This window comes from Ruegeria sp. BHSA118, assembly GCF_059613405.1.
The window spans coordinates 1-44,510 of sequence record NZ_JBXWSM010000032.1; the positions used below are offsets into that span (position 1 = coordinate 1).

At 54.0% G+C, this 44,510-nt stretch carries 41 protein-coding genes, 1 tRNA gene and 1 riboswitch; of the genes, 21 read left to right on the plus strand and 21 right to left on the minus strand.

The window, feature by feature from the left end; genetic code table 11:
* Positions 1–70 precede the first annotated feature (70 nt).
* A riboswitch (FMN riboswitch) is annotated at positions 71–270 on the plus strand.
* Between the two features lie 119 nt (positions 271–389).
* From AC2FNN_RS11400 to cobO, 5 genes are all read left to right on the plus strand, one after another.
* Positions 390–830 carry a 6,7-dimethyl-8-ribityllumazine synthase gene (locus AC2FNN_RS11400; RefSeq protein ID WP_496758664.1) on the plus strand — a complete coding sequence of 147 codons (441 nt, stop codon included), beginning with the start codon at positions 390–392 and terminating at the stop codon, positions 828–830.
* A gap of 118 nt (positions 831–948) precedes the next feature.
* Positions 949–2,049 (plus strand): chorismate synthase, encoded by a 1,101-nt coding sequence (gene aroC / locus AC2FNN_RS11405; RefSeq protein ID WP_496758666.1) that lies wholly within the window; start codon positions 949–951, stop codon positions 2,047–2,049.
* Positions 2,033–2,695: an HD domain-containing protein gene (locus AC2FNN_RS11410; RefSeq protein ID WP_496758668.1), complete on the plus strand. Its 663-nt coding sequence runs from the start codon at positions 2,033–2,035 to the stop codon at positions 2,693–2,695. The genes aroC and AC2FNN_RS11410 overlap by 17 nt, the downstream gene beginning before the upstream one ends.
* A gap of 45 nt (positions 2,696–2,740) precedes the next feature.
* On the plus strand, positions 2,741–3,676 hold the full coding sequence (locus AC2FNN_RS11415; RefSeq protein WP_496758670.1) for a DMT family transporter: 936 nt from the start codon (positions 2,741–2,743) through the stop codon (positions 3,674–3,676).
* A 56-nt stretch (positions 3,677–3,732) separates the two neighbouring features.
* On the plus strand, positions 3,733–4,332 hold the full coding sequence (cobO, locus tag AC2FNN_RS11420) for a cob(I)yrinic acid a,c-diamide adenosyltransferase (RefSeq protein ID WP_496758672.1): 600 nt from the start codon (positions 3,733–3,735) through the stop codon (positions 4,330–4,332).
* 74 nt (positions 4,333–4,406) lie between these two features.
* On the opposite strand, the gene arsB is transcribed toward cobO, so the two are convergent.
* The 4 genes from arsB to AC2FNN_RS11440 are packed head-to-tail and all read right to left on the minus strand — an operon-like array spanning position 4,407 to position 8,507.
* Complete coding sequence (arsB, locus tag AC2FNN_RS11425; RefSeq protein ID WP_496758674.1) at positions 4,407–5,426, minus strand: ACR3 family arsenite efflux transporter; 1,020 nt, start codon at positions 5,424–5,426, stop codon at positions 4,407–4,409.
* Positions 5,423–6,688, minus strand: a complete 1,266-nt coding sequence (gene arsJ, locus AC2FNN_RS11430) for an organoarsenical effux MFS transporter ArsJ (RefSeq protein WP_496758676.1) — start codon at positions 6,686–6,688, stop codon at positions 5,423–5,425. Before arsJ ends, arsB begins: the two co-directional genes overlap by 4 nt.
* Positions 6,685–7,683, minus strand: coding sequence for an ArsJ-associated glyceraldehyde-3-phosphate dehydrogenase (locus tag AC2FNN_RS11435; protein ID WP_496758678.1), 999 nt, complete (start codon positions 7,681–7,683; stop codon positions 6,685–6,687). Before AC2FNN_RS11435 ends, arsJ begins: the two co-directional genes overlap by 4 nt.
* Positions 7,680–8,507 (minus strand): arsenate reductase/protein-tyrosine-phosphatase family protein, encoded by an 828-nt coding sequence (locus AC2FNN_RS11440; protein WP_496758680.1) that lies wholly within the window; start codon positions 8,505–8,507, stop codon positions 7,680–7,682. Before AC2FNN_RS11440 ends, AC2FNN_RS11435 begins: the two co-directional genes overlap by 4 nt.
* A gap of 371 nt (positions 8,508–8,878) precedes the next feature.
* On the opposite strand from AC2FNN_RS11440, the gene AC2FNN_RS11445 reads away from it, so the two are divergent.
* The 3 genes from AC2FNN_RS11445 (at position 8,879) to AC2FNN_RS11455 (ending at position 10,494) form a co-directional block, all read left to right on the plus strand.
* Positions 8,879–8,954, plus strand: a tRNA-Thr gene (locus AC2FNN_RS11445).
* 329 nt (positions 8,955–9,283) lie between these two features.
* Positions 9,284–9,592 (plus strand): hypothetical protein, encoded by a 309-nt coding sequence (locus AC2FNN_RS11450; RefSeq protein WP_496758682.1) that lies wholly within the window; start codon positions 9,284–9,286, stop codon positions 9,590–9,592.
* 29 nt (positions 9,593–9,621) lie between these two features.
* Positions 9,622–10,494: a zinc ribbon domain-containing protein gene (locus AC2FNN_RS11455; RefSeq protein ID WP_496758684.1), complete on the plus strand. Its 873-nt coding sequence runs from the start codon at positions 9,622–9,624 to the stop codon at positions 10,492–10,494.
* Between the two features lie 306 nt (positions 10,495–10,800).
* On the opposite strand, the gene AC2FNN_RS11460 is transcribed toward AC2FNN_RS11455, so the two are convergent.
* The 4 genes from AC2FNN_RS11460 to AC2FNN_RS11475 all read right to left on the minus strand — a co-directional run bounded on the left by AC2FNN_RS11460 (position 10,801) and on the right by AC2FNN_RS11475 (position 15,389).
* Positions 10,801–13,092 (minus strand): virulence-associated E family protein, encoded by a 2,292-nt coding sequence (locus AC2FNN_RS11460; RefSeq protein WP_496758686.1) that lies wholly within the window; start codon positions 13,090–13,092, stop codon positions 10,801–10,803.
* The gene (locus tag AC2FNN_RS11465; protein ID WP_496758688.1) at positions 13,082–13,303 is read right to left on the minus strand and encodes a helix-turn-helix transcriptional regulator; all 222 of its coding nucleotides are present in this window, start codon (positions 13,301–13,303) and stop codon (positions 13,082–13,084) included. The genes AC2FNN_RS11460 and AC2FNN_RS11465 overlap by 11 nt, the downstream gene beginning before the upstream one ends.
* Before the next feature lie 110 nt (positions 13,304–13,413).
* Complete coding sequence (locus AC2FNN_RS11470; protein ID WP_496758690.1) at positions 13,414–14,010, minus strand: hypothetical protein; 597 nt, start codon at positions 14,008–14,010, stop codon at positions 13,414–13,416.
* A gap of 212 nt (positions 14,011–14,222) precedes the next feature.
* Positions 14,223–15,389: a tyrosine-type recombinase/integrase gene (locus AC2FNN_RS11475; protein WP_496758692.1), complete on the minus strand. Its 1,167-nt coding sequence runs from the start codon at positions 15,387–15,389 to the stop codon at positions 14,223–14,225.
* Positions 15,390–15,625: 236 nt separating this feature from the next.
* Here AC2FNN_RS11475 and AC2FNN_RS11480 point away from each other — a divergent pair, with 236 nt between their 5' ends.
* The 8 genes from AC2FNN_RS11480 (at position 15,626) to AC2FNN_RS11515 (ending at position 22,275) form a co-directional block, all read left to right on the plus strand.
* Positions 15,626–15,829, plus strand: coding sequence for a type II toxin-antitoxin system Phd/YefM family antitoxin (locus tag AC2FNN_RS11480; RefSeq protein WP_496758694.1), 204 nt, complete (start codon positions 15,626–15,628; stop codon positions 15,827–15,829).
* Entirely contained in the window at positions 15,826–17,379 is a 1,554-nt protein-coding gene (locus AC2FNN_RS11485; RefSeq protein ID WP_496758696.1) for a DNA cytosine methyltransferase, read from the plus strand. The genes AC2FNN_RS11480 and AC2FNN_RS11485 overlap by 4 nt, the downstream gene beginning before the upstream one ends.
* Positions 17,376–17,810, plus strand: a complete 435-nt coding sequence (locus tag AC2FNN_RS11490; RefSeq protein ID WP_496758698.1) for a very short patch repair endonuclease — start codon at positions 17,376–17,378, stop codon at positions 17,808–17,810. Before AC2FNN_RS11485 ends, AC2FNN_RS11490 begins: the two co-directional genes overlap by 4 nt.
* A 92-nt stretch (positions 17,811–17,902) precedes the next feature.
* Positions 17,903–18,130 carry a hypothetical protein gene (locus tag AC2FNN_RS11495; RefSeq protein ID WP_496758700.1) on the plus strand — a complete coding sequence of 76 codons (228 nt, stop codon included), beginning with the start codon at positions 17,903–17,905 and terminating at the stop codon, positions 18,128–18,130.
* 2 nt (positions 18,131–18,132) lie between these two features.
* A complete protein-coding gene (locus AC2FNN_RS11500) occupies positions 18,133–19,947 on the plus strand; it encodes a hypothetical protein (protein WP_496758702.1) in 1,815 nt (604 codons plus the stop codon).
* The gene (locus tag AC2FNN_RS11505) at positions 19,947–20,723 is read left to right on the plus strand and encodes a hypothetical protein (RefSeq protein ID WP_496758704.1); all 777 of its coding nucleotides are present in this window, start codon (positions 19,947–19,949) and stop codon (positions 20,721–20,723) included. Before AC2FNN_RS11500 ends, AC2FNN_RS11505 begins: the two co-directional genes overlap by 1 nt.
* On the plus strand, positions 20,723–21,472 hold the full coding sequence (locus AC2FNN_RS11510; RefSeq protein ID WP_496758706.1) for a hypothetical protein: 750 nt from the start codon (positions 20,723–20,725) through the stop codon (positions 21,470–21,472). The genes AC2FNN_RS11505 and AC2FNN_RS11510 overlap by 1 nt, the downstream gene beginning before the upstream one ends.
* Before the next feature lie 41 nt (positions 21,473–21,513).
* The gene (locus AC2FNN_RS11515; RefSeq protein ID WP_496758708.1) at positions 21,514–22,275 is read left to right on the plus strand and encodes a hypothetical protein; all 762 of its coding nucleotides are present in this window, start codon (positions 21,514–21,516) and stop codon (positions 22,273–22,275) included.
* Positions 22,276–22,493: 218 nt separating this feature from the next.
* Here AC2FNN_RS11515 and AC2FNN_RS11520 read toward each other — a convergent pair whose 3' ends face one another.
* The 8 genes from AC2FNN_RS11520 to AC2FNN_RS11555 form a co-directional block, all read right to left on the minus strand.
* Positions 22,494–23,369, minus strand: a complete 876-nt coding sequence (locus AC2FNN_RS11520; RefSeq protein ID WP_496758709.1) for a hypothetical protein — start codon at positions 23,367–23,369, stop codon at positions 22,494–22,496.
* Positions 23,366–24,979: an AAA family ATPase gene (locus tag AC2FNN_RS11525; RefSeq protein ID WP_496758710.1), complete on the minus strand. Its 1,614-nt coding sequence runs from the start codon at positions 24,977–24,979 to the stop codon at positions 23,366–23,368. The genes AC2FNN_RS11520 and AC2FNN_RS11525 overlap by 4 nt, the downstream gene beginning before the upstream one ends.
* Positions 24,980–25,380: 401 nt before the next feature.
* Positions 25,381–27,309: a 1-deoxy-D-xylulose-5-phosphate synthase gene (gene dxs / locus AC2FNN_RS11530; RefSeq protein ID WP_496758712.1), complete on the minus strand. Its 1,929-nt coding sequence runs from the start codon at positions 27,307–27,309 to the stop codon at positions 25,381–25,383.
* 16 nt (positions 27,310–27,325) lie between these two features.
* Positions 27,326–28,192, minus strand: a complete 867-nt coding sequence (locus tag AC2FNN_RS11535) for a polyprenyl synthetase family protein (RefSeq protein ID WP_496758714.1) — start codon at positions 28,190–28,192, stop codon at positions 27,326–27,328.
* The gene (locus AC2FNN_RS11540; protein WP_171638430.1) at positions 28,193–28,435 is read right to left on the minus strand and encodes an exodeoxyribonuclease VII small subunit; all 243 of its coding nucleotides are present in this window, start codon (positions 28,433–28,435) and stop codon (positions 28,193–28,195) included.
* On the minus strand, positions 28,432–29,358 hold the full coding sequence (locus AC2FNN_RS11545) for a histone deacetylase family protein (RefSeq protein ID WP_496758716.1): 927 nt from the start codon (positions 29,356–29,358) through the stop codon (positions 28,432–28,434). The genes AC2FNN_RS11540 and AC2FNN_RS11545 overlap by 4 nt, the downstream gene beginning before the upstream one ends.
* Positions 29,359–29,426: 68 nt before the next feature.
* Entirely contained in the window at positions 29,427–30,128 is a 702-nt protein-coding gene (locus AC2FNN_RS11550; protein WP_152459691.1) for a response regulator, read from the minus strand.
* On the minus strand, positions 30,125–30,637 hold the full coding sequence (locus AC2FNN_RS11555) for a MarR family winged helix-turn-helix transcriptional regulator (RefSeq protein ID WP_152459690.1): 513 nt from the start codon (positions 30,635–30,637) through the stop codon (positions 30,125–30,127). The genes AC2FNN_RS11550 and AC2FNN_RS11555 overlap by 4 nt, the downstream gene beginning before the upstream one ends.
* A 159-nt stretch (positions 30,638–30,796) precedes the next feature.
* Between AC2FNN_RS11555 and AC2FNN_RS11560 the strand changes: the two genes are divergently transcribed.
* The 3 genes from AC2FNN_RS11560 (at position 30,797) to AC2FNN_RS11570 (ending at position 33,198) form a co-directional block, all read left to right on the plus strand.
* A complete protein-coding gene (locus AC2FNN_RS11560) occupies positions 30,797–31,663 on the plus strand; it encodes a branched-chain amino acid aminotransferase (protein WP_496758717.1) in 867 nt (288 codons plus the stop codon).
* A 107-nt stretch (positions 31,664–31,770) separates the two neighbouring features.
* Positions 31,771–32,721 carry an AraC family transcriptional regulator gene (locus tag AC2FNN_RS11565; protein ID WP_496758719.1) on the plus strand — a complete coding sequence of 317 codons (951 nt, stop codon included), beginning with the start codon at positions 31,771–31,773 and terminating at the stop codon, positions 32,719–32,721.
* A gap of 111 nt (positions 32,722–32,832) precedes the next feature.
* A complete protein-coding gene (locus AC2FNN_RS11570; protein WP_496758720.1) occupies positions 32,833–33,198 on the plus strand; it encodes a hypothetical protein in 366 nt (121 codons plus the stop codon).
* Between the two features lie 257 nt (positions 33,199–33,455).
* On the opposite strand, the gene AC2FNN_RS11575 is transcribed toward AC2FNN_RS11570, so the two are convergent.
* From AC2FNN_RS11575 to AC2FNN_RS11595, 5 genes are all read right to left on the minus strand, one after another.
* A complete protein-coding gene (locus AC2FNN_RS11575; RefSeq protein WP_496758721.1) occupies positions 33,456–34,757 on the minus strand; it encodes an adenylate/guanylate cyclase domain-containing protein in 1,302 nt (433 codons plus the stop codon).
* Positions 34,758–34,935: 178 nt separating this feature from the next.
* Positions 34,936–36,126: an acyl-CoA dehydratase activase-related protein gene (locus tag AC2FNN_RS11580; RefSeq protein ID WP_496758723.1), complete on the minus strand. Its 1,191-nt coding sequence runs from the start codon at positions 36,124–36,126 to the stop codon at positions 34,936–34,938.
* Positions 36,077–38,212, minus strand: coding sequence for a BadF/BadG/BcrA/BcrD ATPase family protein (locus AC2FNN_RS11585; protein ID WP_496758725.1), 2,136 nt, complete (start codon positions 38,210–38,212; stop codon positions 36,077–36,079). The genes AC2FNN_RS11580 and AC2FNN_RS11585 overlap by 50 nt, the downstream gene beginning before the upstream one ends.
* Positions 38,209–39,720: a hypothetical protein gene (locus tag AC2FNN_RS11590; protein WP_496758727.1), complete on the minus strand. Its 1,512-nt coding sequence runs from the start codon at positions 39,718–39,720 to the stop codon at positions 38,209–38,211. The genes AC2FNN_RS11585 and AC2FNN_RS11590 overlap by 4 nt, the downstream gene beginning before the upstream one ends.
* A 153-nt stretch (positions 39,721–39,873) precedes the next feature.
* Positions 39,874–41,544 (minus strand): amidohydrolase family protein, encoded by a 1,671-nt coding sequence (locus AC2FNN_RS11595; protein ID WP_496758729.1) that lies wholly within the window; start codon positions 41,542–41,544, stop codon positions 39,874–39,876.
* 715 nt (positions 41,545–42,259) lie between these two features.
* Here AC2FNN_RS11595 and AC2FNN_RS11600 point away from each other — a divergent pair.
* Positions 42,260–43,630 (plus strand): AAA family ATPase, encoded by a 1,371-nt coding sequence (locus AC2FNN_RS11600; protein WP_496758730.1) that lies wholly within the window; start codon positions 42,260–42,262, stop codon positions 43,628–43,630.
* A gap of 13 nt (positions 43,631–43,643) precedes the next feature.
* The gene (locus tag AC2FNN_RS11605; protein ID WP_496758732.1) at positions 43,644–44,243 is read left to right on the plus strand and encodes an RloB family protein; all 600 of its coding nucleotides are present in this window, start codon (positions 43,644–43,646) and stop codon (positions 44,241–44,243) included.
* The last annotated feature ends 267 nt before the right edge of the window (positions 44,244–44,510 follow it).

The following is a 44,510-nucleotide window of genomic DNA, read 5'->3' on the forward strand; positions in this document are numbered from 1 at the left end:
CTGGATTCGGGTGCATGGGCGACCTCCTGCCAAATCTCTTGCAGATGGGGTTGGTTCTTGGCAAGGTCTGCCTCGTTCTCAGGGCGGGGTGGAATTCCCCACCGGCGGTATGCGGGCCATGACCCGTAAGCCCGCGAGCGGCTCTGCCGTGTCCACGATCCGAACGGCAGAGGCCTGTATTCGGACAAAGTGTGGAACCACGAAAGAGTGTCAGCAGATCTGGTGAAAGGCCAGAGCCGACGGTCAAAGTCCGGATGGAAGAGAACGTGCAAGCCGTGCCGGTGAACCGGCGCGCCTGCTCGTGATCGCCTTGGGTGACGTGTCATGCCGGGCTGGCAGCGAAGGTTTTCGCGACCGCCAGCAGGCCACCAAACTGAAAGGAGATCACGATGACACACACCCGCTATGCTTTTGTCAAAGCCAACTGGCATTCCGACATCGTCGACCGCGCGCTTGACGGATTTCTTGAACTGATCCCGGCCGATCAGGTCGATGTTTTCGACGTTCCCGGCGCGTTCGAGATGCCGCTGCTGGCCCGCGATCTGGCCCAAACCGGCCGCTACGCCGCTGTCGCCTGCGCAGCATTTGTCGTGGATGGCGGCATTTACCGGCACGACTTCGTGGCTCAGGCCGTCGTGGACGGGTTGATGCGCGCCGGTATGGATACAGGCGTGCCGGTCCTGTCCGTTTCCCTGACGCCGCACCAGTATCAGGAGACCGATCATCACAACGCCATTTACAGCGCGCATTTTGTTGAGAAAGGCCGCGAAGCCGCACAAGCCGCGCTGAAAATCACAGCGACCCGAGAGGCGCTGACACAGGCCGCCTGATCTTCATCTTTTCAAAAATACTCATTCGCGCCACCGCAAGGTGGCGCCCACCAATTCGCAAATCCGCTTGAGGCCAAGGGTCTTGCCCGCTAATCACGATCCCAAAGGAGCCCGCCGCATGTCGATGAACAGTTTTGGCCATCTATTCCGTGTCACCACCTGGGGTGAAAGCCATGGACCCGCTTTGGGTGCCACTGTTGACGGCTGCCCGCCGGGTGTCACGATCGACGAGGCCATGATCCAGCACTGGCTGGACAAGCGCAAACCGGGGCAGAACAAGTTCACCACCCAGCGGCGCGAACCCGATCAGGTGAAAATCCTGTCCGGTGTGTTCGAAGGGCAAACCACGGGAACGCCTGTGCAGCTGATGATCGAAAACACCGATCAGCGCTCGAAAGACTATGGCGATATCATGGACAAGTTCCGCCCGGGGCACGCCGATATCACATATTGGCAGAAATACGGGATCCGGGATTATCGCGGCGGCGGGCGGAGTTCTGCACGCGAAACAGCATCACGTGTTGCTGCGGGTGGATTGGCGCGTGAGGCGATCAAACAGATTGCACCCAACGTGCAGATCACCGGATACATGACCCAGATCGGGCCGCATAAGATCGAGCGCGACAATTTCGACTGGTCCCAGATCGAACAGAACCCGTTCTGGACACCCGATGCACGAGCAGCCGAGGACTGGGCCGCGTATCTGGACGATTTGCGCAAGTCCGGCAACTCGGTCGGCGCTGTGGTTGAGGTCGTTGCGCGCGGTGTCCCTGCAGGGATCGGAGCACCCGTTTACGCCAAGTTAGACACTGATCTGGCCGCTGCGATGATGTCGATCAACGCGGTCAAAGGCGTCGAAATCGGCGAAGGCATGGACGCCGCCGAACTGACGGGCGAAGCCAACGCGGATGAAATTTTCATGGGCCAGAATGGCCCTCAATACAGCTCGAACCATGCTGGCGGGATTCTGGGCGGTATCTCAACCGGGCAGGACATCGTCGTGCGCTTTGCGGTCAAGCCGACCTCGTCGATTCTGACCACACGCAAAACCATCACCAAATCAGGCGAAGAGACCGAGATCATCACTAAAGGCCGCCACGACCCCTGCGTCGGTATTCGCGCGGTTCCGGTAGGAGAGGCGATGATGGCCTGCGTGATCCTCGACCACCTGCTGCTGCACCGCGGCCAGATCGGAGAGAACCGTGGACGGATCGGCTGATCTGCGCACCCGTCTGCGGGCTGTGGTCGCACATCGCATGGAAACGGATCCGGCCCATGACCTGGCCCATCTGGATCGTGTTTGGACCAACGCCCGGGCCATCGCAGATGATCAAACCGATATGTCCGTGCTGCTGGCGGCAAGTTACCTGCACGATCTTATAAATCTGCCCAAGGACGATCCCGACCGGCATCTTGCCTCGCGCAGATCCGCAGCGGAATCAGAGCCTGTTCTTAAGGAAATCGGGTTTGAGGCCGATCAGGTCCGTGCAATCCAGCACGCGATCGAAGCCCATAGTTTTTCGGCCGATATCCCCCCTGAAACGATCGAGGCGCGCATTCTGCGCGATGCGGACCGCCTTGACGCCCTGGGCGCCATCGGTATCGCCAGAAACTTTTCCGTTTCCGGAGCCTTGGGGCGCACTCTTTACGATCCGGCGGACCCTTTTGCCCAAGCACGGCCACTGGATGACCTTCATTTCTCGCTCGACCACTGGAAGGTGAAACTGCTGCGCCTGCCAGGTGACATGTTGACCGAGACCGGAAGGCGGATTGCAGAACAACGCACCGCGCGCATGATCCGCTTTCTTGAAGAATTCGCCGAAGAGATCGGCTGTTCCTTGCCGCAATCCTGGGTGAATTGCTGAAACCACCCATTGATCTTTGCCCGCCAAAGACGCAGTTTCGCGCCGATGACAAAACCCTTAACTTCGCATCGACCTCTGCTTGCCGTAACGCTGAAGCTGTGCGCCTTGTTCCTGTTCACGTCGATGTCCGCGCTGGTCAAAGCACTTTCAGATGAATTCCCGCCGGGCCAATTGGTGTTTTTTCGGTCCCTGTTCGCAATCCCCGTGATCATTCTTTGGCTCATCGCGCGGGGGGAGGTGTCGAAAGGCTTTGTGGTCAAGAAACCCATGGGCCATTTCTGGCGCGGTGTTCTGGGAACAAGCGCCATGGGTCTCACCTTTACCGGCCTCAGCCTGTTGCCGCTGCCGGAAGTCACTGCCATCGGCTATGCGACACCGATCTTCACCCTGATTCTGGCCGCCGTCATGCTGGGTGAGCGCATTCGGCTTATCCGTATCGGCGCGGTGGCTTTGGGTCTGCTAGGGGTTCTGATCATGATCTGGCCACGTCTTGGCACCACCGAGATGGAGGTCGCCGCCACCATCGGCGCGGTATGCGTGTTGGGTGCAACCCTCGCCCGTGCCTTCGTTCAGATCCATATCCGGCAATTGGTCAAGGTCGATCACCCTGCGGCCATCGTGTTCTATTTCTCGATGACCGCGACGCTTTTGTCCGCACTGACAGCGTTCTGGGGATGGACGATGCCCACATGGAATCAGGCTCTGATTATGGTCATGATGGGCCTGATCGGCGGCGTTGCGCAGATTTTGGTCACATCTTCCTATCGGTTTGGCCAGGCCTCGATGCTGGCACCTTATGACTATGCGACCATGCTGTTTGCGATCGTGATCGGCTATGTCTGGTTCGACGAACTGCCAACGCTTGCAATCCTGATCGGGGCCGCGCTGGTGATTGCAGGCAATGTTGTCGTCATCTGGCGCGAACACCAGTTGGGGCTGGAACGGGGCAAGGCCCGGTCGGTTACAGACCCCAAAGCATGACTTTACCTTTCGCAATCTTCCCCTAGGTTGGGCCGAACAGTCAAAGAGGTTCCCAAATGAGCGACGCGCAGGATCACAAGGAAAAGATGCAGAAGGTGCAGGCCCAGCACCGCAAGAAAGTGTCCGAGGCCGTGGATCCAGGCCGCGGTCTGGTCCTGATCAATACCGGCAAGGGCAAAGGCAAGTCCTCGGCCGCGTTCGGCGTGGTCATTCGCGCCTTGGGCTGGGGCCAGAAGGTTGGTGTGGTGCAGTTCATCAAGGGCAAATGGAAAACCGGCGAGCGCCGTTTCTTCGAAGAGCGCGATCTGGTGACATGGCATACGATGGGCGAAGGTTTTACCTGGGACACACAGGACCGGGAACGCGATATTGCAGCTGCCAATGCCGCCTTCGACAAGGCATGCGCCCTGATGTCCAGCGGCGAATACGATCTGGTTGTGCTGGATGAGATCAACATCGCCCTGCGTTACGAATACCTGTCGGTCGAACAGGTCATCGACGGTTTGGACGCGCGCTCGGAAAAGACCAGCGTTTTCCTGACTGGCCGCGACGCGCCGAACGCGCTGCGTGACTATGCTGATCTGGTCACGGAAATGACCGAGGAGAAACATCCGTTCCAAGCGGGCATCAAAGCACAGCGCGGTGTGGATTTCTGAAGCAGCGTTGCGGCACGGCTGGCGGCACATAACCGCCAGTTCCGATTATCGTCCTGCCGCGTTGACCGATTCTGTCATGTCGCAGGTTCCGGGAAACGTTGGCGTGTTCGGTTGGCGAAAGCCACAAGCGACAGCATCACCGGCACTTCGACCAGAACCCCCACAACCGTCGCCAGTGCCGCGCCGGAATGAAGACCGAACAAGCTGATTGCGACGGCAACGGCCAGTTCGAAGAAATTCGATGTCCCGATCATGGCACAGGGCGCGGCGATCCGGTGGGGAACCTTCAGCGCATAAGCGGCGCCATAGGCAATGGCAAAAATCCCATAGCTTTGGATCAGAATGGGAACGGCGATCAGAACGATGACCGTCGGTTTCGCCAGAATGGTTTCACCTTGCAGGCCGAACAGGATAACCACGGTTGCAATCAATCCCATGACGGACCACGGTTTCACTCGCGAGGAAAAAGCTTCTATCGCTTGTTTAGAGCCCAATCTGCGGCGGGTGATCAACCCGGCGACAAGAGGCAGCACCACATAGAGGACCGTGGCCAAAACCAAAGTCTGCCACGGCACTTCGATGTCGGTGACACCCAGCAAAAAGGCCACGATCGGCGCGAATGCCACGACCATGATCAGATCATTGACCGAGACCTGAACCAGCGTGTATGTCGCGTCGCCTCTGGTAAGCTGCGACCATACGAACACCATGGCGGTACAAGGGGCGGCCCCCAACAGGATCAGACCGGCAGTGTATTGCGCAGCATCTTCGGGCGCGATCCAGGGGGCGAAAACAAAGTCGAAAAACAGGACGGCCAGCAGTGCCATGGTGAAAGGCTTTATCAGCCAGTTCACCACCAGCGTCACAATCAGACCACGCGGCTGGCGGGCGACTCCGGCGACTGCGCCGAAATCGACGTTGACCATCATCGGGTAAACCATTGCCCAGATCAGCACCGCCACCACCAGGTTGACGCTGGCAATTTCGGCGCTTGCCACCAGCTGTACCAGCCCCGGCGCGGCCAGCCCGATCAGGACGCCACCGATCATCGCAAGTGCAACCCAGATCGTGAGATACCGTTCAAAAATGCTCATGATAGCGCCTCGGACGTTTGATCCGTAAGTTTGCCAGAGGTCAGCGCGGCAAGCCCGACCATCACGGCCGCCGTGCCCAGCACCATGGGCAGCCCCCCGACCTGATAGGTCAGGCCAGACAAGACGGTACCGGCCAACCGCCCCGTCGCATTTGCCATGTAATAAAAGCCGACATCCATCGTCACACGCTCGGACCGGGTGAAGGCAAGGATCAGATAGGAATGCAGCGATGAGTTGACCGCGAAGATCGCACCAAAGACCAGAAGCCCGGCGACCAGCGTCAGAGTCAGCCAGGTCTCGGGTCCATTTGACAGCAAAACAGCGAGTGTTAGAGCCGAAGGAACACAGAACAGGATCGCCGCCCAGCTGCGTGCGGCACGGATCAGATCGCCTTCGGTTCGATCTGACGCACGCAGAATCCTTGGCGCGTTGGCCTGCACGGCGCCATAGAGGATGATCCACACCGCCATAAATGTTCCGATCATGAAGAACGCGGACCGATTGCCCTCTTCGGTGCCATCTGAAAGAACAGCATAGAAATAGATCGGGATGCCGACCACGAACCAGACATCCCGCGCGCCGAACAGGAAGACACGCGCCGCGGACAACCAGTTCACATTCGCGGATTTTGAAAAAACCTCAGAGAACTTTGCACCCTTGCGCCCCTTCGGCAGGCCTGCCGGCATGAACAGCATCACTGCGAACAGGATCACCGCCAGAACGGCGGCCATGGCAAGCACTGCCGGAATGAAGCCCAGTGTTGCAAGCATGGCGGCACCCAACAGGAATCCCAGCCCTTTGACCGCGTTTTTCGAACCGGTCAGAACCGCAACCCATCGAAACAACGCGCCTCCTTCGGAAGGAGCCAGCAATTTGACCGCCGATTTCGAAGACATCTTGGCCAGATCCTTGGCCACTCCGCTGGCCCCTTGCACGATCATGACAAAAGTGACCGAAGCGGCGACCGTCCAGTTCGGGTCAAGCTGCGTCATGGCGAGCAACGCGACGATCTGCACCCCCAGCCCAGCATAGAGGGTCGAGGTCAGCCCAAACCGTGCGGCGATCCAACCGGCGGACAGGTTGGTGACAATCCCGGCGATTTCATAGAGCACAAACAGATAGGCAAGCTGAACCGGCGAGAAGCCCAGGGTGTGAAAGTGCAACAGCACCAACATCCTGAGCGCCCCGTCGGTCAGCATGAAAGCCCAATAGGCAGCCGTGACCGCGATATAGGCCGACAGTCCTTCGGGGCGTTGCGTCACAATGATGCCCCGACCATTAGCGCGACATCCACCAGCCGATGCGCATAGCCCATCTCGTTGTCGTACCACGCATAGATTTTCACCTGCGTCCCGTTCACAACCATGGTCGAGGGCGCATCGATGATCGAAGAGCGTTCGTCATTGGTGTAATCGGTGGACACCAGCGGTCGCGTCTCATAGCCCAGAATGCCCTTCAGTTCGCCCTCGGCAGCGGCTTTGAAGAAGGCGTTGACCTCTTCAACCGTGGTTTCACGCTCAACCTCGAAAACGCAATCGGTCAGCGAGGCGTTCAGCAACGGCACCCGAACCGCATGGCCATTCAAACGACCTTTGAGTTCCGGATAGATCAGAGTGATGGCCGTGGCCGACCCGGTCGTGGTCGGGATCAGTGAGTTGAGGGCCGAGCGTGCGCGCCTGAGATCCTTGGCAGGCCGATCCACAATTGTCTGCGTGTTGGTTACGTCGTGAATCGTCGTCATCGATCCATGGCGGATGCCCAGGTTTTCGTGAATGACCTTTACGACGGGCGCAAGACAGTTTGTCGTGCACGAGGCCGCCGTCACGATCCTATGCGCCGCATGGTCGTAGGCTCCGTCATTTACACCCATGACGATATTGGCTGTCGGCCCGTCCTTGACCGGAGCAGAGACAACAACCTTCTTCACCCCAGCGTCAAAATACGGTGCCAGCTTCGCTTCGGTCTTGAACACGCCGGTGCAGTCGATCACCACGTCAACACCGTCCAGCGGCAACGCTCTCAGGTCTTTGGTGCCAATAAATGGCAGGCGGGTTCCGTTGACCGTGATGCTGTCTGCATCATGGTCGAATTCCGCGTCCCAGCGCCCATGCACGGTGTCGAACTCCAGCAGATGCGCATGCATCTCGGGATCACCGACGGCATCGTTGATCCAGGCTATCTTTGTGCCTTTTTCAAGCAAGGGCTTCAGGGCCAGTTTTCCCATACGGCCAAGGCCGTTCAGTGCGTAGGTGGTCATTTCGTTTCCTCGGCAGGCGTACGCCCGATTTCATCGACGGCGGATTGCAATGCGATCCGGTCAAGGCTTTCGACCGGCAATGATGAAAAGGCCTGAATCCGGCGCTTCAGTGCGCCGTAGGCGGTTTGAAAGGCCAGGCTTTTCTCGGCGTCGGTACCTTCGGCCCTGACCGGATCTTCCACGCCCCAATGGCCACTTATCGGTTGTCCCTCCCAAGCCGGGCATTCCTCGTTGGCGGCCTGATTGCAAACAGTGAAGACAAAATCCATGACAGGCGCGTCCGGCGCCGAAAACTCGGACAGAGTCTTCGGCCGCAGGGCCGAGATATCGTGCCCCTTGTCGCGCAGAACCTGCACCGCAAAGGGATTGAGCCTCGAACTGGGTCGTGTCCCTGCCGAATAGACGTTGAACCGGTCGCTGCCGATCTCTCGCAGCAGGGATTCGGCAAAAATTGAACGGGCGGAGTTGCCGGAACAGATGAACAGCACATTGAACTTTCGGTTCGTCGCGGTGTCTTTGGGAAAGGGCATGCAGATATCCGGGCGGCCACGGCAGCAATCCACGATCAGGAAATCGAGCATTTGCTGCACAGTCTTCATTTCAATCGAATAGAGCAGAGACGTCCCGGATCGCTCCTGTTTCACCAATCCCGACCGCTGCAATGCATTCAGGTAGTTCGACATGGTACTGGGTTTGATATCCAGCTCCGCCGCCAGCTCGCCCGCGGGAACCCTGTCAGGAAACCGTCGCATCAACATGCGAAACACAGTGATACGCTGCGGGTGGCCAAGGATGGTTAATTTATCGGTTATCTTTTCTATCATATTTCATGAATTATTGAAATTTAGAAGATGGGTCAATTTCATTCCGCATCGTCACAAAAAATTCACGGACCAGAGCGCCAATTTGAAAGGTAGACCGCAGGCTTTCGGTTCACAACTTGAGGCCCGGCCGTGCTGAGCAACGTCAAAACGGTTACAACCAGGCTTGCAGGCGCCAGACTGAAGGTTTAAACGAAGCTTCGCATCCGGTCATAATCAGTTCCATATGACCTAAGGTGCCGCTGTAGCTCAGCTGGTAGAGCACGTCATTCGTAAGTAGCGGGTCGGTCCGCAATTGACGTTCGAGACCAGTAGGTTAGAGAAGGCGCGCAGTAACTAGTAGGGCCATAGTAGGGCCGCGGAAATAGAAGGATGCCGCTGTAGCTCAGCTGGTAGAGCACGTCATTCGTAATGATGGGGTCGTAGGTTCGAGTCCTATCAGCGGCACCACCCTTCTCCGATTACACTCTGATTTTAGCACTAGAATCAATGCCTTCGGCAAGTTCGCAAGGTGACGTTTGCGCTTTCGATTTTCAGAGATACGGGCTAGGCTGCGTTCAGGATTGGCAGATAAAGCCAGTCTCGGGGCGTAGTAACCCCTCCAAGAGCGGTCGGTGTCGGCCGAAATGACACCTCCTCGAACCCTATGGTCGGGGAGGCACTGGCGTATGTCCAGGGCTCCGGCCTAAAGGCCAGCGCGGTCGTCTCTTGGCGGCTTACTAACTCCCCGGCTGCCAGAGGTAACTCTGGCGGCCGATTTCGTTAGTAGAGGAACCGCTATGAGCAGAAAAATTGCACTTTCGTATTTATTTGTGGGCGTGATGTATGCGGGTGCCGCGCATGCATTGGATGCCGAAGCTTGGATCGCCAAGTCGGATGATTTGGACCGACATCACGAAACATTCCTGATCGCTGCCGCCGAGTTGGTAGAGAACGGCACATGCACACCAAACGAGTTTATGGAACATGGAGGATGGGTGAGGTCGGGCTCATTTGAGTCTAGGCCCGTGTACTTCATGTATTGCGGTGGACCTACAGTCGCCAATCGATTGTATCTCGACGCCTCTACTGGCGAAGTGTTTCGTTAATTTTCAATTCGTTAAAGAGAATGATCCACATGAAGAATTCAACACGACACTGTCCGTTCTGCGCGGAAAAAATCAAAGCCGCCGCCATCGTTTGCAAACACTGTGGCAACAACCTTGGCGATCTTTCGGCACCTAACACGAGCTACCAAAACACTGAAACTGTTATCACCAAACCAGCAGATCATCATGGAGCCGTAAAACTTGGCAAGTCCGCGGTGGGTGGGTTCATCCGATTCCAGATACTGATCTTGGAACTTATTGTATTCGGATTTGCTCTCCACCTATTGCAAAAACAGGGCGCTGATATCCAAACCGCTGTGGCGATGCTGCTTTTCGTACTGTTTCTATTCACCTTGATAACAGGCATTGGTATCCCTCATTTCCGGCATCGCGGAAAAGCCCTGTTGTTTCTGGCGGTCGCAACATTCTTTTCGCTCCAGGGCGCTGGGATAGTGAGCGAACAACGGGAGGCTCGTCTCGCCGAACTTCGTGAAGCAGACCCCGTTGCATATCTCGCTGAGCTTCGCAGTATAGACGAAAATCGCTGGTTTACTGAACTCCGAACCTTGGACCCCGATGCCCATGCAGCGGAAGCCGAGCGCCGCGCAAGAAAAGCCAAAGCGGAACGCCTTTCCAAATGCACAGACAAGAACAAAAGCCTTGCATATGTAATGATTCAAACCGACGTGCGGAATTCTCTGCGCTCACCGTCAACGGCAGAATTTCCCGGTCGATACGGTTCGGGGACTGGTCACATTGGCGATTGCGTTTATCAGGTTATTGGAAACTTCGATGCACAGAACGGATTTGGCGCGATGATCCGAGGCAGTTTCACTGGAACAATTCAGTATTATCCCGAGCGTGGTAGTTGGCGAACACTGACTCTCGACGTGCAGGGCTAGTTGCCCAACTGACAAAGAACCTAGTTGGTAGGCCACCACTGCGCGGAGGTGCCTAGCGTGTCCTCCGGCGTCCGCTGAGTCGGTTGGCAGCCCAATGGCAGGGGTTGCACCCAGCAAACGATATTATGCGCCCAGTGCGGCGCTAATACGCTGCTGATATTTGGCTAAGGATGTTACTTGTAACTGTAACTTTAGGTTGAACAGCAGCAAACAAAAAAGGGGGGCGCAACACCCCCCCAATTTGGAACAGCTAACAGTACGTGGCCAAGTTACGGGTAACAGGTAACGCCACCCGCAACACTAACCTCAAAACGGCGTATCCGGCGGTGTCACTCGACCTTCAACTACGACCACTACACCCTGCTTTTGGGTTGCGAATAGTTCAGTGGCACGTTCGTTATTATTGCCCCGAGCGAACCCCTTTTTGGGGCGTCTATCCCCACCAGAGAGATCGTGCAGGCGATGGGTACCAAATTCCCAGCCTAGACGATCCATAGCCGCCTTGATGCGGTGGGCATTGTCCTTGGTCATCCGGGATGTGTCGAGGTGCAACAAAAGCTTAATGCTGTCCATCGAAACCCTGCCGGTCCGATCTGCAAAATTGTCGGTAAGAACTTCAGCAAACTCGTCCTCCACCATCCTCAAGTCTTGAACACGGCTTGCTTCGCTCCAGAGATGTTTAGACAAGACGATGGATCCGCTTTCACCTTCCCGCACCACAGCTTCCGCCCAAAGCTGGTTCACAATGGCACCGAAGCCCTCCAGATCGATCTCGCCAACCCTGACAGGCCAAATCCGACGGTTGCCGGTAAGATCACGCAGATATGTGTCTTCGTTAGTGGTACCCAGGATCACGCAGTGACGTTTGAAGGATAGCACGGTTCTTCCATACGCAGGGCGAAACAGATCAACACTCGTACTGAGAAATTTCTTCAGGCCCTGGCTGGTGGTCTTATTCATCCCATCCAATTCCTGGCATTCGACGATCCATGCACGGGAAAGAAGCTCAGCTTTGGTTTTATCATCGCTACGTAGGTCAAGGCTGCCACAATACCATTCGCTGCGGACCGCCAGCATAGCCGCCAGTTGGGATTTCCCCGCACCCTGAGAGCCCTCCAATACCAACATGGTGTCAAACTTGACGCCGGGCTGTTTTATTCTGCGCACTGCTGCGACAAGGAACTTGCTGCCGAATTCACGGTTCAGTTCTGTGTCTTCTGCCCCGCAATACGATGCCAACCAAGTATCAATGCGGGGAACGCCATCCCATTTCAAACCATCAAGATAGTCGTTGACGGGGTGGTAAGTGTTTTCGTGTGCGACTGCCACGATTTCTCTCCGGATAACTTCCGGGCTAGCGCTAAAGTTAAAATCGCGACTAAACACGCTCCAAAGGATGTCGCCGACTTCATTCAAGTCGCGATTATCAAGCTTGTATCCTGATATTTCGTTTGTTTCGGTGAATTCATTGCGCTGAACATCAATTCCCAACAGGGTAAATGCATAGCGGATGTTCTCAGGCACCCGGGGGATCGGCCTTCCATTGTCATCGACCGCTGGCCAGCCACTTTGCTTCGTTTCCAGCAGTTCATATGCGCGCTTGATCTGACGGCGGCCATATTTCAGCGGGTTCGGGTTTTCGAGCACATGGGCGCTGATGCCGAAATCAGAGTCAGTGATGATTGACAGCACGTGGCCGGGCTCCATACCTTTCCCCAGCATCCAAATTGTGGCCGCAAAGACCAACTCAGACCGGGAACTGTATGCTTTATCAGGTGGGCTCTGACCGGTCATGAGCACTTCCACCCATTTCTGATCCAACGGGATGATAGAATTCAGGTCGTCTGGCAACGGCAAAGCCTCGAAGTCCAGCGGCACATTGGCTGTGCCACCAGTCGCTTGCGGCAACTTCGGTTCAGGGTCTGCGCGGCGCATCTGGAAGTCGTCCACGGCGAAAGACACCGGAGGAGACTTGAAGTTAATTGGATGAATGGGGTGCGCCACCTTCGGCACCCGACCGCTTGTGCGCTTCTTGTCGTTCAACCAATTCGTAGTCCAAGGCAGGCGCAACAGGCGGTTGGCGTCATGCGTTCCTGGACCACCTTGCAGCGCGACAAGCAAAGATTTGTTCAACGTTTCTGCGGCCTCTACGCTGATGGGTTCTTTAAGTTTCCAAACCGCCTGAAAACCGCCCCCGGTAAACCAGATTGCGGATGGGTGCGGTATTCCTTTGGGCCGGATACCTTCTTCCACCAACAAATTGATAATGCGTTCTTCTTGTTGGTTTTCGTCGCCGGGGTAATCCTTGTTGTCCAGATCGGCGTGCAAAAAGCTAACCGCCTTAAGGTTGGCTTTGTTGCGTTTACCCTCAAGATATTCAGCATTCGGCAGAAAATAGAGGTTGCGCTGGTAGGTGTCGTTGTTGTTGCCGGATACGAACTGCACAGCGGATGCGGTTTCATCAGAGCTATAAAACTTGTGTCTTGGGTTGGCATCTCCTTGGCTGCTCATCTGTTCCAGATAGAGTGGTGCGTTTTCTGTAAGCCAGTTAACAAACTGGACAGCTTTGTTGGGATTAGGGCGAAGACTAGAGGACATTCGCGCCACCTTGCGGTTCGCAGGTCATTGCGGACATCCAGTTTTCTACATCGACCCGGCGATAGAGAATCTTGCCAGTCCGACCACCAGATTTGGAGCGAATGAAGCGCGGGCCGTATCCCCGAATGCGACCCTTTTCGAAGTAGCTGGCGCTGAAACCGGTGATTTCAGGCAACTGCTTCGTGGTTAGAAGTTCTGAGCGATTGGACATTTTAGCCCTCCGTTAGGTTTAGGTACGGAGGGACTTTGCGAGCGATGTGGAAGGAAAGATTGCAAACAACTTATTAAAGAATTTGCAAGACAGGGAACGCTGGGCGCAGTTCAGAGGTTCGTTTTGATTCCCTGCTTTGACAAAAGTTTGCAAATATCTTCCAGCGCCTGATGCTCCAGCGTTTCTGTCACGTAGTCTCGTTGGGTCGCCAAAAACTCATACGTGGTAGGCCAATCAATGTGGCCGTCTTTCGTGGTCCCGCCTCCGTAGGAGCCACGAAATTTGTTTCGCAGTCTACTGACAGTGACTTCTATTTCTTCTTCTAACAGATGCTCCGAAAAGCACCGGTTGACCGCATATCTGGCAAGGGCAGATATGGACCGGGGCTTTGGTGGATCGGGAGGATTAGGGTCTTTGCGGTGCTTCCAATTGTGGAGCCCCACACGCGCCTTGTCTGAGTGGTGTTCCTGACCCATCAAAACTAAGGCCTTAGTGTCCAAGTCTTCCGGCATGGGTAATTTGGTGGCGTTTTCCCCAATGAGGGCCTGCATGGCTTTGTTAAGGCGGGTTTGTTTGGTGTCGTTCCCGGCAGGGTGTGCATCAATAATGGCCAGCGCTAGTTTTTCCAGAAATGGACGGTCATATGTTCCTTTTTGAAAAACACCTTCGTAGTCGTCGTCGGAGTTCAAGAAATCTTCAATAGACATGTCAGGCCCCGTGGGAATCTAGCGAGTTGCTTCAAGCTATCACACACGCGCACGCGCGAAGGTGCAACCACAGGAACACCCGTTAAATACTTTGACGAAACTTCAACATGCAGCATGGCCAACCGAACAGTGTTCGTGGAATCGATCTGAACCGGAGGCCAGTGGTGTAGACGCAGCCCCACCGCCGTCGATGGGGTGGGGTCACCGCACGATCAGTCGTGCGGCTCTTTCAGTTCAAGGATGCGCTGTGCCACCAGTTCGACCGGTTCCCGCAGACGCTCAGCGTTCACCACGATATAGCCTCCGGTCACATCGCCATTGGTCCGGTGATTAAGCAGGCGTTTGAGCGCATAGTAGGGCACGTCAAGGCTCTCAGCGATGGTGATGAAGGTGCGCCGCAGGTCGTGCAGGGTGAAACTGACACCAGACCCTGCGGTGACACGCTGAAGGAACTTCTTGGTTTCGACAAGATGACCGGTCTTACCCGGTCCGGGGAACACCCACGGGGAGCCTTTGTTCAATTCACGCCGTTGGGCCAGCAGGTCCACCAGAAACTCCGACAAAGGCAGGGTCAACGGATCGCCGTTCTTGGTTGTTGGCAGGTGAAGCGTCTTGGCAGACAGGTCAACGTTCTCCCAGCGAAGCTTCAACACCTCGCTACGACGCATTCCCGTGACCAAGGTCGTCAGCAGGAAATCCCGCGAGTACTCCGGTTCCGCCATCACGGCTTCCCACCATGCGGGTAGGTCGGCTGAAGTTACGACAGTCTGACGGCGCTGATCCTTAAACCATGCCCGCGCTTGGGTCAGGATTTGCACCGGATTAGGTGGATATTCGTCCTGCGTTGCAGACGTGAAATTGTAGAGCGAGCGAAAGTGCCGCATAACGTTGTTGGCGGTGGTTTTCCCATGTTTCTTGCCGATATCCTGATGCTTCTTAAGCACCATCTGACGGGTGATTTCCTTTATCTCCAGTTTACGCCACGCTTTAAGATACAGTTGAACTGTCCGCCGGTAGTGTTCGACTGTGCTGGGTGACAAGGTATTGCGCGTCTCGAAGAACCGTTCCATTGCCAATTCCAAGGTGACCCGTTCCTGTTTTTCCTTACGTTTCTCGGCGTTAGGATCACGCCCTTCGGCCATTTCACCGAGAATGACCAACGCCTTCTTGCGGGCGATCTCGGGGGCGAACACATCCGCGCGGCCTATTGTGACACGGCGTGTGCGTCGGTTCACCTGACCTTCGGCGAAGAATACCTTGGAATTGGCACCGACCCGCAGGCCGAAACCTGAGAGCAGTGTATCCCGGTAGAAAACCTGACCGCTTTGCGGAAACGGGATGTCGTCAACGGCACGACGTGTAAGACGTAGATTTGGCATTGTGACCCTCCTTATGGCCACAAGTCATTATAAACATGCCTGGGGAAAAAGCTCGATTTTTCAGAAAGTTATGATAGGGAAGGCGGTGAAGTGTGAGAGATTGATTGCCTGTCAAAGGCTTTGAAACGAAACCTTTCCACCGTTTTTGAAGCTGTGCCCACCCTTCGGAATTGAGTTATTAAAATTTCGGTGCAAGACCATTGCTTTGAGAACTTGATTCGGCCAAAGTGGCCAAAATGTCCATTTTGGATCAAAGCTGCATGAAAACATTTTCTGCCCGTGACGCAAAAAACCGTTTCGGCTATCTAATTGATACGGCGCGTCAGGAACCTGTATCGGTTGAAAAACACGGTCGACCAGTCGTTGTTGTGCTCAGCGTTGAAGACTATCGGCGTCTCACAGACAGCCTTCCTAATGAAGGCACCGAGGTGCCAAAATGACGCGGAAGGCACCTTATCCAGTGGTAGACATCTTCGCTGGGCCTGGAGGGCTTGGGGAGGGGTTTTCCTCTCTTAGCCGAGGCAAGAAGGATGCCGGTTTCAAAAGCGTCGTGTCGATTGAGCAAGACAAATTTGCCCACCAGACTCTAATGCTCCGACATTTCTTAAAGAGCTTCAATGGAAGTGAGTTTCCAGAGGATTATTATTGCTATCTAAAAGGCAGAACCTCCGTCGAAGAGCTGTATGCGAAACACCCAGAACAGAGAGAGCATGCCAGCAAGTCGGCAATCAGGATTTCGCTTGGAGCTGACAATCATGAGCGCGTCCGTAAACTCATCTCGACAAGATTGAACAAAAAGAAAAAATGGGCGTTAGTTGGAGGCCCACCATGCCAGGCGTATTCGCTTGTCGGTAGGTCGCGGATGATGGGAGACCCTGATTTCGAGGATGATGAGCGTCATTTTCTTTATCGCGAATACTTGCGGATCATTATTGATCACGCTCCGCCAGTCTTTGTTATGGAAAACGTAAAAGGCCTGCTTTCAGCTCGGGTAAAGGGCGAATTGGTCATCAACCGGATCATTGCCGACCTAACATCCCCAAAAGATGCTCTTGGAATGTCATCGAACGGGCTTGGGTACCGGCTTTATTCCCTATCTGAAGATGAGCTACCGGGAATTGAAGTTGACCCTCGCATGTTCCTTGTACGTGCGGAAGAATACGGTGTTCCCCAAGCACGGCACCGCATGTTCATTGTCGGTGTGCGAAGTGACATCAATATACGCCCAGGACGGTTGAAACCGCACAAGTCGCCGACGGTGAAACAGACAATCGGCGATCTCCCAGTGATCCGAAGTGGGGTTTCGAAGGGTGGCGACAGCCATGAAAAATGGCGTAGGGAGATCGAAGAATTTAATCCTGCGTTAGTCCGCGAAGAACTCAACGGTCATGAATACGCCGGTGATCTCTTGGAACTTATGGGTGGCGAGAAAGCAATGCCACACATGATACTGGAAAAGTCTTCATCTAGATATCCGGCCCGACCAAGTTTCTCCCACGATGCTCTGGACAGTATCTATGACCCGGCCCTTCCGATTCTAGACAGTCATGAATCTCGTTCGCACATGCCGTCTGATCTTCGCCGGTATGCTTTTGCAGCATCCTTCGCCTCCCTTACAGGGAAAAGCCCTAAGCTTTCAGATTTTCCAGCTAGCCTTCTTCCCGCTCATGCAAATGTTGAAGAAGGGCGGGCTGGGAAGATGTTCTCCGATCGCTTCCGGGTGCAACTGCCAGATCAGCCATCAACGACGGTGACTTCACACATTTCCAAGGACGGGCACTACTTTATTCATTATGATCCGAGACAGTGTCGGAGCCTGACGGTCAGAGAGGCGGCACGCCTTCAGACTTTCCCTGACAACTACCGTTTCGAAGGTCCGCGCACGTCACAATATCATCAAGTTGGCAATGCCGTGCCTCCGTACTTAGCACGGCAAATCGCAGGCGTTATTGGAGAGGTACTTGATAAGATGAAAGATGAAGATGCGTGACAGATCGGATTTCGAAGGAAAAGCGCAGTTGGAATATGTCGCGCATCAGAGGCAAGAATACTAAGCCCGAGACCCTCCTTCGAAGTCTGTTACATCGGGAGGGTTTTAGGTTCAGACTTCATTCCCCAAACCTACCTGGAAAGCCCGACATCGTTCTTCCAAAGTACCGAACTGTAATCTTCGTTCATGGGTGTTTTTGGCACCGGCACAAAGGTTGCTCAAACGCTACTTTGCCGAAGACTCGAATAGAGTTCTGGGTAGAGAAGTTCCGTCGGACTGTAGAGCGGGATCAGCGAAAACAGTCAGAACTTGAAGCACTAGGTTGGAGAGTTTTGACTGTCTGGGAGTGTGAGTTGAAGTCAAATCCCAAAAAACAGCTGATAGTCGTGAAAAATCATTTACTTAAAGGAATTCTTCCCAGACAAAATTGAAGCATGTTGTGTACATTTTAGAAATGTGCGGCAACAGATTGACATCTATGTAGTGTATATTTATCTAATATTCACGAAATGGAGGCTCCAGCATGCGCGACAAACGTCAGAAATTCATCGAACTTGCAGAATCGCGGGTGAATCGGGCGATCAAAGACATCCGCCTGATTGGTAACCTCGCCAACAAAAACTCATATGAGTACTCGGAGGATGACGCCCGCAAGATAGTGCGCGCGCTCCAAAAAGAGTTGGACACCGCAAAGTCGCGCTTTCTTGGTGACACAGGCGGTAAGGATAGCGATTTCAAACTAGAAGGGTAACTATGGCAGGCAATTGGGAATTTAACGAAGCAGACCCGTCGAGTGTACGGATCGGTGTGACCCAGCGGGATCAATTCAATAACGACGATGTAGGGCTAGCAGAGGCCCTAGTTCGGGAGGTTATACAAAACTCCTCCGATGCGGGGTGCGAGGACGCGCCTGTCAAGGTTAGATTTCGACTGAAGACGTTGAACAACGACGAGACCAAACTTCTACAGGCGCAGTTACAAGGCCTGCTTCCCCATCTCAATGCGTGTGGGCTTTCAATACCTCAAGCGGGCTTATGCCGTGCTCTTGTTGTTGAGGACTACAATACCAAGGGCTTAACCGGAAGTTTCGAAGACCTGGACAAGGACAATTTCGACAACTTTTGGAGGGCTGTAGGAGAGTCTGAGAAAACCGGTCAAAAAGGTGGCCGCTGGGGACTAGGCAAGCTGGTGTATTCTTCTTCCTCGAAGATCAGTACCTTTTTTGGTTTAACGGTCCGAAAGGGAGAGCAAAGCCCCTCCGTAATGGGGCAAGCAGTTCTTAAGAACCATTCTATAGGTAACGTTTTCTTTCCAGCGCACGGCTTTTGGTTTGATGGCCGATCAAGTAACGGTCTCAAGCTGCAACAGCCTGTTTCGGATAGTGACGAGATTGCCAAATTTCGCTCGCTTTTCGGGGTGGAGCGGACAGACCAAACCGGTCTCAGTGTCATTATCCCCTACCTGATAGATAGCATCACGAATGACACAATCCTCGCTGGAGTGGTCAGCAACTACTATTTTCCGATACTTGCAGGGCGATTAGAAGTTGAGGTCGGTAATACGCTGGTCAACTCAACAACATTTTTGGATGTCGCAGCGAAAGTAGGGAAGAAAAATGTTTCGATCCCATTTGCATTCATAAAAGAAATCAGTGACGCGCTGCACTCAGATGCAGTTACCGTTGCTTCGGCAACCATAGGTGACATTCGTTTTACAAGTGATCACCTGTCTACCGAACAGATGGAAAAAATGAAGGCCGCATTTTCTGGTGGAGATTTAGTCCACCTTCGGGTTCCGGTGCAAATAAGACCAAAGGAAAAGGCAGCGAAGGTCGGGAATATTGATCTCTTTGTCCGAGCCTTAGCAGAGGGTGAAGACCCGTTTTCATTGTTTGCGCGGGGCCCAATTACTCTGCCTGGGGAACGCCATTTTTCCGGAGCTGTGGCACGTGGCGCATTGATTGCGGAAGACGACATCGTAGCGGAGTTTCTCGGAGACGCCGAGAACCCGGCGCATACTGCTTGGAACTCCAACGCGGAGAAGCTCAACACTAACTGGGATCACCCTAGAAAAACGCTTTCTACGATTAGACAATCGTTGCGCGACTTATACAGCGTAATTGCAGATCAAAAGGAATCCCAAGACGACGACGCCCTCATAGACTTCTTTTCACTTGCTGACAAAGCTCAAGCATCAAAGGGTAAAAAGAAGCGCGTAAAGAGGCCTAAAATTGATATCGAACCGCGCGAAGCAGCAATCCGAATAAGGCCAGAGAATGGAGGTTTTGAAGTGCTCTCGGGGCCTGGCGCGCAGAAGTGGACTTATCCAAAGAGAATTCGAATCCGGATGGCCTACGACATGATTGGTGCCGATCCGTTCAAAAGGTTCAGCGTCTTCGATTTTGATTTGAGCAACACGAAAAATTTGACTTTTAAAAAAATCAGCGGCGACATCAAAGTAGTCAAAGCAAACGTCCTGTTTTTTGATGTCACTGGGCCGGATTTTCACTTGAAAATCAGCGGTTTTGATCCGCAACGTGATCTGATTGTAGATGCGAGGACGACCTGATGAGTACAACGAAACGGCGGATCAACTCGACGGGTCGGAAACGTATCGGGCGAGAATGCATTGAGATTAGTATGTTGGAAACAAATGCCGGTGAACCTCTAAAAGCCAAGATCAATTTGAGGTTGGAAAAACAGGGCTTTCCTGCCAGCGCACGTGTAGCGATAGAAGCTTATCACAGATCGTCAGGCATGAGGTTCGATTGCGGAACAATTAAAGCACTAGAAATCCCGGATGTACTGATACTGGACAAGGTAGACAAGAGTGGCTCGATTCTGTTTCGTCTCAAGGTAGTTGATGGTGATGTGGAGCCAGGAAAGCTTCTCGGCTCTGCTGAACGCCTAAAGCCCAAAAGTGAAGACAGTGACGAAAACCGCCGTAGCATCTTCCCTATTCTGTACCGAGATCTCCGCCACGATATATGGAAGGTTGAGATTGAGCAGGGAAGTCGCCCGGTGATGATCGTAAACAAGAGGATTCCTGGCTTCTCCCATAAGCTCTTGGAAAGCCCAATGATGCAGGGATTGCTACTTCCTGCGGCATTGAGGGTTGTTCTGAACGAGCTTGTTAGGCTGTCGGAAACCGGTGAAAACGATGATGAACCCGGTTGGAAAGAGGAATGGCTTGAGTACTGTCGTACAGAACTGGGTTCTGAAGATGATCCACGCGACTTTTCCGATGAGAATGCAAAGGCTGATTGGATTGATGATGTTGTGATGAGGTTCTGCGAAAACCTTTCATTGATTGAAAAGATCAGAATTGCTGCGGAGGACAGCTAATGAGTGTCAAATTTAGGAAGCTTAACGAGGCTGGCATTGCTGCGTTTCAAGATTACATCAGAGAAGGAGCGGTAGGCCCGCCACCTATTTACCTGCTAAGCAATCCGGAAACTTCAGCTCCGATTTTGCACAGGATTGAACCTGGCACTGCTCAATTCGATAACCGGTATATGTTCGGCGTCTACCTCAACACCCTTTTGAACGCATTTGAATTCACTGACATCAGTGGTGATGCTGGTTTCTGGAGTGCCTTGGCGTTGCTTTGGTTCGACAGTTTGTGCCCACCTGATGCAAACGGAAACCGATCGCCGAAACAAGAATACTTATACGTTCTCAGTTCAGATTACCGTCACTATTATCGTCACCTCGTTCGCTCGCCTTGGCAGCTGGTGAAAGATCACGGCGAGGCTTCTAGATTCCTTCTGATTTCACCTCGTAAACAAACTCACCCATTGAGCGTGCATGGAGAAATCCTAGAGCAGTTTGGCGGCCGCCAGCAGGTTCTTGGAAGTCAACCGATCATTAAGGCCGCGAACAAGCTCTATTTTGATGGAAGTAAGCAACGACCAAGAACTGGTGTTGCGGGGAATGGACGAGGCAGCGCCCGTCGTTTCGGACTGGTTCTTCGCCAACTGGACTTGACCTACGATCCTGAATGCATGTCGGACGGTGCATTCATAGGTATTTTGCCAGATGAGTTTGAGAAATGGCGAAAACAGATGATAGCAAGTCAAGCAAAGGTAGCGTGAAAAGCTAAGAACAGAGCACTTTATTTACAGGATTCCAGCACTTGAAAGAGCAGACCACCGGAAAAAGATCTTCGAATGTCCCATGGAGCGACACTGAGCTTCAGATATCGGTGGATGCTTACTTATACATGCTGCAACTGGAAGCGGCGGCGGTGCCGTTTTCTGCAACTAGGCAAGAAAAGCTCCTAAGTTCAGGCCCACTTTCAAACCGGAATGATGCAGCGGTCCGTTACCGCTTGAGAAATATCTCCTTTGTGCTGCAGGAACGAGGAGAACGAGTACTTACCGCCTATTCTGCCGCCCCCCAGGTGGGCAAAAATGTAAAGACTAGAATACACAAACTGTTGGACGAACGCGAAAGTACATTGCAGTCGATCCAATGGGCTGAAAGCAGAGCGAGCGAAAAAGCCACTGATCTTGGAACAGTGCTTAATGAATTAAGTCAACTCAGGAGTATGATTGCCTCTTTAATACCGGAGCAACAGGCTATTGCGGGCATAGGCCACAACAACCCCCCGGAAGAGATCAGGATCGACCTAGAGGATTTTTCTAAAGCGGTAGATGCGGTTTCTAGTATGGAGCGCAGTATCTCAAGTGGTGATCGCGATACTGGTGCGGTCGAAAGTGAGACTGGAGTACTAATCAGGTTAGGAACGAAGTTGGCAATCTGGACAGGACAGAGGATTACCGATTTCGCAAAAGCTGGTGCCGTAGCAGCGGGAACAAGTGCAGGATTGTCGATGTTTGGATTGGGCGGGAAGATCATTGAGACATTGCAAAAGGTATTCTCATATTTTTTCTGAAGCTAACGGTTTTAATGGTTCACACCTAGCCCAACAGAAGACTGCTCTTCCGAACCGTTTGTCTAACCGGCCTCCATAATTTCTTTGGGCAGGCTCTTTCGGACACCCCGCCCAACCTTAAATAGCAAGAACGAGCCGTAGTGGTAGCTCCAGCGCTTCAATGTATCGCTTAGTAGAAGTGCAAGTTTGGCAAAGCAAAGACGAAATATGCCGGCAGCCTAGAGTGGAACCAAAGGGGCTCCAGCTGGGCGTCCTGGCACCGAAATACGTCGCCAAATCCAATTCACGGTGCGGCGCTCTATCAAGGCGTGCAAAAACACTGATTCCCAGTTATTTTTACTTTGATGTTGCCAGCACGACTCGTCGATTTCATCACGGAGCAAGCGGACTAGAGCCTCTTTGCTCGGTGGATTGCTACGCTTTAGCGCTCTTACTACGTTGCCAGGTCTTCGGCAGAAGCGCTCGAAACCCTGCTTGACGTATTCAATCAATGCATCATGGGATACAAGAGTACGGGTATGGAAGTCAAAAGCTGCCGCATCACGTACCCCTTTTGGCTTGCGAACAACGACTGTATAGGTTGGCACGTCGCTATGGTGCCTAATTCGGACGTAAAGAGAACGCTCACCAATTTTTCTGTCGTACTTGGGGTGCAGAAATCTCTCATCCGGCATTGGACCTATTGTTTTGTTACCCTTGGCTTGATTGCACGAGCAGATGGGGAAAAGGTTAGGAAGAAACACCGAAAACTCGGGGTAGTGGTGTTGCGGGAGGAAGTGGTCTACCTGATTGTTGTTAAGCGAGCCGCACATTGAGCAACAACGACCGCGCGACTCCTTGCGCAATTCTGAGATGTAGCGGACCGCGCTAAGTTTCGATTTGAACAGGCTCGCCATAGCGTCACGAAAATCAGGATCGGGTGCGTAACCGGTGACCTGCCATGGATTACCATGATTTCTCAAGAAATCGCGATACACAACGGCGAAAAATGCCATGTTCGCGGCAACAATGGGACCACTCTTAGCTCTTGTGTTCCCGGCAACAGTTGCAAGTGTTCGGTACTGACCTTTGGAAGGGTGAGCGATTTTTTTCATTTGTCATTTCGCAATTCGCTTAAGATTTCCCGTGAGAAATAGGTACCGTATTTCTCGCGCATCTGATTGAATGACAGCCCTTCTGATCTAATCCGGCTGATTGTTTCTTCCGCAAGAAATGACGAGCCTTCCTCACCGAAGATAAAGGTGGAGATTGATGAAATATCCGCACCGAAGGTCCGCATACCAGCTGATTTTGCTGAAACAAGGCCTTCTGCATCCTTCTCGACCACTACCACTTGGTCATGAAAGACTTCACGCACAACATAGACCGAGTGAGTTGCCAAGATGGCGCAGGAACCGGTACCGGCTAGGAGTTTTTCCAGAGCATTCATGAAGCGAGCAATGAAGTTCGGATGGAGGTGGGTTTCAGGTTCATCTAGTAGCAACAAAGATCCGTTTTCGATATAAGTGCAGGCCTGCGCCAGCAACTTGATAAACCTCACCTCTCCGGTGCTGAGATGGTGAAAGCGTCTATTGATAATCCGACCCGGCTCAACCGCTTGTGCCAAGTCAAACAACAGTTCGAGACGACGCTGTTCTGAACTCGTGCGAAACTGGGAAAGAAGTATTGGGCTTTTACCCGTAGAGGAGCGAAACGCGATTTCCTCCGGGCAGTTTAAAGCATCAACCGCGTCTAAAAAGATCGAAAAACGTGACTTTTCGGCAATTTTTCTGTCATTTCTTGATAACTCTAAAATACTAGCGGTTGCAGTGTTCCCGCTCCCGCTGTGTCTTACGCGACTGGTCGACAAACGCTTGTAGAAGGTAGCGGGGCGCTTCCAGCGCTCATTAGGAAAATTGCCAGTGAACTCATTGCTTGGGGTAAAAGCAATCACACGGCTGGCGGTGATCCTGTCCGCCTCCCCACTCGCTCCACGCCGAATCCCGCGCAGGGCTTTGCGAGCAATATTACCCAGAGCACGACTTTTACCAACGCCGTTCTTTCCGATAATCACACAAGTCCGCTTGGGAATGACACTGTGGTGGCTGAAAGTGAAATCGACGGCAACATCATCGCCGTTTTGATCGGAAATCGTGATGAGAACCTGCTCTGGGCCTGATGAAATGTCTTCCTGATCCAGCCCCCGCAAAATTGGTCCTGCGTTCTTAAACGCATAGTAAGCCTCTGATTCCCTTGTTAGAGAGAACTTGAAAACATCAGAAGAGACGCCAGCACGCACAATCTCTCTCTTGCTACCGACACCGGTGATCGCGACAAGATCGCTCGCTGCTCTTAGATATGAATTTCCACGCTCAACCCCGAGTTCTCGGACAACTCGTCTGTAGTCCTCTTGAGTGGCAGCCAAAGATATTACGTTCCGACTGTCTGTTTCGATGATTGGTTCATCGGCTCTGGACAATTTGCGATAGGCATCTCCAACACCGATGTACTTCTGTTCATCTGGGTCAAAGTAGGCTGCTTTCGCTAGGTGTTCGGAAACAACACTACCGCGTTCTACAAGGGAAACTAGAACTCTGGTTACAAAACCAAAATCATTCCAATCAAGATCAATCGGCTTGAACCAGACGAAGGGTTCTGAGTTGGGGCCAAAATCGAGCAATTCGTCAGAGATGATTACTTTTTTGTCGTTTGTGTCTTTTTCCAAGCTTGTCCCTCCAAACAACAGAAACCAACATCACGGTTTTCTAGTAAGGGCTGGTGCTGCGCAACCAGCATTTGTGGTCCAACACGTCTTCGATTGCCCGTATATGGCGTGCGGTCGATTAGTAGGGCCCTACTAATCGGGTTTGTAGGGCATTAGTAGGGCGTGTTCGTCAAAAGTTCTGAAACTCTGTGCTATGCCGTCCAAAGGCGGAGCCGGAATAAGTCAAGCAATTGTATGGTCTTATGAGGTTGCCTACGGCGTTGTCTTGCTCCGTGCAATAACTCGACGTCAAAATTCGTAATGATGGGGTCGGGGGTTCGAGTCCCTTCAGCGGCACCAGATAAATCCAGGTCAAATGGAATTCGGCCCTCGCAACATCCGCCGCCCTGCCGACAGGCGCGCTAAGCGCGTTTCTCTCCGATCGAGGCGACACCCAGAACATCCAGAACTTTCGCTTCGATATGCTCGGCATTCATGCCGGCCACCGCATACATGTCCGCGGGGCTGGCTTGATCGATGAAGATATCAGGCAAAACCATCGAACGGTATTTCAGCCCCCGATCAAATACACCTTCATCCGCCAAAAGTTGAGCGACATGGCTGCCAAAACCGCCAACGGCCCCTTCTTCTATGGTGATCAACGCCTCGTGGCGGGATACCAGATCCAGGATCAGGTCACGGTCAAGAGGCTTGGCAAAACGAGCATCGGCGATTGTAGGCGTTATGCCTTTGGCTGAAAGAGATTCCGCCGCCTTCTGAACCTCTGCCAGACGGGTGCCGAATGAAAGCAGAGCCACCCGCGCACCGTCCCGTATCACGCGGCCCTTGCCGATTTCCAGAACCTCGCCGCGTTCGGGCAAGTCCACCCCGACGCCTTCGCCGCGCGGATAGCGGAACGCAATGGGGCCTTCGTCATGCGCGGCGGCGGTCGCCACCATATGCATCAGCTCGGCCTCGTCAGCGGCAGCCATGACGACCATACCGGGCAGATTGGCCAAATAGGCAATGTCGAACGACCCGGCATGGGTGGCGCCGTCAGCCCCGACCAAACCTGCCCGGTCGATTGCAAAACGCACGGGCAGGCGCTGAATCGCCACGTCATGTACCACCTGGTCGTAACCACGCTGGAGGAAGGTTGAATACATTGCGCAAAATGGCTTCATTCCCCCTGCGGCAAGCGCAGCCGAAAACGTCACGCCGTGCTGTTCGGCAATCGCCACATCAAAGCAACGTGACGGATAGCGCTCGGCGAATAGGTTCAGGCCAGTTCCGTCGGGCATTGCAGCGGTCACGGCGACGATCTTGTCGTCGCGCGCGGCCTCATCCACCAGCGCCTTGCCAAATACAGACGTATAAGAGGGCGCGTTTGAAGGTGCCTTCTTTTGTTCCCCTGTAACCACATCGAACTTGGCCGTGGCATGGCCTTTGTCGCGGGCCTGTTCGGCAGGGGCATACCCCTTGCCTTTTTTCGTCAACACATGGATCAGAATCGGCCCGGTTGCCCGTGATTTGACCGTACGCAGAACAGGCAGCAGCTGGTCCATGTCATGGCCATCTATCGGGCCGAGATAGGAAAACCCAAGCTCTTCGAACAGCGTGCCGCCCACCGCCATGCCTTTCAGCATCTCCTTGGCGCGCTTGGCGCCCTCCCGGATTGGCTCGGGCAGCAATGAGACAGCGCCTTTTGCAGCAGCTTTCAGATCGTGAAACGGTTCTTCGGAATAGATACGCGACAAATAGCTGGACAACGCACCAACAGGGGGGGCGATGCTCATCTCGTTGTCGTTCAGAATGACAATCAGACGCTTTTTCAGATGGCCTGCATTGTTCATCGCCTCAAAGGCCATGCCCGCAGACATCGAACCATCGCCGATCACCGCAATTGCGTCGCCCAGCCCTTCGGGCGTTACACCACCCAGATCCCGCGCAACAGCAAAACCCAAAGCAGCGCTGATCGACGTGCTGGAATGCGCTGCGCCAAATGGGTCATAGGGGCTTTCGCTGCGCTTGGTGAAACCGCTGAGGCCATCCTTCATGCGCAATGTGCGGATGCGATCACGTCGTTCGGTCAGGATTTTGTGCGGATAACACTGATGACCCACATCCCAGATGATCTTGTCTCGGGGAGTATCAAACACAGCGTGCAACGCGGTGGTCAGTTCAACAACCCCCAAGCCAGCCCCCAGATGCCCGCCGGTCACGGCAACCGCCGAAATTGTTTCGGCCCGCAACTCCTGTGCGACCTGGTGCAGTTGCGCGTCCGAGAACTGCTTGAGATCCGCAGGGCGGTTCACAAGATCCAGCAGGGGCGTATTGGGGCGGTCAGACATATGGCGCGTTCCTGGCTTAGCTGTCCCGGGCAATAACGAAGCGGGCGGCTTCCTTCAAGGTTTCCGCCCTCGGACCAAACCCGTCCAAAGCGGCGCAGGCCTGATCCACCAGCTCACTTGCGCGGGCTTTGGCAGCAGGCAGACCCAAAAGCGAAACAAAAGTGGCTTTCCCTGCCTCGGTATCCTTTTGCAATCGCTTGCCCGCCTTTTGGGCATCGCCTTCGATATCAAGGATGTCATCTGCAATCTGAAAAGCAAGACCCATTACCCGGGCATATCGGCGCAACGGTTCAGGGTCGGATCGGGCCATAACGGCGCCAACGCAGGCAGACCACTCGATCAGGGCGCCTGTCTTGCCGGCCTGAAGACGCGTGATTTCGTCCAGCGACAGCGGCTCGGCGGCCGTTTCCGCCGCAATGTCCAGCGCCTGTCCCAACACCATACCTTGCGCACCGCTGGCTTTGGCCAGGGTCAGGGCAAGGTCCGCGCGAATGTCTGCGGACCCAACCTGCGAACAGGTGCAAAGTTCAAAAGCAAGCGTCTGAAGGGCATCCCCGGCCAGAACAGCCGTACCTTCATCCCACTCTACGTGAACGGTGGGCCGCCCGCGGCGCAGGTCATCGTCATCCATGCAGGGCAGGTCGTCATGCACCAGGGAATAAGCATGCAGCGCCTCAATGGCCGTGGCCGGCCAGATCGCCCGGTCTTCTTCAACATCATGCAGTCGCGCACTTTCCAATGCCAGAAACCCGCGCAGCCGCTTTCCGCCTCGGGTGGCATATGCCATGGCCCGGGTTACATCCACGTCTGCAAACGCGCCCAAAACCAGATCAAAATGGCTTTGAATGCTGGCAGCATCCTGCGCAAGTCTTTCAGGGAACATTCACATACCTTCGACAGGCGTCGTTCCGGTCGGCTGACCGCTGGCGTCCAGAGTGATCGCTGCGACTTTTTCTTCCGCGCGTTTCAACTCGTCCTCGCACCGCTTTTTCAGCGCCGCGCCGCGTTCGTACAGCGCAATTGATTGATCCAGCGCGACATCGCCTCGTTCCAGCTGGCCGACTACGGCTTCAAGCTCTTTCATCGCCTGTTCGAATGTCATCTGGTCTACGGGGGTCTGGGTCATCGGGCTGCCTTTATCAATTCTTCCACATGGGCGCGTGTGGCCTGGGCCAGTGCGTTCAGATCATACCCGCCTTCCAGAGTCGAGACGATGCGACCGTCGCAAACCTCGTCGGCAATCCTGCACAGCTCTGCGGTGATCCAGGCGAAGTCATCAGTGGCCCAGTTCAGATTGGCCAGCGGGTCGTCCTGATGGGCGTCAAACCCGGCGGAAATGATAATCAGCTCCGGCCTGAAGGCCCGCAAGCGCGGAAAAGCCTTCGTTTCATAGGCGGCACGCATCTCGGCGCCGCCAGTACCGGGCGCCAGAGGGATGTTGAGAACCGTATCATGAACACCCGTTTCCTCGGGCCGGCCCGATCCGGGCCACAAGGGCATCTGCTGGCTGGTTATCACCAATGCCCGTGCTTCATCCCACAACAGGTCCTGGGTTCCATTGCCGTGATGCACGTCGAAGTCGACCACGGCCACGCGATTCAAGCCGTGATGGTCCAGCGCGTGTTTCGCCGCCATTGCTGCATTTCCAAACAGGCAAAAGCCCATGGCCGTTTCGGTTTCCGCATGGTGCCCCGGCGGGCGAATGGCACAGAACGCGTTCGACGCTTCACCGCCCAAAACCAGATCAACGGCCCGCACCGCCGCACCCGCTGCGCGGTAGGCTGCGTCCACCGATCCCGGAGACAGGAACGTATCCCCGTCGATCTGCGCGAACCCGTCCGCAGGGCGCGCGGCCCGAATGTCGCGAATATAGCTCTCGGGGTGAATGCGCAGAAGATCGTCATCCGCAGCCAGCGGAGCTGTCACCCGCTTCAGCTCCAGCGCTTCCAATGCATGCAAAATGTGCTCCAGCCGTGCCACCCGTTCCGGGTGCCCGTCAGGTGTCACATGGCCCAGACAATCGGCGTGGGTCAAAAGGGCAGTCGTCATTGGAATCCCATCTTCATCTGGCTACAAATATCCTCGCCGAAGGCCAAAAAACGCCGCGCAGCGGCATCTCAGTCCGGCGCAAGCATATACCCTGCACCCCGCACAGTCTGCAAATAGCGCGGCTGCTTGGGGTCCTGTTCGATTTTGCGTCGAAGGCGCGTGATCTGCACATCCACCGCGCGCTCCTGCGCCTGGCCCTTGTCGCGTCCCAGATCCTCGACCAGCTTGGCGCGGCTGATCGGCTCTCCGGGCTGGGCCGAGAATATCTTCATCAACTGGCTTTCGGTTGCGGTCAGACGAACCGGGTCTTCGCCCTGCCACATCTCACCGCGTTCAATGTCATAGCGGATGGGCCCGAGGTTCAGGATCTTCGCCGTGGTTTCTTCTGCCGGTGTTTCCGGCATCCGGCGCAGGATCGCATTGATCCGCAACAGCAGCTCTTTCGGCTCGAACGGTTTTGCCAGGTAATCATCCGCCCCGGCTTCGAGGCCCGCGATCCGGTGTTCCGTCTCGCCCTTTGCGGTCAACAACAGGATCGGTGTCGTATGCGTTTCCCGCAAAGCGCGGGTCAGACTGACACCATCCTCGCCCGGCATCATCACATCCATGACAATCATGTCGAAATCCAACCCGGACAATACGCGCCGCGCGTGGGCCGCATCCCGTGCCGCTGTAACCAGAAACCCGTTTCGCATCAGAAACTTCTTGAGCAGATCACGAATGCGCTCGTCGTCGTCAACAATCAGCAGATGGGCATCCATATCGCTCATGTGGTCGTATCCCGAAGTTTCGTATAGGCATGACGCATATCAGCATCCATCATTGCTTCAAGCACTTTGCGAAATCCAGCCACGGCTTCGGGACCGGCATCCTTGTAGGCGGCGCGCATTCTGGCCCGCTGAGCATCCGACAACGTGGTTTCCAGCGACTGCCCCTTTTCTGTCAGAAATAGGTGGCGTTCGCGTTTGTCCACCGTGCCGACACGGCTTTCCACCAGCCCGTCCTCGATCAATGTTCGCAAGACCCTGTTCAGAGACTGTTTTGTGACACCAAGGATCGCTAACAAGTTGTTGACCGTCGTACCCGGTGCGCGGTTTATAAAATGGATTGCCCGATGGTGGGCGCGACCATATGCCATTTCGGCTAGGATGCGATCAGGATCTGCGGTAAAGCCACGATAGGCGAAAAACATGGCCTCGATCCCCTGCCGTAATTGCTCGTCGGTCAAAAACAACAGGCTTTCGCCCCCATAACGCGGGGCCGGGCGGATATCGGACATAGTGCGCCTCATTCGTTACTCGGGGCCGAGTTTATGTCAGCGTTGTTGACATTCCAAGAGTAGAGCGTTATCGAATTACAGTTTTTGCGCAATATTATGTCCGCAACGGACCTAAATCGCGCAATAATCGAAAACCCAACCCGGTTCAGGAGGTTTCGCATGGCGGGGTATGATGATCGTGATGGCACCATTTGGATGGATGGCAAGCTGGTACCCTGGCGTGAGGCCAATGTGCACATTCTGACCCACGCAATGCACTATGCGTCGTCGGTATTCGAAGGCGAGCGCGCATACAACGGCAAGATCTTCAAAAGCCGCGAACATTCCCGGCGCCTGATCGCCTCGGCCGAAGCGCTGGACATGCCGATACCTTATTCGGTTGATGAAATCGAAGCCGCCAAGGAAGAAGCGCTGAAAGCCAGCGGTTTGCAGGACGCGTATGTGCGCGCGCTGGTCTGGCGTGGCTCGGGTGAGGATATGGGCGTCGCGTCAGCCCGCAACCCTGTTCGCATGGCTGTCGCGGTCTGGCCCTGGGGCGCCTATTACGGCGATGCCAAGATGCAGGGTGCCAAGCTGGATATCGCCGAATGGAAACGCCCCAGCCCGGAAACCATCCCGGTCCATGCCAAGGCGGCGGGGCTCTACATGATTTGCACCATTTCCAAGCACAAGGCCGAGGCCAAAGGGTGCTCGGACGCATTGTTCATGGACTGGCGCGGATATGTCGCCGAGGCCACCGGCGCAAACGTGTTTTTCGTCAAGGATGGCGAGGTGCATACCCCGCTGGCAGACTGCTTCCTGAACGGCATCACCCGCCAGACGGTGATCCAGATGCTGAAAGACAAGGGCATCACCGTGCATGAGCGCCGCATCAAGCCCGAAGAAATGGCTGACTTCGAACAGTGCTGGCTGACAGGCACCGCGGCCGAGGTCACGCCTGTCGGGCAGATCGGCGAATATACATTCGAGGTCGGCGACATGACCCGCCAAATCGCCGAAGACTACGAGAAACTGGTCCGCTCGTAAGCAATTGCCCCCGCTTTGTCGGGGGCTTTTTGTTGCCAAACGTGCAATTTTTTGTGCAAACCGTTCGGCCATCTGGACGGATTGCACAGATTGCGTATCTTCGGCACATGTTGGACCTTCTCAGCGATATTCTCACCCGCCTTTCCCTGCGCGGCACGTTTTACTTCCGCACGTCATTCACACCGCCCTTCGGAATTCAGGTGCCGGGGTTCGAAAACGTGGCGCGGTTTCATTTTGTGCAGCGTGGCGAGCTCAAGGTTCATGTCTCGACCACAGGGGAAACCCTGCGGTTGAGGCAGGGGGACCTGATCCTGATCCCCCATGGGGCGCCGCACGCATTGCTCTGTGCCGAGGTCAAGCCGTTGGACGCACTGCCCCTGGAGCAGGTGCTGGAGCGCGCGGGTTACACGGGCGAGGGCGTGCTGGTCTATGGCGGTGATGACGAGGAACGGGATACTCAGCTGATCTGCGGTCATTTTTCTTTTACCGGCCCGGCCGGTCGAAACGGCACCGGGCATATGCTGATCGACCGCCTGCCGCCCTATATCCTGATCGAGAATTATGGCGAAGAGGCCGGATCGTGGATGGAAGCCACCCTGCGCATGATCGGCTCTGAGGTTTCAGGCGCAAGAATCGGTGGCGACCTGATCGCGCTGAAACTGTCCGAGGTCCTGTTCGCTCAGGCGATCCGGGCCTATCTGGAGCGTCAGAGCCCGCAGGATTCCGCATTGGCGGGATTTGCTGATCAGCGCATCTCGCGGGCCTTGACCGCGTTCCACCAGGCCCCGGCCAAGGACTGGAGCGTTGCGTCTTTGGCACGTGTGGCGGGTATGTCGCGCACTGCGTTTGCTCAGCTTTTTGCTGAAAAGATGGACACTACGCCGATGCAGTATCTCACGGATTGGCGGATGCAGATCGCGTGCCACGGCCTGACCGAGGCACGATGGAACGTGGCAGATGCGGCGGCCGAGGTCGGGTATGCCTCCGAGGCGGCTTTCTCACGCGTGTTCAAGAAACAGGTTGGGCTATCGCCGGCTGCGTACCGGGCGATGCATTGATCCCCCATTTTTTCTGAACGATCTGCATGATATCAGAGACGATCAGAAATTCAGCGTTCGGCTTGGGCGTCCTACCTTCCCTTTATCATTGATTGAGAAAAGGAAGATCTCATGTCCCTGCGTTTCGTTACCCGCTCTGTCCATGCTTACCTCGACTACCCTGTCGCCATTGCCCTCATGACGTTGCCGTTCCTGTTGGGATTGGGCCAATCCAACCCCCTGGCCCTGTGGCTGTCGGTTGTCACCGGTGTTGCAGCGTTTGTTCTGACGGTACTGACGGATCATCATCTTGGGATTTGGCGGGTTCTTCCCTACAAGTTTCATCTGGCCGTAGACTTGATTGTCGGCATCACCTTCCTGTTTGCGCCCAGCTTTCTGGGGTTCTCAGGACTGGATGCTGTGTTTTATTGGTTGAACGGTGCGGCAGTGGTGTTTGTCATCTCGCTCAGCGCGCCCGAGCAGGAAATCGCCGCTTAAAACCGCTGACTAAGGCTGTCCCAGTTTCACCGTAAAGCGCCAAGGTCCGAGCCGCCGGGGTCTTCTTCCGGCGGCTCGTTTTTTAAATAGCGGCCTGGCTTCAGGGGCATGCTCTCACTGTCACAACAGGCCATCCAGCTGCGCCCCGCAACTGCCTCCGCGTGATCCGTCGTTTCAGCTGACCCAGGTTCGCCCCATTCCGGGCGCTGATTGAACCCGCATAGATCCGGGGGCGTTTCGCCGAGAAGATAAGGTTTTCAACCTTCGATGAGCCACTCGGACGCGCGTGAAGGCGCAGGTTTGTCGTGGACTGTCCGCAGCCAATAGGGTTGGATTTCACCATATCCCTTGATGTTGATGACCTCTCGCCTCTCGCAGTCCGCATATTCGGCTATCTCATCTCTTACCTCGGGTGAGATTTGAACGCGCCCGGGCTCTCCGGTGCTTTCCATTCTTGAGGCGATGTTGACTGTATCACCCCAAACGTCAAAAAACGGTTTGTCGCCGCCGATTACACCTGCGATTACCGGGCCTTTGTGAATTCCGACCCGCAGGGACACCTTTGGATGCAGTTTGTCTGACACCCGCTCGACTGTCGCAATCATATCAATCGCCAACGCTGCCATGCGAGCCGAATTCGGTTGCCGTTCTTTGACCGAGGGGTCCAGACCACCCGCGACCATGTAACTGTCACCGATGGTTTTGATTTTCTCCAATTTGTGGCTCAGAACCAGTTCATCGAATGCCGAGAATATGGAACCCAGCAATTTGACCGTCGCCCTGGCCCCATTGGCGGCCGCGAATTCAGAAAATCCAGACAAATCGGAAAACAGAATTGTGGCGTCATCAATTCTTTCGGCAATTAACTTGTCCGGGTGCGCTTTGATGCGCTTGGCAATACGTGAAGGTAAAAGAACATTTATCAGCCGCTCGGAAACAGCAAATTCCTTTTCCAACGCAGATTCGTAACGGTCTATTGCGGCGTTTGCAGAATAGGACGTGAAAAAAAGCGCCGAGACGATTCCCAAAATCAACACGATGAAAATAATATCTTGAGGTTGTCTTACAAATCCGTCTCGATATGACTGCGCAATAACATCCCAAATAGTTTCGCCGGGCAGTATATGCAAAGGAACGACAAGCGATATGTAAATAAACAAAGCCGCGCTGAAGATCGTTATCAAAGTGATCCAACGCCAATATGCGGCCCCCAAAAAATAAAAAAGCAAGGGCGGGCCGACAAGCAAAACCAGATGATCTTCGCCGTTTTTGCCGACGCTGAGGTCATGAGCCAGAAACAGGAATAACCATATTGTAAAATAAGCGACTTTGACCTCAAGGCCGAAGCGATCCAGCGCCATCGTCAAAAGCGCCGCGAAGCCAAGACCAAAGTTTACCCATGCAAGATATCTCCAGTCTGGTCCAAGTTGGAACTGGTAGAACGCTGTGAAACCGAACCCAAGCGACGCAATAAAGGCTGCAACGTTAACAACCTGCATCTTTCGTCTTATTTTTCCATCGTCGATGGGATTTTCAGAATCCACAATGTGTTTAAGCAAAGCATCGCCCCCGCGCCAGCTCTATGCAAAATATCCCTCAAATCTGCTTCTTAGTCGATAAGCCCCAGGTTGTTTGTTCAGAAGTCTCTTTCGCGTCGAGTTGCCAACACGGCCCGAACCGCTTTCAACCTCGCGCCCGGAACCGAGTGCCTTACCACCCTGAAAACCGGCCATTGGATCAAGTTGGCAACAGCAATTCGGGTGGTGCAGTTTTCAGGGCCTCCAGTTTGCTCTGAATGATATTCGGCGATTTCTGTTCCAGATAGTAAGCAATGGTTTCCACGCGAATTCGAACAGAGCCGGCAGGTTTCGTCTCATCGAGATCCTGAAACACGAAGAAAAGCGTTCCAAGCGCTTCGGTAATTTCCTGGACTGGTGAATAAGTCGGCTGATCCATTCCGCATTCATAGCTGGAAAACCGGATCGAACAGGTTATCCACGGCATAATAGATCCATAGCGCGCAGCCCAAAGAAGTTCGTTGGTGTTTGCGCTGTGGGACGTTTTCCAAATATCCGAAATGTCAAAAGGGCTTTGAATTCGGCCGGCTTTGATCAGATCGCCGTACAGCCAGTCCAGTATCTCGGCGTCCAATGGCAGGTATTGACCCCAGAGGATCGGATAACCAAAGGCCTGCAACTCACTTTCAATGGCGTGGCCAATTCCGGTGTCCATGTGGTACGGGCGACCCAGGGCCAGGATGCAAGGTCGATGTTGCGTGGCGCATTCGGACAGTACCGCCAGACTTTGCCGCCGCAGACTCTGATCAAACTCTTGAAGGGCGTCATAGGCTTTGGCAATCGCAGCGCGCAGTTCGGTCAAGCGCAAGTCGGTGATTACGCCCTTCAGGGTATCGTACAACTGCCGGGTCGCAATTTGTGGGTCTGCCAAAGACACGGCCGGCGAAAGATAATGTACGCCCAGTTCCTTGAACACGTCCTTTTCCCGCCGAAATCCGGCTCGTGTACTTTCGGGGCCGGCAATGACGCGCGGGCAGGCCATGTTTTCCCGGACATGACCCCGCAAAAAGGATGGGACAGTCAGGATTATGGGAACGAACAGGATATCAATGGGGCGCTTTTGCCCGTTCAGCAGTTCACCATAATGGCCAGACATGCATTTGACGGGGTAACAGCAATCAACAGCACCACGCCCTTTTCCGAATTTCAGCTGCTGTGCTTCCGATGTGTCCGACGAAAAGACGATATTGCGGCGATTTATTCCCAGTTCAACAAACAATGTCGTCCAAAACCTGTGCGTCGACCACTGGTTCAGGACCCGAGGGATGCCGATCCGAAAATCCCGTTTGGGCGGATTGGACTTAGCGAAAGGCGCCTTCGCGAACGCTTTCTGCAATATTTGGATTGGCATTCGCTTCCTCGTCGATTTGCTTTTTTCGCGCTTTCATCTCGGCTGCGTCTTCAATCAACCCTTTCGAGCAAGAATTGCCGGTAATCACCCGCTCCCACCCTTCCGCCAATGGAACCTTGCTGTTTGCCCGGCCACGACCGCCGGGGATCTGAACATCCACAAAGGCCCGGCTACAGTTCATCGCACACCACTTGCAGGTGGTTTTGCTGTTGGTAGTGCTGACATATTCCAACTCTTCGACGCGGTCGTGCCCGACGAACCGGGAGCTTTGACCGGTGTTCACATGTTCGAGCGCAAGAAGGGCGGCGCCCAACGCGCCAGCCTCGCCAGCATGAGGGTGCACGGTAATTTCTGCGTCTGGAATTTTACCCCTGATGAAATCGATCTGGGCTTTGACGACCGCCAGGTTTCGATGTGTCCCACCTTGCAGGACAAACTTCCTGCCGATGGCCTTGAGGTTCTGAAACTGCCCGGCATAGACCCAAACATTCAGGGGCAGGACCGCAGCAAGGCTTGCCATGATTTCTTCTGCCGCCCACCCTTTGCGTTGCTGGTTCACGATGTCGGACTGAAGGAACACGCCGCACCCCATCATCAGTTTCGGCATCCGCTTGGCGCTGAAGGCTTTTTCGGCATAGTCCTCAAGTCGGACATCATAGCGTTCGGCAACGCCTTGAAGAAACGCCCCATTGCCGGAAGAGCATTGGGAATTGAGCCGAAAATCGACGACCGCTTTCTGCCGCAACAGCATGATTTTGACATCGGTCCCACCGACGTCGCATATCGCGTCTGCGTCGGGATGTATGTGCATGGCAGCCGCCGCATGTGCGACCGTCTCAACCACCGGCACGTCCGCCCCCAAAATATCCTTCAGCAGATCTTTCCCGTACCCCGTCAGCCCAAGAGCGCCGATATTCTTGATCCCTGCATCACGCAACTTGCGAAAAACAGACTTGGCATCTTCGATCGGGTTTCCCTGACTGTGCTGATAGACCGAAGCCTTGATTTTCGCGTCGCGGTCCAACGCCACCGCCTTGACCGTGGTACTGCCGAAATCGCACCCGACATAATATGTCTCGGCCGCAACGGGCTGGGGCATCTGGATCACGGGTTGGGTAAAATCCTCAAGGAACCGGACGAGTTCACCGTTCCGGGCCAATGCCTCTTGCCCGGTCTTGGCCTTTTCACCGTGCTGGCCCGTATCCACCCACCACTTCAGGCCATCCGTGCCGGAATAGGTCCGGGATACATTTTTTTCCCGGCGAGAAATCTCGACGCAGCCAAGGCTTGCATAATACAAGGCATCGCCGGGAACCAGGATTGCATCGGTGACGCTCTGCCCTGCTTTCAATACAACATTGCGCTCGTCCCAGAGCGCGGCCAAATGGCTTGCCCATGCCTGCTGAAGACCTTGAAAGAACATGTTCGGCCCACCCAGCAAAAGCACTGATGGTGTGGGGGTGTTGCCTTTTGTCAAAGTCGCCAGGTTCTGCCGCACGACGGCGTCAAACAAGCTTGCAATGATTTCGGTCTTGGGCACTCCGGCCTTGACCAGACTGTTTGCGTCAGTCTCTGCAAAGATCCCGCATTTGGCGCTGATCCGATGAAGGGTTTGACCATCGAATGGCAGAGTCGTCAGCTCGTCCGGGGAGATATTCAGTTTTCGTGCTGACTTTTCGATAAATGTGCCCGTACCGCCACTGCACGCTGATTGCATATAGACCTGTTTGGCCTTGCCTGCGGAGGTTGGCGTGAAGAACAACGTCTTCATGTCTTCCCCGCCAATTTCAGACACGAAATGCACATCCGGATGCAACGCTTCGACGGCGGCCGCGACGGCGACAACTTCCTGGATTTGCCGCGCGTTCACATGATCTGCCAGTGTCCCTGCCCCGGATCCAGTAAACGTGACGACATCGCGACCGGCGGTCAGGCCGGCCTCCAGCTCCATCTGTGACAGAAGTTCAAGGGTTTTCTCGGCCTGGCGTGTTTTGTGACGACCATAGGCTTTCCAGATGACTTCACCATCTTCTACCACGACGCCTTTTACAGTTGTCGATCCAATATCTACCCCAGCGAATTTCACAACGTGGCATTTCCCAGCTCAAGCACGACATTGGATGCGGTACCCACGGCGCCACGATGGGGAACTTTCCAAAATGGCCTGTTGACCTTGGGATGCTTTGTGGCGCGCTTTCTGGCCTCGTCCGCAGTCAACCCGGCGGCGGCAAGAGCAGATTCAAATTCCTCCTGTGCGCGGATCTTGGCGTCTGCCAGCACCATCTGGCACCGCGACAAAGCGTGTACGTCACTGTCCCCTTTCACCTCGATTGGGGCATACAACATGTCGGGATACCGGCCCTGTACGGCCGCCATTGCGCCGATGCTCATTGTGTTGGGAAGACAGCCATAGGGCGACAGCTCGCAAATCATATGTGCTTTTCGCTGGGTATGCGCCCAGATCGCCTTGGCGATCAGCAAATCACCCTCACCCCCGTTGATCATGTTGTCAAAAAAAGGAGCCGCCAGTTTCCGCAGCTTGTCCTGATCGGGCATCGGACGTGGAACGCCTCCAAGCATCCGGCGCATCTGATCATACTTGAACCTGAAAAAGCGCTGCCCAAGTCTCAACAGAACATAGTTCTGACGCGCTTTGTCTTTTATTCCGAAGCCCAGCTTGAGCTTTTGTCCGCCATACCGCATCAGGTAATCGAACCATACGACCATCGGCGCCGGCTGAACTTCGGCGCCTTCGCCTTCAAGCCATTTGTGCATGTTGTAGTTCTGCACCCCTTCGGCGGTGGCCAGATAGAACTCGCCGGTGATCTTGACCATCGGCTTGACCCTCAATCGATCAAGCTGGATGTCTTCAAAATGGCCGCGCGCACGCCTCATGGCCTTCAGGAAGCGTCGGGTCGTCGAATGCCACAGGACTGATCCCCATTTCGGCATTTGCTTCGGCCTGCTCAACATGGCGTCGTATATCTCGGAAACCGCCTTCTGCGCCGCCCGGTTGGTCGCGCCTTGCTCTAGCTCATAGGGCCGCAACTGGTATTCCAGATCCTGAATGGCATCCGCTGCCATCATGCCCAAGGCCGTGCTCAGCAGCAGGTGAATGTCAGTCTGCAAACCGGCGTCTTTGCCTTTCGACTGATCGATTTCATGCTGTTGAACCAGAAACATCCTGAACGCCTCAAGCCCCAGGTTCTTCAGCGCCAGTTCATAGCTTTGGTGGTATTGACCGAAACGGCAGGCTCCGCAGGCCCCGGCGGTCACATAAACATATTTTTCGGCCACTTCGTCAGCGCCTATAGCTTCGGCTTCGTTTCTGAGGAAACTCGACAAGTTGCCCGTTGTGAAGGCGGTGGGGCAGCATTGTCCGACGTCCGCCAGTTCACGTCCCAGGTACAAGTCTTCAACTGTCACATCAGGCAGGCGCTGCGCGTTGTAGCCCGCACTTTTGAACAGGCCTTCCAGCAGTTTTTCGGCGCGCCACGTAACCCCACCAAACAACAGGGTGACATCCTTGCGCTGATCCGCAGTAAAAGGACGAGGTTCGTAAGCCCTATAGGACTCTTCCAAAATACGACTCATAAAAATACCCCCCAACCAACATAACATGTATTTACAATGCACAATAAATTATTCCTGAATCGCCCCCCTGCACCGGGATTCCGTGCGAAACAGGGCCATCGGAATTTTCAGGTTGTCTTGGACGCGTTCAGGCACTCTCAGCCTAGAAAACCATCAAATACCCAGAAATTTTCGTGCATTTCCTTCAAAAAAATCATGTGCAAAAGGACTGATCTGCGGATCGCTGAAGAACGTGTCAAATTCGATCAGGTATTCACGGGTTCTGCCGACCATCAGTGGCATCGCCCAATCCGTTCCAAAACACACTTTGTCCCGAAAATGGTGCGCTGCGCCCGGGGTACTGCTGCCCACTATGACGGATTTTAATCGCTGAAATATCTTTGGCTTGAGCTTTGTGTCCAGAATTCCCAAAATATGACCCAAGCCAAGATAGACATTGTCGAAATCCTCAACCAGGCGAATAGCACGATAGGCAAATGTTTGCTTGAAATGGGTGTTGTCTGCTGCCCATCCCATCCAATCTACTTCTTTTGCGCCACCACCATGAGCCAGGAACAACCAAAGGTTCCGGGCATTGTGGGTCTCCATCGCGTGCTTCCATAACTCTGGATCGGAATAGACGCCGTATCCTGTCTCCACCTGAAACCCCATCGGGTTGCAATGGGCAAACAAACGCAGGTTGTGGCTGGAGAAATGGCGAATGATGTCACCCATCTTGGCCTGTACCATCGGGTAGGGCGCCGGGTTCTGCGCTTTTTCTCTGTACTTTTCAAACTTTCGCCCAGAGGCGACCGGGGTCTGGTAGCCGCGCATATCGATCGGGCGGATCCCCAAGGGTGGATAGATTTTGTAGCCCGTTATCCCGAGTGCAACGCCTGTATCGACGATCTGTTTCCAGTTCCCGCCTCGAAACGGGTCAACCGCACCAAAATTGATCAATTCATTCGGGTTCTCAGCAGCGAGCAACTGCATCCGCTCCATTTGTTCGGTGAAGTTGAAATACGGCGGTAGGAATCCGGGCATCCAAAATTCCTTGAGCTTGTCGAAGGCGCGGCGCATATCCAGCAGGACGCCCACGAAAAGGCTGGCTTCCGGGTCGCTCGGCTGACCCTTCTTCTTGAAATCCCTCTTGAGCGCTTTGAACCGGTTTCGCTCGGACAAGGTCATGATGACAAAGAATTCAAGAAACTGAAAGATAATGCCGATTTGACCGATTGGAATGCGGACGGCACGAAAACCTGCATCAGATCCAAGTTTGTACAACCCACCCGGCGGCATGTGGTCAGCTTCATGAAAGAAACCGCTTTCTGCCGCTTTTTGACCAGCGACCCGGAAGGCCTCGGCCAGAAACCGATCCAGCAAATCAGGTTCCGTGCCACTGTCGGCAAAGACGGACCTGTCAGAAATTCTGCCACCGCCCACAAGCTGGACACCTATTGGGAAGTCGCCCGCCCTTGAATAGTTGATATCACGGTCAATATCGTTCAGGGCTCGGATCAGCTCCTCTATGTCCTTCCAATCCTGGTGGCTGGGGTTGGGTGTCGATTGATACTCTCTGATCTTCTCACGAACGGGAAGTGCAATGGCTCGCATAAGCCGGTCCACATCGTGATCGAGCAACGCGTCGATCAAATCGTCCTGGTCAGGTTCTTCCGTCGCGGGTCTGCTGAAGTCACTCATGCGGGTCAAACGAACCGCCAGAAAGGCCAACGCAAGCGAAAACAAATACAGCGAAGTGAACGAGTAGAAGATACTGTGCAACGGCAGATATCGCGCTGTGAACAGGTGGGCGTGCATGTCAATAAAGGTGTTTTTTTCAGTCATATTTTTGGCTCCACGGAATAAATTTCAGCCGAGAATTTTCTGTTTTCGTATGACTTTGCTGTCAAAAACCGGAAATGGCTTTTGGCCTTAATCTGCTGAGTTTAAGGTTTTTCGAAAATTTTTGCAATTTTCGGCCCCGACAAGCCGCTTCGCCAAATCCGAGTTGAGCAGGGCATTTTGCTGTCAGTCCATGTGAGGTGTCAGCAGAGTTTTCAACACCTTTACCGCATCCGGCCATCGCCGATTACCATGAGGGCCGACAATCTCATCAATGTCCGTGAGAAACTCCTTTGAGTGCACCACGGAGAAAATCCCTGCATAATTCCAATACGCATGGACTTGCAGATCAAACGCTCACAAGGAAGGTGGGGTCAGAACTACGGCTACAGCGTACCCCGAAAGCACAACTTTAAGTACGCCCGTTTGCTTCCACAGTGCTTCCACGGGCTATTCCTCAAACGCAAAAAGCCCCGCGTTATGCGAGGCTAAATGTTTGATATCTGACTGGTAATTTTGGTTGCGGGAGCAGGATTTGCACTTTGGCGAACTTGCTTAAACTTGAGCAACGTATCTCGATAAAACATCAATAGGACGCTCGTCGTCTCAACTCGACGTTAACCCTCCTCCAATACCCCTATCACGCTCAAAGATGACAAATAATGTTGCCATTCAACAAATTTTGTGCTGAAAGGGGCTGCTAATTGGAGCAAGAGCCATGTTAATTGAACTGACTGTTCAAAACTTTCGATCTATATCGGAAAGTCAAAACCTGTCCATGGTGGCCGGTAGAGCTTCTGCAAAACGTCCGTGGGCATCGCTGAAGACTGGGAATCACATGGTTCCCAGCGCCCTTCGAAGTGCTTGTTTGTTCGGTGCAAATGGTTCTGGCAAGTCAAATGTCGTGAAGGCATTGGCATTCTTAACAGACTTTGTTGAACACTCAGCGAAAGACCGGCAGGTCGATAGCAAGATCGACACACAGCCTTTTGCATACGACGCCGAGTGGAGAGAATCGCCAACAGAAATCGAAGTTGTGTTTGTGCATAACGGGACGCTCTATCAGTATGGCTTCATTGCCGACCAGGACCGCGTCTACGATGAATGGCTCTTCGAAAACCCGCCATCGAAGGAGACGCGGCTACGGAAGATATTCTCTCGTTCTTTCGACGAAGAGGCCGACACCTACGACTGGTATCTGAACAAAACTCACTTGCGTGGAGAGAGGGAGAGCTGGAAAAACAATACCAGGGACAACGCCTTGTTCCTGTCCACTGCCGTGCAACTGAATTCTTCCGACCTAAGAGCACCCTACGAATGGCTGGTGGACAACCTCCGGGTCGTTGAGGATGCCTCTCGTCTCAGCGAAGGGTTTTCAGTCAAGCAATTCTTGGAAGATGGCTGCAAAGAAGAAATCATCGCACTGATGAACTCAGCTGATGTTCCCTTGGAAGACTTAAAGATCGAAGTAGGCAAGTTTGACATCGACGAACTTCCTAAGGAACTCCCCAAAGAGGCTGTTGAGGAGTTTCGCCGACGTTACAAGGATGCCCAAGTAATCAAGAACATGGAAACCGTTCGCTCAGATTCTAACGGTGCCAAGATCACTCTTGACTTTGAATATGAGTCCGCCGGAACCCAAATGCTTTTCAAGCTTGCTGGACCTTTGCTTCACACCCTTAGAAGCGGCTTCACACTGGTTATCGATGAGCTTCAAAACAACTTGCACCCGTTGGCTTTGAAATACGTCGTGGACTTGTTTGCTTCGGAGAAAAACAACCCGAATGGAGCCCAACTGGTCTTCACAAGCCATGAGGCATCAATCCTGGACGATTCTTGTATACACCGGGACCAAGTTTGGTTTGTTGAGAAACACAAGAACCTCTCATCGCACCTCTTCCCCTTGTCTTCATTCAAGGAAAGAGAGATTGCATCCTTGCAAAAGGCCTATCTCGACGGCAGGTTCGGCGGCATCCCATTGATAAACGAAATTGAACTACAGGCGATTCAAGCAGATGGTGAGAAGGCGAGGCATCCCGAAGGGGCGAAGCACGAAGGATCTGAAGCGAAAGCACAAGAGCAACAGTGAAAAAGATCGCATCTTGATCGTTTGTGAGGGTGAGAAAACCGAACCGGGCTACCTTCACAAGCTTATTTCTGAATATCGGGTCCCCACTGCCAAAGTCCGTGTTCATGGAGAAGGCGGTGCCGCCCCAATTAGCGTTGTAGAATACGCTGATGATATTCTCGACAAGGATGCGGACTTTGAACACATTTTTCTGGTGTTCGATCGGGATGCCCACAGCACCTACCAAGATGCCATTACCAAGACCAATGGCTTTAAGAATAGACGAAAACTGAAGTCAAAGAACATTGAAGCCGTAACTTCCATCCCTTGCTTCGAAGTTTGGCTGTTGCTCCATGTCTCGACCTCGAGCAAACCGTATGGGGCAGGTGTCCCAGGCACTCCACCCGGGAAACAGGTGATCCGGGATCTTCGTGCCTACCCAGCTTTCGCTAACTATGAGAAATCAAAAATCGACTTCTTTGATGAAATCAAAGGAGAGACTGATAATGCTGTAGCGCGGGCAAAACGCCAAGTTGATCAAGCACAAAAAGCTGGATCTCCCGTGCATCATGAGGATTCGTCCTCCCGCTTTTTCTTGATCGTCGATACACTTAAAAAAATCGCCTCCAGTTAGAAAAACTGCAATTCGCAGTTTCCGTGACAGGCGGTCCAACCGTCCTATTCATCATGGAGAACTGGTGGGCTGTTACGCCGCTGTATTCCATGCTATCGCGGGAAACAGCGGAACCAGGATCGAGCGCGACAGCATGTCTCTCGCTGTTAGAATGGTAGAGCGAGCGACGAACTGCACGAGCTGCTGGATCGAGTTGTTGTCTCATACGATCATGATGCGAAGAACCATGTCTTGGATATGCAGGGCAATCTGATCGCCATGCTTAGA

Bases quoted from the DNA above. Each gene is read 5' to 3' on its own strand.
- AC2FNN_RS11400 (WP_496758664.1), top strand. From the start codon at position 390: ATGACACACACCCGCTATGCTTTTGTCAAAGCCAACTGGCATTCCGAC.
- aroC (WP_496758666.1), top strand. From the start codon at position 949: ATGTCGATGAACAGTTTTGGCCATCTATTCCGTGTCACCACCTGGGGT.
- AC2FNN_RS11415 (WP_496758670.1), top strand. From the start codon at position 2,741: ATGACAAAACCCTTAACTTCGCATCGACCTCTGCTTGCCGTAACGCTG.
- cobO (WP_496758672.1), top strand. From the start codon at position 3,733: ATGAGCGACGCGCAGGATCACAAGGAAAAGATGCAGAAGGTGCAGGCC.
- arsB (WP_496758674.1), bottom strand. From the start codon at position 5,426: ATGAGCATTTTTGAACGGTATCTCACGATCTGGGTTGCACTTGCGATG.
- AC2FNN_RS11435 (WP_496758678.1), bottom strand. From the start codon at position 7,683: ATGACCACCTACGCACTGAACGGCCTTGGCCGTATGGGAAAACTGGCC.
- AC2FNN_RS11440 (WP_496758680.1), bottom strand. From the start codon at position 8,507: ATGATAGAAAAGATAACCGATAAATTAACCATCCTTGGCCACCCGCAG.
- AC2FNN_RS11450 (WP_496758682.1), top strand. From the start codon at position 9,284: ATGAGCAGAAAAATTGCACTTTCGTATTTATTTGTGGGCGTGATGTAT.
- AC2FNN_RS11455 (WP_496758684.1), top strand. From the start codon at position 9,622: ATGAAGAATTCAACACGACACTGTCCGTTCTGCGCGGAAAAAATCAAA.
- AC2FNN_RS11460 (WP_496758686.1), bottom strand. From the start codon at position 13,092: ATGTCCTCTAGTCTTCGCCCTAATCCCAACAAAGCTGTCCAGTTTGTT.
- AC2FNN_RS11465 (WP_496758688.1), bottom strand. From the start codon at position 13,303: ATGTCCAATCGCTCAGAACTTCTAACCACGAAGCAGTTGCCTGAAATC.
- AC2FNN_RS11470 (WP_496758690.1), bottom strand. From the start codon at position 14,010: ATGTCTATTGAAGATTTCTTGAACTCCGACGACGACTACGAAGGTGTT.
- AC2FNN_RS11475 (WP_496758692.1), bottom strand. From the start codon at position 15,389: ATGCCAAATCTACGTCTTACACGTCGTGCCGTTGACGACATCCCGTTT.
- AC2FNN_RS11480 (WP_496758694.1), top strand. From the start codon at position 15,626: ATGTCCATTTTGGATCAAAGCTGCATGAAAACATTTTCTGCCCGTGAC.
- AC2FNN_RS11485 (WP_496758696.1), top strand. From the start codon at position 15,826: ATGACGCGGAAGGCACCTTATCCAGTGGTAGACATCTTCGCTGGGCCT.
- AC2FNN_RS11495 (WP_496758700.1), top strand. From the start codon at position 17,903: ATGCGCGACAAACGTCAGAAATTCATCGAACTTGCAGAATCGCGGGTG.
- AC2FNN_RS11500 (WP_496758702.1), top strand. From the start codon at position 18,133: ATGGCAGGCAATTGGGAATTTAACGAAGCAGACCCGTCGAGTGTACGG.
- AC2FNN_RS11505 (WP_496758704.1), top strand. From the start codon at position 19,947: ATGAGTACAACGAAACGGCGGATCAACTCGACGGGTCGGAAACGTATC.
- AC2FNN_RS11510 (WP_496758706.1), top strand. From the start codon at position 20,723: ATGAGTGTCAAATTTAGGAAGCTTAACGAGGCTGGCATTGCTGCGTTT.
- AC2FNN_RS11520 (WP_496758709.1), bottom strand. From the start codon at position 23,369: ATGAAAAAAATCGCTCACCCTTCCAAAGGTCAGTACCGAACACTTGCA.
- dxs (WP_496758712.1), bottom strand. From the start codon at position 27,309: ATGTCTGACCGCCCCAATACGCCCCTGCTGGATCTTGTGAACCGCCCT.
- AC2FNN_RS11535 (WP_496758714.1), bottom strand. From the start codon at position 28,192: ATGTTCCCTGAAAGACTTGCGCAGGATGCTGCCAGCATTCAAAGCCAT.
- AC2FNN_RS11540 (WP_171638430.1), bottom strand. From the start codon at position 28,435: ATGACCCAGACCCCCGTAGACCAGATGACATTCGAACAGGCGATGAAA.
- AC2FNN_RS11545 (WP_496758716.1), bottom strand. From the start codon at position 29,358: ATGACGACTGCCCTTTTGACCCACGCCGATTGTCTGGGCCATGTGACA.
- AC2FNN_RS11550 (WP_152459691.1), bottom strand. From the start codon at position 30,128: ATGAGCGATATGGATGCCCATCTGCTGATTGTTGACGACGACGAGCGC.
- AC2FNN_RS11555 (WP_152459690.1), bottom strand. From the start codon at position 30,637: ATGTCCGATATCCGCCCGGCCCCGCGTTATGGGGGCGAAAGCCTGTTG.
- AC2FNN_RS11560 (WP_496758717.1), top strand. From the start codon at position 30,797: ATGGCGGGGTATGATGATCGTGATGGCACCATTTGGATGGATGGCAAG.
- AC2FNN_RS11565 (WP_496758719.1), top strand. From the start codon at position 31,771: ATGTTGGACCTTCTCAGCGATATTCTCACCCGCCTTTCCCTGCGCGGC.
- AC2FNN_RS11570 (WP_496758720.1), top strand. From the start codon at position 32,833: ATGTCCCTGCGTTTCGTTACCCGCTCTGTCCATGCTTACCTCGACTAC.
- AC2FNN_RS11580 (WP_496758723.1), bottom strand. From the start codon at position 36,126: ATGCCAATCCAAATATTGCAGAAAGCGTTCGCGAAGGCGCCTTTCGCT.
- AC2FNN_RS11590 (WP_496758727.1), bottom strand. From the start codon at position 39,720: ATGAGTCGTATTTTGGAAGAGTCCTATAGGGCTTACGAACCTCGTCCT.
- AC2FNN_RS11595 (WP_496758729.1), bottom strand. From the start codon at position 41,544: ATGACTGAAAAAAACACCTTTATTGACATGCACGCCCACCTGTTCACA.
- AC2FNN_RS11600 (WP_496758730.1), top strand. From the start codon at position 42,260: ATGTTAATTGAACTGACTGTTCAAAACTTTCGATCTATATCGGAAAGT.